This window comes from Sphingomonas sp. ID0503, from assembly GCF_048565625.1.
Taxonomy (GTDB): Bacteria; Pseudomonadota; Alphaproteobacteria; order Sphingomonadales; family Sphingomonadaceae; genus JBLZUR01.
The window spans coordinates 114,243-170,775 of the sequence record NZ_JBLZUR010000002.1; the positions used below are offsets into that span (position 1 = coordinate 114,243).

Annotated in this window: 53 protein-coding genes and 1 tRNA gene (1 of these 54 running past the window's edge); 40 read left to right on the forward strand and 14 right to left on the reverse strand. The window is 68.4% G+C overall.

Going from position 1 to position 56,533, the window contains the following annotated elements:
* Together purL and ACM608_RS01545 are read right to left on the reverse strand one after the other, a co-directional pair.
* Positions 1 to 115, reverse strand: the 5' end (the start) of a protein-coding gene (purL, locus tag ACM608_RS01540; RefSeq protein WP_419681232.1) for a phosphoribosylformylglycinamidine synthase subunit PurL. Its footprint begins 2,105 nt before the window's first position; only the first 115 of its 2,220 coding nucleotides appear in the window; its start codon is at positions 113 to 115; its stop codon lies off the left edge, out of view.
* A gap of 125 nt (positions 116 to 240) precedes the next feature.
* Complete coding sequence (locus tag ACM608_RS01545; protein WP_419681233.1) at positions 241 to 630, reverse strand: hypothetical protein; 390 nt, start codon at positions 628 to 630, stop codon at positions 241 to 243.
* A 164-nt stretch (positions 631 to 794) separates the two neighbouring features.
* Here ACM608_RS01545 and ACM608_RS01550 point away from each other — a divergent pair, with 164 nt between their 5' ends.
* The 25 genes from ACM608_RS01550 (at position 795) to nagZ (ending at position 28,974) form a co-directional block, all read left to right on the forward strand.
* Positions 795 to 1,784, forward strand: a complete 990-nt coding sequence (locus ACM608_RS01550; protein ID WP_419681235.1) for a cysteine synthase A — start codon at positions 795 to 797, stop codon at positions 1,782 to 1,784.
* Entirely contained in the window at positions 1,781 to 2,407 is a 627-nt protein-coding gene (locus ACM608_RS01555; RefSeq protein ID WP_419681237.1) for a trimeric intracellular cation channel family protein, read from the forward strand. The genes ACM608_RS01550 and ACM608_RS01555 overlap by 4 nt, the downstream gene beginning before the upstream one ends.
* Before the next feature lie 79 nt (positions 2,408 to 2,486).
* Entirely contained in the window at positions 2,487 to 2,708 is a 222-nt protein-coding gene (locus tag ACM608_RS01560) for a hypothetical protein (RefSeq protein WP_419681239.1), read from the forward strand.
* Between the two features lie 323 nt (positions 2,709 to 3,031).
* Positions 3,032 to 3,466: a division/cell wall cluster transcriptional repressor MraZ gene (locus tag ACM608_RS01565; RefSeq protein WP_419681241.1), complete on the forward strand. Its 435-nt coding sequence runs from the start codon at positions 3,032 to 3,034 to the stop codon at positions 3,464 to 3,466.
* Positions 3,463 to 4,416 carry a 16S rRNA (cytosine(1402)-N(4))-methyltransferase RsmH gene (gene rsmH, locus ACM608_RS01570; protein WP_419681243.1) on the forward strand — a complete coding sequence of 318 codons (954 nt, stop codon included), beginning with the start codon at positions 3,463 to 3,465 and terminating at the stop codon, positions 4,414 to 4,416. Before ACM608_RS01565 ends, rsmH begins: the two co-directional genes overlap by 4 nt.
* On the forward strand, positions 4,416 to 5,063 hold the full coding sequence (locus ACM608_RS01575; protein ID WP_419681245.1) for a hypothetical protein: 648 nt from the start codon (positions 4,416 to 4,418) through the stop codon (positions 5,061 to 5,063). The genes rsmH and ACM608_RS01575 overlap by 1 nt, the downstream gene beginning before the upstream one ends.
* Positions 5,060 to 6,769, forward strand: a complete 1,710-nt coding sequence (locus ACM608_RS01580; RefSeq protein WP_419681247.1) for a peptidoglycan D,D-transpeptidase FtsI family protein — start codon at positions 5,060 to 5,062, stop codon at positions 6,767 to 6,769. Before ACM608_RS01575 ends, ACM608_RS01580 begins: the two co-directional genes overlap by 4 nt.
* Complete coding sequence (locus tag ACM608_RS01585) at positions 6,769 to 8,181, forward strand: UDP-N-acetylmuramoyl-L-alanyl-D-glutamate--2,6-diaminopimelate ligase (protein WP_419681249.1); 1,413 nt, start codon at positions 6,769 to 6,771, stop codon at positions 8,179 to 8,181. The genes ACM608_RS01580 and ACM608_RS01585 overlap by 1 nt, the downstream gene beginning before the upstream one ends.
* On the forward strand, positions 8,178 to 9,551 hold the full coding sequence (locus ACM608_RS01590; protein WP_419681251.1) for a UDP-N-acetylmuramoyl-tripeptide--D-alanyl-D-alanine ligase: 1,374 nt from the start codon (positions 8,178 to 8,180) through the stop codon (positions 9,549 to 9,551). Before ACM608_RS01585 ends, ACM608_RS01590 begins: the two co-directional genes overlap by 4 nt.
* 1 nt (position 9,552) lies before the next feature.
* Entirely contained in the window at positions 9,553 to 10,623 is a 1,071-nt protein-coding gene (mraY, locus tag ACM608_RS01595) for a phospho-N-acetylmuramoyl-pentapeptide-transferase (protein WP_419681252.1), read from the forward strand.
* 157 nt (positions 10,624 to 10,780) lie between these two features.
* Positions 10,781 to 12,145: a UDP-N-acetylmuramoyl-L-alanine--D-glutamate ligase gene (murD, locus tag ACM608_RS01600; protein WP_419681254.1), complete on the forward strand. Its 1,365-nt coding sequence runs from the start codon at positions 10,781 to 10,783 to the stop codon at positions 12,143 to 12,145.
* Positions 12,142 to 13,365, forward strand: coding sequence for an FtsW/RodA/SpoVE family cell cycle protein (locus ACM608_RS01605; protein WP_419681256.1), 1,224 nt, complete (start codon positions 12,142 to 12,144; stop codon positions 13,363 to 13,365). Before murD ends, ACM608_RS01605 begins: the two co-directional genes overlap by 4 nt.
* Positions 13,362 to 14,531 carry an undecaprenyldiphospho-muramoylpentapeptide beta-N-acetylglucosaminyltransferase gene (gene murG, locus ACM608_RS01610; protein ID WP_419681258.1) on the forward strand — a complete coding sequence of 390 codons (1,170 nt, stop codon included), beginning with the start codon at positions 13,362 to 13,364 and terminating at the stop codon, positions 14,529 to 14,531. The genes ACM608_RS01605 and murG overlap by 4 nt, the downstream gene beginning before the upstream one ends.
* Before the next feature lie 133 nt (positions 14,532 to 14,664).
* The gene (gene murC / locus ACM608_RS01615; RefSeq protein WP_419681260.1) at positions 14,665 to 16,074 is read left to right on the forward strand and encodes a UDP-N-acetylmuramate--L-alanine ligase; all 1,410 of its coding nucleotides are present in this window, start codon (positions 14,665 to 14,667) and stop codon (positions 16,072 to 16,074) included.
* A complete protein-coding gene (locus tag ACM608_RS01620) occupies positions 16,071 to 16,265 on the forward strand; it encodes a hypothetical protein (RefSeq protein WP_419681262.1) in 195 nt (64 codons plus the stop codon). The genes murC and ACM608_RS01620 overlap by 4 nt, the downstream gene beginning before the upstream one ends.
* 163 nt (positions 16,266 to 16,428) lie before the next feature.
* Complete coding sequence (gene murB / locus ACM608_RS01625) at positions 16,429 to 17,316, forward strand: UDP-N-acetylmuramate dehydrogenase (RefSeq protein WP_419681264.1); 888 nt, start codon at positions 16,429 to 16,431, stop codon at positions 17,314 to 17,316.
* 157 nt (positions 17,317 to 17,473) lie between these two features.
* Positions 17,474 to 18,421 (forward strand): D-alanine--D-alanine ligase, encoded by a 948-nt coding sequence (locus ACM608_RS01630; RefSeq protein WP_419681266.1) that lies wholly within the window; start codon positions 17,474 to 17,476, stop codon positions 18,419 to 18,421.
* Positions 18,418 to 19,347, forward strand: coding sequence for a cell division protein FtsQ/DivIB (locus tag ACM608_RS01635; protein ID WP_419681268.1), 930 nt, complete (start codon positions 18,418 to 18,420; stop codon positions 19,345 to 19,347). Before ACM608_RS01630 ends, ACM608_RS01635 begins: the two co-directional genes overlap by 4 nt.
* Positions 19,348 to 19,359: 12 nt before the next feature.
* Complete coding sequence (gene ftsA / locus ACM608_RS01640; RefSeq protein WP_419681270.1) at positions 19,360 to 20,616, forward strand: cell division protein FtsA; 1,257 nt, start codon at positions 19,360 to 19,362, stop codon at positions 20,614 to 20,616.
* A 181-nt stretch (positions 20,617 to 20,797) separates the two neighbouring features.
* Entirely contained in the window at positions 20,798 to 22,225 is a 1,428-nt protein-coding gene (ftsZ, locus tag ACM608_RS01645) for a cell division protein FtsZ (RefSeq protein WP_419681272.1), read from the forward strand.
* Between the two features lie 322 nt (positions 22,226 to 22,547).
* Positions 22,548 to 23,936 carry an SPOR domain-containing protein gene (locus ACM608_RS01650; RefSeq protein WP_419681273.1) on the forward strand — a complete coding sequence of 463 codons (1,389 nt, stop codon included), beginning with the start codon at positions 22,548 to 22,550 and terminating at the stop codon, positions 23,934 to 23,936.
* Between the two features lie 145 nt (positions 23,937 to 24,081).
* Positions 24,082 to 25,245: a deoxyguanosinetriphosphate triphosphohydrolase gene (locus ACM608_RS01655; RefSeq protein WP_419681275.1), complete on the forward strand. Its 1,164-nt coding sequence runs from the start codon at positions 24,082 to 24,084 to the stop codon at positions 25,243 to 25,245.
* A gap of 221 nt (positions 25,246 to 25,466) precedes the next feature.
* Positions 25,467 to 27,194, forward strand: a complete 1,728-nt coding sequence (gene argS, locus ACM608_RS01660; RefSeq protein WP_419681277.1) for an arginine--tRNA ligase — start codon at positions 25,467 to 25,469, stop codon at positions 27,192 to 27,194.
* Positions 27,194 to 27,961, forward strand: a complete 768-nt coding sequence (locus ACM608_RS01665; protein ID WP_419681279.1) for an SPOR domain-containing protein — start codon at positions 27,194 to 27,196, stop codon at positions 27,959 to 27,961. Before argS ends, ACM608_RS01665 begins: the two co-directional genes overlap by 1 nt.
* The gene (gene nagZ, locus ACM608_RS01670; RefSeq protein WP_419681281.1) at positions 27,961 to 28,974 is read left to right on the forward strand and encodes a beta-N-acetylhexosaminidase; all 1,014 of its coding nucleotides are present in this window, start codon (positions 27,961 to 27,963) and stop codon (positions 28,972 to 28,974) included. The genes ACM608_RS01665 and nagZ overlap by 1 nt, the downstream gene beginning before the upstream one ends.
* 117 nt (positions 28,975 to 29,091) lie before the next feature.
* On the opposite strand, the gene wrbA is transcribed toward nagZ, so the two are convergent.
* Entirely contained in the window at positions 29,092 to 29,691 is a 600-nt protein-coding gene (gene wrbA / locus ACM608_RS01675; RefSeq protein ID WP_419681283.1) for an NAD(P)H:quinone oxidoreductase, read from the reverse strand.
* 249 nt (positions 29,692 to 29,940) lie between these two features.
* Here wrbA and ACM608_RS01680 point away from each other — a divergent pair, with 249 nt between their 5' ends.
* The 3 genes from ACM608_RS01680 (at position 29,941) to proC (ending at position 32,611) form a co-directional block, all read left to right on the forward strand.
* Positions 29,941 to 30,690 carry an electron transfer flavoprotein subunit beta/FixA family protein gene (locus tag ACM608_RS01680; RefSeq protein WP_419681285.1) on the forward strand — a complete coding sequence of 250 codons (750 nt, stop codon included), beginning with the start codon at positions 29,941 to 29,943 and terminating at the stop codon, positions 30,688 to 30,690.
* On the forward strand, positions 30,687 to 31,616 hold the full coding sequence (locus ACM608_RS01685) for an electron transfer flavoprotein subunit alpha/FixB family protein (protein WP_419681287.1): 930 nt from the start codon (positions 30,687 to 30,689) through the stop codon (positions 31,614 to 31,616). Before ACM608_RS01680 ends, ACM608_RS01685 begins: the two co-directional genes overlap by 4 nt.
* Positions 31,617 to 31,804: 188 nt before the next feature.
* A complete protein-coding gene (proC, locus tag ACM608_RS01690; protein WP_419681289.1) occupies positions 31,805 to 32,611 on the forward strand; it encodes a pyrroline-5-carboxylate reductase in 807 nt (268 codons plus the stop codon).
* 97 nt (positions 32,612 to 32,708) lie between these two features.
* On the opposite strand, the gene ACM608_RS01695 is transcribed toward proC, so the two are convergent.
* Genes ACM608_RS01695 through ACM608_RS01705 form a run of 3 tightly spaced genes read right to left on the reverse strand, consistent with a single transcriptional unit; the run spans position 32,709 to position 39,096 of the window.
* Positions 32,709 to 36,878, reverse strand: a complete 4,170-nt coding sequence (locus tag ACM608_RS01695; protein WP_419681291.1) for a translocation/assembly module TamB domain-containing protein — start codon at positions 36,876 to 36,878, stop codon at positions 32,709 to 32,711.
* Positions 36,878 to 38,833 carry an autotransporter assembly complex protein TamA gene (locus ACM608_RS01700; RefSeq protein ID WP_419681293.1) on the reverse strand — a complete coding sequence of 652 codons (1,956 nt, stop codon included), beginning with the start codon at positions 38,831 to 38,833 and terminating at the stop codon, positions 36,878 to 36,880. Before ACM608_RS01700 ends, ACM608_RS01695 begins: the two co-directional genes overlap by 1 nt.
* Before the next feature lie 53 nt (positions 38,834 to 38,886).
* Complete coding sequence (locus ACM608_RS01705; protein WP_419681295.1) at positions 38,887 to 39,096, reverse strand: hypothetical protein; 210 nt, start codon at positions 39,094 to 39,096, stop codon at positions 38,887 to 38,889.
* A gap of 122 nt (positions 39,097 to 39,218) precedes the next feature.
* On the opposite strand from ACM608_RS01705, the gene ACM608_RS01710 reads away from it, so the two are divergent.
* A complete protein-coding gene (locus ACM608_RS01710; RefSeq protein WP_419681297.1) occupies positions 39,219 to 39,392 on the forward strand; it encodes a hypothetical protein in 174 nt (57 codons plus the stop codon).
* A 142-nt stretch (positions 39,393 to 39,534) separates the two neighbouring features.
* Entirely contained in the window at positions 39,535 to 41,619 is a 2,085-nt protein-coding gene (locus ACM608_RS01715) for a TonB-dependent siderophore receptor (RefSeq protein ID WP_419681299.1), read from the forward strand.
* Between the two features lie 250 nt (positions 41,620 to 41,869).
* On the opposite strand, the gene ACM608_RS01720 is transcribed toward ACM608_RS01715, so the two are convergent.
* Positions 41,870 to 42,514 carry a S24 family peptidase gene (locus ACM608_RS01720; RefSeq protein WP_419681301.1) on the reverse strand — a complete coding sequence of 215 codons (645 nt, stop codon included), beginning with the start codon at positions 42,512 to 42,514 and terminating at the stop codon, positions 41,870 to 41,872.
* Between the two features lie 141 nt (positions 42,515 to 42,655).
* On the opposite strand from ACM608_RS01720, the gene ACM608_RS01725 reads away from it, so the two are divergent.
* The 4 genes from ACM608_RS01725 (at position 42,656) to ACM608_RS01740 (ending at position 45,386) form a co-directional block, all read left to right on the forward strand.
* Entirely contained in the window at positions 42,656 to 42,790 is a 135-nt protein-coding gene (locus ACM608_RS01725; protein ID WP_419681303.1) for a hypothetical protein, read from the forward strand.
* Complete coding sequence (locus ACM608_RS01730) at positions 42,787 to 43,029, forward strand: hypothetical protein (RefSeq protein ID WP_419681305.1); 243 nt, start codon at positions 42,787 to 42,789, stop codon at positions 43,027 to 43,029. The genes ACM608_RS01725 and ACM608_RS01730 overlap by 4 nt, the downstream gene beginning before the upstream one ends.
* A 162-nt stretch (positions 43,030 to 43,191) precedes the next feature.
* Positions 43,192 to 44,199, forward strand: a complete 1,008-nt coding sequence (locus ACM608_RS01735) for a DNA topoisomerase IB (RefSeq protein WP_419681307.1) — start codon at positions 43,192 to 43,194, stop codon at positions 44,197 to 44,199.
* 8 nt (positions 44,200 to 44,207) lie between these two features.
* On the forward strand, positions 44,208 to 45,386 hold the full coding sequence (locus ACM608_RS01740; RefSeq protein ID WP_419681309.1) for a mechanosensitive ion channel family protein: 1,179 nt from the start codon (positions 44,208 to 44,210) through the stop codon (positions 45,384 to 45,386).
* On the opposite strand, the gene ACM608_RS01745 is transcribed toward ACM608_RS01740, so the two are convergent.
* Together ACM608_RS01745 and dgcA are read right to left on the reverse strand one after the other, a co-directional pair.
* A complete protein-coding gene (locus ACM608_RS01745; protein WP_419681311.1) occupies positions 45,370 to 45,717 on the reverse strand; it encodes a hypothetical protein in 348 nt (115 codons plus the stop codon). The genes ACM608_RS01740 and ACM608_RS01745 overlap by 17 nt on opposite strands.
* 121 nt (positions 45,718 to 45,838) lie before the next feature.
* A complete protein-coding gene (gene dgcA, locus ACM608_RS01750) occupies positions 45,839 to 46,792 on the reverse strand; it encodes an N-acetyl-D-Glu racemase DgcA (RefSeq protein WP_419681313.1) in 954 nt (317 codons plus the stop codon).
* A 31-nt stretch (positions 46,793 to 46,823) separates the two neighbouring features.
* Here dgcA and ACM608_RS01755 point away from each other — a divergent pair.
* Positions 46,824 to 46,899: transfer RNA gene (locus tag ACM608_RS01755), tRNA-Val, on the forward strand.
* A gap of 6 nt (positions 46,900 to 46,905) precedes the next feature.
* On the opposite strand, the gene ACM608_RS01760 is transcribed toward ACM608_RS01755, so the two are convergent.
* Together ACM608_RS01760 and ACM608_RS01765 are read right to left on the reverse strand one after the other, a co-directional pair.
* Positions 46,906 to 48,201, reverse strand: coding sequence for a M20/M25/M40 family metallo-hydrolase (locus ACM608_RS01760; protein WP_419681315.1), 1,296 nt, complete (start codon positions 48,199 to 48,201; stop codon positions 46,906 to 46,908).
* Positions 48,202 to 48,226: 25 nt separating this feature from the next.
* Positions 48,227 to 49,399 carry a glycosyltransferase family 2 protein gene (locus tag ACM608_RS01765; RefSeq protein WP_419681317.1) on the reverse strand — a complete coding sequence of 391 codons (1,173 nt, stop codon included), beginning with the start codon at positions 49,397 to 49,399 and terminating at the stop codon, positions 48,227 to 48,229.
* Positions 49,400 to 49,682: 283 nt separating this feature from the next.
* On the opposite strand from ACM608_RS01765, the gene ACM608_RS01770 reads away from it, so the two are divergent.
* The 5 genes from ACM608_RS01770 (at position 49,683) to ACM608_RS01790 (ending at position 53,845) form a co-directional block, all read left to right on the forward strand.
* Positions 49,683 to 51,023 (forward strand): DEAD/DEAH box helicase, encoded by a 1,341-nt coding sequence (locus ACM608_RS01770; RefSeq protein ID WP_419681318.1) that lies wholly within the window; start codon positions 49,683 to 49,685, stop codon positions 51,021 to 51,023.
* A 186-nt stretch (positions 51,024 to 51,209) separates the two neighbouring features.
* Positions 51,210 to 52,460 carry a peroxiredoxin family protein gene (locus ACM608_RS01775; protein ID WP_419681320.1) on the forward strand — a complete coding sequence of 417 codons (1,251 nt, stop codon included), beginning with the start codon at positions 51,210 to 51,212 and terminating at the stop codon, positions 52,458 to 52,460.
* Positions 52,461 to 52,537: 77 nt separating this feature from the next.
* Positions 52,538 to 52,894, forward strand: coding sequence for a hypothetical protein (locus ACM608_RS01780; protein ID WP_419681322.1), 357 nt, complete (start codon positions 52,538 to 52,540; stop codon positions 52,892 to 52,894).
* A gap of 151 nt (positions 52,895 to 53,045) precedes the next feature.
* Positions 53,046 to 53,591: a glycoside hydrolase family 108 protein gene (locus tag ACM608_RS01785; protein WP_419681324.1), complete on the forward strand. Its 546-nt coding sequence runs from the start codon at positions 53,046 to 53,048 to the stop codon at positions 53,589 to 53,591.
* Positions 53,588 to 53,845 (forward strand): 3TM-type holin, encoded by a 258-nt coding sequence (locus ACM608_RS01790; RefSeq protein WP_419681326.1) that lies wholly within the window; start codon positions 53,588 to 53,590, stop codon positions 53,843 to 53,845. Before ACM608_RS01785 ends, ACM608_RS01790 begins: the two co-directional genes overlap by 4 nt.
* Before the next feature lie 6 nt (positions 53,846 to 53,851).
* Here ACM608_RS01790 and ACM608_RS01795 read toward each other — a convergent pair whose 3' ends face one another.
* From ACM608_RS01795 to ACM608_RS01805, 3 genes are all read right to left on the reverse strand, one after another.
* A complete protein-coding gene (locus ACM608_RS01795) occupies positions 53,852 to 54,580 on the reverse strand; it encodes a hypothetical protein (protein ID WP_419681328.1) in 729 nt (242 codons plus the stop codon).
* Between the two features lie 166 nt (positions 54,581 to 54,746).
* Entirely contained in the window at positions 54,747 to 55,943 is a 1,197-nt protein-coding gene (locus tag ACM608_RS01800) for a toxic anion resistance protein (RefSeq protein WP_419685062.1), read from the reverse strand.
* A gap of 22 nt (positions 55,944 to 55,965) precedes the next feature.
* On the reverse strand, positions 55,966 to 56,514 hold the full coding sequence (locus ACM608_RS01805) for a phosphatase PAP2 family protein (protein WP_419681329.1): 549 nt from the start codon (positions 56,512 to 56,514) through the stop codon (positions 55,966 to 55,968).
* Between the last annotated feature and the right edge of the window lie 19 nt (positions 56,515 to 56,533).

Genomic DNA, 56,533 nt, shown 5'->3' on the forward strand with positions numbered 1-56,533 from the left:
AAAAGATGCCGAGTTCGGTGAGGTTCGGCTCGCGTCCCATGGCGTGGAGGACACGCTCATATTCTTCGGGGGACAGGCCGTGCTCGGCGACGATTTCGGGTGTGATCTCGCTCATGGCCGGGTGCGATAGCGGAGGCGGACGGGCTTGTCAGCGGCGGGTTGCGGGGATTGTCGAGCGTGGAACAGAAAAGGCCGGCATCCTTGCGGACACCGGCCTTCAGAATGGTGAGACGGGTTGGATCAGGCCTTGCAGGTCTGCGCCTTCTTGCCGGGGACGGCGATCTCGACCGGCGTGCCGGAGCCGCTGACCGAGAAGCCTTCCGCCGTGAACGGGCCACCGGCGGCAGCGGCGGTGAGCGGGGTCGCGGCGCCTTCCTTCTCGGTCTTGATCGCCGCGCTGGTGTCGTCGGTATAGAAGTCGACGAAGACGAGGCTGGCGTCGGCGCAACGATAGGTCTTGCTGGCCTTCAGCGCGGGCGGGAGCTTGACGTCGGCGGCGGTGGTGAAGTTCTCCCCCAGCGCATCGGCATCGGTCTGGTTGCCCGATGCGGCGGGGGCGGCCGCCTTGTCGCAGCCGGCGAGGAGGATGGAGGCCGCGATCGCGGCGGCGAAAGTGAGATTCTTGACCATAGGAACAGGATTGTCGCGGTGCACCACCGGATGGTCAACGGAAATTTCAAGAAAGTTTCGTGACAAAGTTGCGCTGCGACAAGTTGTTGCGTCCGGGCGGCCCTTTGTCGTTGTAAAGAGAAGGCTGCTTGTCCGGCCCGGCGTGCGTCTCTAACCCTCGCACGATGCCACATCCCGCACCCGGAACGCTCGCCCTGATCGGCAACACCCCGCTCGTCCGCCTGGAAGGGCCGAGCGCTGCCACCGGATGCGAGATCCTCGCCAAATGCGAGTTCATGAACCCGGGCGGATCGGTGAAGGACCGCGCGGCCCTGTTCATCGTCGAGGATGCCGAGGAGAACGGCACACTGAAGCCGGGCGGCACGATCGTCGAGGGTACGGCGGGCAATACCGGCATCGGCCTGGCGCTCGTCGCCAATGCCAAGGGCTACAAGACGATCATCGTCATGCCGGAGACGCAGAGCCAGGAGAAGAAGGACACGCTCCGCGCGCTCGGCGCCGAGCTGGTGCTGGTCCCGGCGGCCGCCTATTCGAACCCGGCGCATTTCGTCCACACCTCCCGACGGATCGCCGAGGAGACGCCGAACGCGATCTGGGCGAACCAGTTCGACAATTTGTCCAATCGCATGGCGCATATCCGCACCACCGCCGAGGAGATCTGGGCGCAGACCGGCGGCGCGGTCGACGGCTTCATCTGCGCGGCGGGGACCGGCGGCACGATCGCGGGCGTCGGCCTCGGCCTCAAGGAGAAGGGGGAGGGCGTCGCCATCGGCCTCGCCGACCCGCATGGCGCGGCGCTCTACAGCTTCTACACGACGGGCGAGCTGGCGTCGGAAGGCACCTCGGTCGCCGAGGGGATCGGCCAGGGGCGGATCACCGCCAATCTGGAGGGCGCGCCGATCGACCGCGCCTATCGCGTCTCCGACGCGGAGGGGCTGGAATGGGTCCATCGGCTGCTCGGCGAGGAGGGGCTGTGCCTCGGCCTGTCCTCCGGCATCAACGTCGCGGGGGCGGTGGCGCTCGCCCGTGACCTCGGGCCGGGCAGGACGGTGGTGACCATGCTGTGCGACAGCGGGATGCGGTATCTGTCGACGCTCTACAATCCCGCATGGCTGCGCGAGAAGGGACTGGCGGTCCCGCCTTGGCTGGGGTGAGCCCATCCCTGCCACTGGCGATCCAGCCGCTGCTGCCCTGGCTGGATCTGCTCGGCCTGTCCGTCTTCGCGGCTTCGGGGTCGCTGGCGGCGGTGCGCAAGCGGCTGGACGTGGTGGGCGCGTGTTTCTTCGCGCTGATCACCGCGACCGGCGGGGGCACCTTGCGCGACCTGCTGATCGGGGCACCGGTGTTCTGGATGCACGATGCCGCGCCGGTGCTGATCTGCCTTGGCGTCGCGGTGCTGTCCTGGCTGATGCCGGTGCGGTGGTGGCCGGAGCGGGCGCTGGAGTGGCTCGATGCCGGCGGGCTCGCGGCCTATGCGGTCTATGGCGCGGGCAAGGCGATGCAGTTCGGGACCGGGCCGGTGCCGGCAGTGGCGGCGGGGGTGATTACCGCGTGCCTGGGCGGGATCATCCGCGACGTGACGGCGGGCGTGCCGTCGATCGTGCTGCGGCACGAACTGTACGTCACCGCAGCTTTGATGGCCGCAGCGGTGTTCGTCGGCCTTACCGGCCTTGGCATGGCCGCCCCGCTTCCGGCGCTCGGCGGTGCGCTGGCCGGGTTCGTGCTGCGCGGTGCGGCGATCCGGTGGAAGCTGGCGCTCAGCCCGCATCGCGGCTGACGCGTTAACCCGCATTGCCAGATTCCACCTTCGCGGGTTAGATTCGCGCCATGTTGGTCGGGATCGAGGGGAGGGGCGGATGCAGCGCGTTCGTATCGGCCTGACCGGCCTCGCCATCGTCTTCCTGCTCGTGGTGCTTGCCGCCGCCGTGATCAACGCCCTCGGTGAAGACGAGGACGGCAACAACGCGGCCAATGCGGCAGCCGTGAGCGACCCCAAGGAGCCGCTGGCGGAGCTGGGCATCGCCCCCGGCAATGCGCCGCCGGAGCCCGCCAAACCCGCTGCGCCCACGGGCAAGTGATGCTTCCGCGCTGGTCTCGGGCGCTGTGGGGAAAAGCGGGGATACCGGCCCCGCACATCTATTCCAACAGAGTTATCCACAGGCTTGTTCCTGGAACAGGGAGGGAACAACCTTCCTGATCTTCCCCATTCCCCCTCGGAGCGCCCCCACAACTAGGGTTCTCCCCAGTTTTCCCCAAAAGTGGCATTGTGTCCCCATCCACAGGCTGGTAAATAGCCTGGGAACAAGGGGCGAGCTGTCCTGCCCGTGAAACGGCAAGAACGCGAAGGCGACACTGCTTTCGTCGGCGAGGGCGGCTTTGCGTCTCGGATCAGGGACCGGACGTGGACGGAAGGGGTGTCTTCAGGGGCTTTGCGCTGCAAAACGTCGACGCCAAGGGCCGCGTCGCGATCCCCTACGCCCTGCGCCAGACGATCGAGCTGAACAGCCAGGTCAAGACCGCTGTCGTCGCCAAGCTCGGCAAGTCGGACGGCCTGACCGGCTACGATCGCAACTTCCTGCCAGAGGCGGGTGATCGCAACGAGAACCGCATCAATTTCGGTCTCACCGAAGAGGCGAATTACGACGATTCCGGCCGGATGGTGATCCCGCCGATGCTCCGCAAGCTCGGCAAGATCGAGAACCTCGCCTTCTTCATCGGCACGGGCGAACGGTTCGAAATCTGGAACCCGGCGATTGCGCTCGCCAGCGACGAGATCGACGATGACGTCAAGGAGATCATCCGCTTCTGCCTTGAAGACAAGGGGATCACGCTGTGAGCGCCCCCTCCCGCGACACCCGGCACGATCCCGTCCTGATCGATGAGGTGATCGCCGGCCTCGATCCGCAGGCCGGCGAGACGCATGTCGACGCGACCTTCGGGGCGGGCGGCTATACCCGCGCGCTGCTGGCGAAGGGCGCGCGGGTGATCGCCTTCGACCGCGATCCCGATGCGATCGCCGAGGCGGCACCCTTGCAGGCGGAAGCGGGCGAGGCGCTGACCCTGGTGCCGGAGCCGTTCTCCCGCCTTGACCGCGCTCTCGCCGAGCGTGGCGTGGAGGCGGTGGACGGCGTCACCTTCGACATCGGCGTCTCCTCGATGCAGCTCGACCGGGCGGAGCGCGGCTTCTCGTTCCAGGCCGATGGCCCCCTCGACATGCGGATGGCGCAGGACGGGATGAGCGCCGCCGACTTCCTAAACGAGGCGGACGAGGACGCGATCGCCGACGTCATCTTCCAGTATGGGGACGAGCCGAAGTCGCGCCGCATCGCCCGCGCGATCGTCGCCGCCCGCCCGCTGACCCGCACCGCTCAGCTGGCGGAGGCCGTACGCAAGGCGATCGGCGTGAAGCCCGGCGAGAAGAAGGACCCGGCGACCCGGACCTTCCAGGCGATCCGCATCCACATCAATGCCGAGCTGGACGAGTTGACCGGCGGACTGGCGGCTGCCGAGCGCGTGTTGCGCCCCGGCGGGCGGCTGGCGGTCGTCACCTTCCATTCGGCCGAGGACCGGATCGTGAAGCGCTTCCTGCGGATGCGTTCGGGTGCGACCCCCGCCGGATCGCGCCATCGCCCCGCCAATGACGCGGCGCCCGCCCCGAGCTTCGAGGCGGTCGCTAAGGCCGTCCGACCCGGCGAGGCCGAACTCGCCCGCAACCCCCGCGCACGGTCCGCCACCCTGCGCGTCGCCCGCCGCACCGCTGCCCCCGCCTGGACTGGAGACCTTTGATGATCGCGACCCGTTTCCGTTCGGTGGTCTCCGCCGCGGCCGTCGCGGGCGCGGCGCTCGGCTTTTACCTCATCTCGCTCAACGTCGCGGCGGAGCGGAACGAGCTCTTGAAGGTCGAGCGGCAGATCGTCGCGGTGAAGAGCGACATGCGCTACCTGCAGACCGAGTTCGGCACCCGCTCACGCCTGTCCGAGCTGGAGCGGTGGAACGGCGACGTGCTGGCGCTGCAGGCCGCCGCGCCGAAGCAGTACGTCAAGGACGGCGTGCAGCTGGCGGCGCTGGTCACTCCGCCCGCCCCCGTGCAGCCGATCCCGCCAGCCATCAAGGCGCAGTCGACGATCGAGGATGCGGGCGTGCGCCTCGCCTCCTTTGAGGCGACCGCGCCGAAGGCGGCACCGGTTTCGGTCGCGCCGGCCCCGGCCGAGCCGATGCTGCGACAGGCGACCTACATCAAGCCGACGGCGGGCACGCTCGCCCCCGCGCCGGAGAAGGTCGCGCTGAAGGTCGAGAAGGTCTCGCTGCCGGCCGCGCCGAAGACCGACAAGGTTGCGCCCAAGCCCGCCAAGGTCGCCGGCCTGCTCAACGACGATCTCCTCGGCGAGATCAGCAAGGTCGCCCGCAAGGAGAAGGCCAAAGCCGCGCAATGACCGCCGTCGCCCTGCCGCGCCAGAAAAGGATCGAGCCGGCCGGCGCGCAGCAGGAAGCGGTGACGCTCACCCATTTCCGGCTGATGCTGGTCATGTTGCTGTTCATGGGCGTGGCGGCGGTGATCGCATCGCGCCTGCTGTTCCTCGCCGCCTTCGGAGACGAGGCGTCGGGCGGGCGGCGCAGCGCGCTGGGCATTCCGCCGCGCGCGGACATTGTCGACCGGAACGGCGTGCCTCTGGCCCGCACGATCGACGCCTGGTCGATCGCGATCCACCCCTCGCGGCTGGTCAACGATCCCGAGGACCTTGCGCCGAAGCTCGCCGCGATGATGCCCGAGAAGACCGAGGCGCAGTATCTCGCCATGCTGCGATCGGGCAAGAACTTCGCCTATCTGCGCCGCCGCGCCATGCCGGAGCTGGTGCAGGCGGTGAACGCGCTCGGCGAACCCGCGATCGAGTTCCAGCGTGAGCCCGAGCGGCTCTATCCGCAGGCGAGCCTCGCCAGCCATATCCTTGGCTTCACCAACCGCGAGGGGCTGGGCGTCGGCGGGATCGAGGGCGCGTTCGAGAAGCGGCTGATCGATCCTGCGATGCGCGACAAGCCGATTCAGCTCTCGATCGACAGCCGGGTGCAGGCCGTGATGGAGAGCGAACTCTATTCCGCGATGATGCGCTTTCAGGCGATCGGGGCGACCGGCGTGGTGCTGAATGTCCGCACCGGCGAGGTCGTGGCGCTCGCCTCGCTGCCAAGCTTCAACCCCAACGCGCCGGGCCGGGTGACGCAGGACCTGCTCTACAACAAGGCGACGATGGGCGTGTACGAATTGGGATCGACCTTCAAGGCGATCACCATGGCGAACGGCATCGAGAGCGGCGTGCTGCATTCGATGGCGCAGACCTATGACGCGACCGCCTCGCTGCAGATCGGGCGGTTCCGCATCAACGACGACCACCCCAAGCGGCGCTTCCTCTCGGTGCCCGAGATCATGGTCTATTCGTCCAACATCGGCACCGCGCGGATCGCCGAGGAACTGGGGCAGGCGCGGGAGCTGGCGATGTTCCGCCGCCTCGGCTTCGACCGGAAGGTTGATATCGAAATTCCCGAGAAATCGGTGCCGCTGCTGCCAGGCTATTGGGGACGGACGACGGTGATGACGGTTGCCTATGGCCACGGCATCGCGGTGACGCCGCTCCACCTCGCCAACGCCTATGCGGCCTTGGTCAATGGGGGCGTGCTGCGCCCGGCGACGCTGATGAAGCGCGATCCCGATCACCTGCCCGCCGGGCGGCGCGTGATTTCGGAGGATACCAGCTTCAAGGTGCGGCAGCTGATGCGCATGGTGGTCATGCCGGAGACGGGCGGCACGGGTAAGAGCGCCAACGCCATCGGCTTCCGCGTCGGCGGCAAGACCGGCACGGCGGAAAAGGCGTCGAACGGCGGCTATGCCCGGCACTCGCTGGTGACGACCTTCGCCGGCGCCTTCCCGATGGACGACCCCAAGTATATCGTGCTCGCCATGCTCGACGAACCCAAGGGCACGAAGGAGACCTACGGCTTCGCGACCGCCGGGTGGAACGCGGGGCCGGTGGTCGGCAAGGTCATCGCGCGCGTCGGCCCGATGCTGGGCGTAATGCCGGACGAGAACCGCGACATCGACGTGTCGCAGCTGATGCCGCTCGTCGCCCCCGTCACGAAGGGGCACTGATGAAACTCTCCGATTTGGGACTGGCTGGGGACGCGACCGTCACCGGCTTCGCGATCGATCATCGCAAGGTGGCGCCGGGAACGGTGTTCGGCGCGTTCAAGGGCGCGCGCTTCGACGGAGAGAGCTTCATCGCGGATGCGGTGAAGGCGGGCGCGGTGGCGGTGGTGACGCGGCCCGAGGCGACGGTCGCGGGCGCGTTGCATGTGGCGGACAGCGAGCCGCGCCGTGCCTTTGCTCGGCTTGCGGCGAAGTTCTTCGCGCCTTTTCCGAGCCAGGTGGTCGCGGTTACGGGGACCAACGGCAAGACATCGACGGTCGAGCTGACGCGGCAGCTGTGGCGGATGGCGGGGCATAACGCCGCGTCGATCGGGACGCTGGGCGTGACGACGGCGGACGATCAGGTGTCGACCGGGCTGACCACGCCCGATGTCGCGACCTTCCTGTCGAACGTCGCCGGGCTGGCGCGCGAGGGTGTGACGCATCTGGCATTCGAGGCGTCGAGCCACGGTCTGACTCAGTTCCGGACCGAGGGGCTACCGGTGCGCGCCGCCGCCTTCACCAACTTGAGTCGCGACCATCTCGACTATCACGGCACGATGGAGGCCTATCTGGAGGCCAAGCTGCGGCTGTTCACCGAAGTCGTTGATCGCGACGGCACGGCGGTGGTCTGGGCCGACGACCCTGCTTCGGAACGGGTCGCCGAGCTGGCGCGCGAGCGCGGGCTGACGCTGATGACGGTGGGCGTGAAGGGCGAGAGCCTGCGCCTCGTGTCGCGAGAGCCGACCGCTCTGGGCCAGACGCTGACGATCGACGCGGCGGGCGATCGGTATGTCGTCAAGCTTCCGCTGATAGGGGCCTATCAGGCGGCGAACGCGCTGACCGCCGCTGGCCTCGTCATCGCGACCGGAGGCGAGACCGGCGACGTGCTGGCAAAGCTGTCCCGGGTGCAGCCGGTACGCGGGCGTCTGGAGCGAGCGACGCTGACGCGGGACGGCGCGCCGGTCTATGTCGATTATGCGCATACCCCCGACGGGCTGGACGCGGCGATTTCCGCGCTTCGCCCTCATGCCTCCGGCAGGCTGATCGTGGTCTTCGGCGCGGGCGGCGATCGCGATACCGGCAAGCGGCCGCTGATGGCGGAGGTTGCGGCGCGGCTCGCCGACCGGGTCATTGTCACCGACGACAATCCGCGCAGCGAGGACCCGGCGGCGATCCGTCGCGACGTGATGGCGGGCGCTCCGGAGGCGCTCGAGATCGGCGGGCGACGAGAGGCGATCGCCGCCGCCATCGCCGAGGCGGGCGAGGGCGACATCGTGCTGATCGCCGGCAAGGGGCACGAACAGGGGCAGATCGTCGGCGACATCGTCCTGCCCTTTGACGACGTGCAGGTCGCGCGGGAGTGCGCGGGATGACACTCTGGACCGCAGCCGAGATCGCCGCCGCCACCGGTGGGCGGGTGGAAGGGGATTTCGCCGCGACGGGCGTGTCCTTCGACTCCCGCGAGGTCGAACCCGGGCATCTCTTCGTTGCGATGAAGGGCGAGGCGACGGATGGGCATCGCTTCGTTGCGGGTGCCTACGAAAAGGGTGCGGCGGGTGCGCTGGTCAGCCAGCCGGTGGATGGACCGGCGGTGCTGGTGGCCGACACGACTCACGCTCTCGACGATCTGGCCCGAGCGTCGCGCCAGCGGACCTCCGCCCGGATCATCGGCATCACCGGATCGGTGGGAAAGACCGGCACCAAGGAGGCGCTCGCCGACGCGCTGGCGCGGGGCCTGCGCGGGCCGGTGCATCGCTCGATCAAGAGTTACAACAATCATACCGGCGTGCCGCTGAGCCTGGCGCGGATGCCCGCCGAGACCGCCTTTGGCGTGTTCGAGATAGGGATGAATCATGCGGGCGAGCTGGCCGTGCTCACCCGCCTCGTCCGCCCGCATGTCGCGATCGTCACCGCCATCGCGCCGGCGCACAGCGAATTTTTCGCTAGCGAGGCGGCGATCGCCGATGCGAAGGGCGAGATCTTCCAGGGGCTGGAGCCGGGCGGCACTGCGATCATCCCCCATGACAGCCCGCACCGCGACCGCCTGATCGCAGCGGCGGAGCCTTATGCCGGCCGCATCTGGACGTTCGGGCGCGACAAGGCGGCGGATATCCACGCCATCGACGCGATCGAGGTGGAGAGCGGCGGCACCTTCGTCACTGCCTGCCTGCCGGTTGCCGATGTCAGCTTCACGATCGCGCAGGCGGGCGCGCATTGGGTGTCGAACGCGCTGGCGGTGATGGCGGCGGTAGCGGCGGTTGACGGCGATCTCGCCTCGGCGGGCCTCGCGCTCGCCGACATGGCCGGCCTTGCCGGGCGGGGCGAGCGGCGGGAGGTGGCGCTTGAGGGCGGCACCGCGACGATCGTGGACGAAAGCTACAACGCCAACCCAGCGTCGATGGCGGCGACGATCGCGACGTTGGGCGCGATGCCGGCCAAGCGGCGCATCGTCGTGCTGGGCGAGATGCGCGAGCTCGGGGCGGGATCGGCCGACTTCCACGCCGGGCTTGCCGCGCCCATCCTGGCGGCGAACGTGGATCGCGCACTGCTCGTCGGGGAAGGCATGGCGCCGCTTGGCCGGGCGCTTGAGGGGCGGATCGAGTTGGCGCATCTGCCCGACGCCGCCGCCGCGATCGACATGCTGGGCGGCACGCTCGCCCCCGGCGACGCGGTCCTCGTCAAGGGTTCAAACGTGGTCGGCCTGTCGCGGGTCGTCGCCGCGCTCGCCACGGATAAGTCCTGACATGCTGTACATCATCGCCGAGGCGCTCGACTTCCCCGGCATCCTCAACCTCATCCGCTACATCACCTTCCGCGCGGGCGCGGCGGCGCTGACGGCGTTGTTCTTGGGCCTGATCATCGGGCCGAAGTTCATCGGCTGGCTGCGGATCCGGCAGGGCAAGGGGCAGCCGATCCGCAGCGACGGGCCGCAGACCCATCTCGCCAAGGTCGGCACGCCGACGATGGGCGGGCTGATGATCCTGACCTCGGTCTCGGTCTCGATGCTGCTGTGGATGGACCTCGGCAACCGTTACACCTGGGCGTGCCTGCTGACGACGCTCGGCTTCGGGCTGATCGGGTTCCTCGACGACTACGACAAGGTCAAGAAGCGGAGCCACAAGGGCGTGTCGGGCAAGACCCGCCTCCTCGCCGAGTTCGTCATTGCTGGGTTCGCCAGCTGGATGATCCTGTCGGGCAACGGCACGCATGTCTACGTGCCGTTCTACAACGGGCCGGTGATCGACCTCGGGCCGTTCTACATCCTGTTCGCCGCCTTCACGATCGTCGCGTTCGGCAATGCGGTGAACCTGACCGATGGGCTGGATGGCCTTGCGACGATGCCGGTGGTGATCGCGGCCTTGGCGTTCTTCGTGATCGCGTACCTCGTCGGCAATGCGAAGTTCGCGGAGTATCTCGGCATCCCGCATGTGCCGGGGGCCGGGAATTTGACGATCCTGACGGCGTGCATGATCGGCGCGTGCCTCGCCTTCCTCTGGTTCAACGCGCCGCCTGCCGCCGTCTTCATGGGCGATACAGGTAGCCTCGCGCTGGGCGGCGCGCTCGGGGCGATCGCGGTGACGACGCACCACGAGATCGTGCTGGGGATCGTCGGCGGGCTGTTCGTGATCGAGGCCCTGTCGGTCATCATCCAGGTGTTCTTCTACAAGCGGACCGGCAAGCGCGTGTTCCGCATGGCGCCGATCCACCATCATTTCGAGCAGCTCGGCTGGAGCGAGCCGACGGTCGTGATCCGGTTCTGGATCGTATCGTTCGTGCTGGCGCTCGCGGGCCTCGCGACGTTGAAGCTGAGGTGAGCACGTTGGCGCCCTTCATCCTCCCCATCGTAGATGGGGAGGGGGACCATCCGCAGGATGGTGGAGGGGCGGTGCGCAGCACCGGCTGCGCCGGCCCCTCCACCACCGCCTTCGGCGGCGGTCCCCCTCCCCGCGCTTCGCGCAGGGAGGATGTTCTGTGATCACCAGTCCGGCTTTCTCGGGGAAGCGTTACGCCGTTCTCGGCCTTGCGCGCTCGGGCCAGGCGACGGTGCGCGCGCTGTTGGCGAGCGGGGCGCAGGTCACCGCATGGGACGGGAAGGAAGAGGCGCGGGACGCACTCGCGGGTGAGGTGTCGTTCGCCGATCCGCTCACCATAGACCTCACCGGCTATGCGGCGGTCATCGTCTCGCCGGGCGTGCCGCTCAACAAGCACCCGCTGCCCGCCCATGCGGCGAAGTTCGGGGTGCCGGTGATCGGCGATATCGAGCTGTTCGCGCAGGCCCGCGCCTCGCTCCCGCCGCACCGGGTGGTCGGGATCACCGGCACCAACGGCAAATCGACCACCACCGCGCTCATCACCCACATCCTGGAAATGGCGGGGGTGCCGGTGCTGATGGGTGGCAATATCGGCCTGCCCATCCTTGGCCGCAATCCTCTGCCGGAGGGTGGGGTCTATGTGCTGGAGCTGTCGAGCTACCAGATCGACCTGACCTTCAGCCTCAACTGCGACGTCGCGGTGCTGACCAACATCACGCCGGACCATCTCGATCGGTATGATGGGTTCGAGGCATACGCGGCGAGCAAGGCGCGGCTGTTCGAGATGTCGAGCGGTGTCGCGGTGATCGCGGTAGAGGATGGTGAGACACGGCGGATTGCGTTCGGCCTTTCCGCGAACGCCCCGTTCGTGCTGAGCGAAGTCGAAGCACGGGGAACGGGCGATGGTCGTGGTAACCCGTCCTTCGACTTCGCTCAGGACGAACGGGTACTGGCGGTAAGGTCGACAGAGATCGCCGACCAGTCCGCTTGGCCGAGCCTGCAGGGCCCGCACAACGCCCAGAACGTTGCTTGTGCGAGCGCCGCCTGTAAGACTCTCGGCCTCAGCGACACTCAAATCGAACACGGCCTGCGCACCTACCCCGGCCTACCGCACCGCATGGAGCGCGTCACTGAGCGCGCGGGCGTCCTCTACGTCAACGACAGCAAGGCGACCAACGCCACCGCGACCGCCCCGGCGCTGGCGGCCTACCCACTTATCCACTGGATTCTGGGTGGGCTGCCCAAGACCGACGATCTCGACGATTGCGCCCCGCACTTCGATCATGTCGTAAGGGCCTACACGATCGGCGAGGCGGGTCCGATGTTCGCGCGCATCCTCAAGGCGGCTGGCAAGGACGTTGTAGAGAGCGGCACGCTTGACCAGGCGGTGCGCGATGCCGCCGCGGCCGCGAAGCCAGGCGAGGTGGTGCTGTTGTCCCCCGCCTGCGCGTCGTTCGACCAGTTCCGGGATTACGAGGCGCGGGGCGACGCCTTCCGTGCGGCGGTGGAGGCCTTGGGGGCATGAGCACGACAACGCTGACCAAGCCCGGCCCGCCCAAACGCGTGGTGAAGCGCAAGAAGAACGCCGCTCGCCTCGGCCGCGCTGATCGCTCGGCGCTGGGGCGCTGGTTCTGGGAGATCGACCTCGTTCTCCTGACCCTCGTCACCGTGCTGATCTCGATCGGGCTGATCGCGGTGGCCGCTGCTTCGCCTGCCGCCGGCTTCCGCTATTCGGATGGCGCGGTGCAGTTCCAGCCGCTGCACTACTTCTACAGGCAGATGATGTGGCTGTGCGTCGGTATCCCGGTGATGATCGGGGTGTCGATGACGCCGAAGGACCTCGTCCGCCGCGCCGCGCTGATCGGGGCGGGCATCTTCTTCGTGTTCCTGGCGCTGGTGCCGGTGATCGGGGCGGAGGCGAACGGTGCGAAACGCTGGATCGGCGTCGGCATTTCCCAGTTCCAGCCGTCCGAGTTCCTGAAGCCGCTGTTCGTCGTGGCGATGGCCTGGGTGCTGTCGCTGCGCGAGAAGGACCCGAAGTTGCCGGTCTACACCATCACCGGCGCGATCACCGTGGTCATCGCCGGCCTGCTGATGAAGCAGCCGGACCTTGGCCAGACCGTCATCTTCATGATGGTGTGGTTCGCGCTGCTGACGCTGGCCGGGGCACCGATGGGGGCGCTGGGCGGGCTGGTCGGCCTCGGCATCGGCGGGATCGTCGCGGCCTATTTCTTCTATCCAGTCGCGACGCTCCGCATAAACAACTTCCTGTTCCAGGATGGCGACACCTATCAGGTGGACAGCGCGCACCGCACGCTGACCGCCGGCGGCCTGTTCGGCAGCGGGCCGGGGGCCGGGCAGATGAAGTTCCGCCTGCCGGAGCCGCATACCGACTACATCTTCTCGGTCATCGGCGAGGAGTTCGGGCTGATTGCCTGCCTGGCCATCGCTATCCTCTATGCCGCGATCGTGGTGCGCGTGTGCCTGAAGCTGCTGCATGAGGAGGACCAGTTTACCCTGCTCGCGGCGGCGGGGCTGGTGACGCAATTGGGGCTGCAGGCGTTCATCAACATGGCGGTGAACGTGAACCTTGCGCCGTCCAAGGGCATGACGCTGCCGTTCATCAGCTATGGCGGATCGTCGATGATCGCGCTTTCGATGGGCTTCGGCCTGCTGCTCGCCTTCACCCGCCGGAACCCGTATCTCAACCGCTCACCGTATATCGTGAAGTGGAACAACCGTTGAGCATCGCGCGCCATTACGTTCTCGCAGCCGGCGGCACCGGGGGGCATATGGTCCCGGCGCACGCGCTCGGCCGCGAGCTGGTGGAGCGAGGGCACCGGGTTGCGCTGATCACCGACGAGCGGGGCGCGCGCATCCCCGGCCTGTTCAAGACGGATGTCGAGACGCATGTCATGCCGGCCGGGCGACTGGCGGGCGGGCTGCTCGGCTGGCTGAAGGCGGGGCGTTCGATTTTGGCGGGACGCGCGATGGCGCGGCGGCTGTACCGCAGGGCCGATCCGATGGCGGTGGTCGGCTTCGGCGGTTACCCCGCCCTGCCTGCGCTGATGGGCGCCCTGGCGGACGGTATTCCGACCGTGATCCACGAGCAGAACGCGGTGCTCGGCCGGGTGAACCGCTACCTGGCGAAGAAGGTGGATGCGATCGCCACCGCCTATCCGGTGATCGAGCGATTGCCCGAGGGCGTCGAGGGCAAGATCCACCTCGTCGGCAATCCGGTACGGGAGGAGGTTCTGGCGCTGCGCGGCCAGCCCTTCCCGGCGTTGAGCAGCAGCCTGAACGTGCTGGTGACGGGCGGCAGCCAGGGCGCGACGATCCTGTCGAAGGTGGTGCCGGACGGGCTGGCGGCGCTTCCGGCCGAACTTCGGTCGAAGCTCAGGATCGTGCAGCAATGCCGCCCCGAGGACATCGAAGGCGTGAAGGCGCGCTATGCCGAACTGGGCCTCGCCGCCGACCTGCTGACCTATATCGAGGACATGCCTGCCCGCCTTGCCGACGCGCATCTGGTCGTCGCACGGGCGGGGGCGTCGACCATTGCGGAACTGACCGTCGCAGGGCGGCCGGCGATCCTGGTCCCGCTGCCCAGCGCGATGGACGACCACCAGACCGTCAACGCGCGCGAGATGGCCGAGACCGGTGGGGCGCGGGCGATCGCGCAGACCGCGTTCACGGCGGAGGCTCTTGCCGCCGCGATTGTCGACATGGCGCAGGACCTGCCGCAGACCGCCGCCCTCGCGGCGGCGACCGGGCGGCCGGACGCGACGCGCGATCTGGCGGACCTGCTGGAGTCGATTGGCCCCAGCCCAATCGTCACGCCGCTGAAGGTCAAGGAAGAGCCGGTCGTGGGCCTCGCCGCGCCCGCCGCTCTGGCGATGGAAGGGCGGCGGTGATCAGGTCATCCTTCCAAACCCCGTTCGCCCTGAGCCTGTCGAAGGGCCAGCGCCAACGGTCTCACTGGCGCTTCGACAGGCTCAGCGCGAACGGCTTCGGGGATGATGTGGCGGATTTTGTAAGGGTTCAGGAATGAAGGGCGTCAGCCTCGATATCGGCACGATCCATTTCATCGGCATCGGCGGGATCGGCATGTCCGGCATCGCCGAGGTGATGCACAATCTCGGCTACAAGGTGCAGGGGTCCGACGTGGCCGAGGGCTATGTGGTCGAGGGCCTGCGGGCGCGCGGCATCAAGGTGATGATCGGCCACAAGGCGGAGAACCTGGGCGATGCGGCGGTGGTGGTGACCTCCACCGCGATCAAACGCGGCAATCCGGAGGTGGAGCTGGCGCTGGAGACCCGCGTCCCCGTCGTCCGCCGGGCCGAGATGCTGGCGGAGCTGATGCGGCTGAAGTCCACCGTCGCGGTCGCCGGCACGCATGGCAAGACGACGACGACCTCGATGGTGGCGGCCCTGCTCGACGCGGGTGGCGTGGACCCGACCGTCATCAACGGCGGCATCATCAACAGCTACGGCTCCAACGCCCGCCTCGGCGCGTCCGACTGGATGGTGGTGGAGGCGGATGAGAGCGACGGCTCCTTCCTGCGCCTTGACGGGACGATCGCGGTGGTCACCAACATCGATCCCGAGCATCTCGACCATTACGGGTCGTTCGATGCGGTGAAGGAGGCGTTCGTCGAGTTCGTCGAGAACGTGCCGTTCTACGGCGCGGCGCTGATGTGCCTCGACCATCCCGAGGTGCAGGCGATCCTGCCCAAGGTGCGCGACCGGCGCGTCGTGACCTACGGCTTCTCGGCACAGGCCGATGTGCGCGGCGTCAACGTAACGCCGATCCCCGGCGGGAACCGGTTCGAGGCGATCATCCGCCATCGCGACGGCACCAGCCGCTCGATCGAGGGCATCGAGCTGCCGATGCCCGGTCGCCACAACGTCCAGAACGCGCTCGCCGCCATCGGCGTGGCGCTGGAGCTGGGGGTGGACGATGCGACGATCCAGCGCGGCTTCGCCAAGTTCGGCGGGGTGAAGCGGCGCTTCACCAAAGTCGGCGAGGTGGATGGCGTGACCATCATCGACGATTACGGCCACCATCCGGTGGAGATCCGCGCGGTGCTGTCGGCCGCGCGGGAAGGCGCGAAGGGCCGCGTCATCGCGGTAGTGCAGCCGCATCGCTACACCCGCCTGCGCGACCTGATGGAGGATTTCCAGTCCGCCTTCAATGACGCGGACATCGTCTATGCCGCCCCGGTCTATCCGGCGGGCGAGCAGCCGATCGAGGGCGTGGATGCGGCGGCGCTCGTGTCGGGCCTGAAGATGCGCGGGCATCGTTCGGCGCAGACCATCGACGGGCCGGATGCGCTGGCGAAGGAACTGCGCGGCGTGGCGCGGCCGGACGACATGGTCGTCTGCCTTGGTGCCGGCGACATCACGAAATGGGCGGCGGGGTTGGCGGACGCCATGAAGATGGAGAAGGCGGCATGAACGATTTCTTCGCACCGTGGATCAAGATGCAGCACCAGATGCTGGACGCGCACCGGACCAATGTCGAGACCGTGTTCCGGCAGATGGACAAGGGTGGATATGAGGGCGCGGCCAAGGCGGCGAAGGATGTCGCCGACGCGCAGATCCAGGCCTGGGAGAAGTGGCTGGCGCTGTGGGGCCCGAAGGGGTGAGAGCAGGAGGGCCTTCTTCATCCTCCCCATCGAAGATGGGGAGGGGGACCGCGACGCGAAGCGTCGTGGTGGAGGGCCGGCGCGCGAGCGGCGTCTTCGCGCCGTCCCCTCCACCATGCTTCGCATGGTCCCCCTCCCCACGCTTCGCGCAGGGAGGACGCTAGTGCTCGCCCTCGCCACCCGTGGCACCCTCACCGCCAACGCGCCTCTCGCACCGCTGGTCTGGTTCAAGTCGGGCGGCGCGGCGGAGTGGTTGTTCGAGCCGAAGGACGCCGATGATCTCGCCGGCTTCCTGCGCGATCTCGATCCCGCAACCCCGCTGATGGCCCTCGGCCTCGGCTCCAACCTGATCGTCCGCGACGGCGGGGTGCCGGGCGTGGTCGTGCGGCTGGGCAAGCCATTCGCCAAGTGCGAGGCGGTGGATGCGACCACGCTCCGCTGTGATGGCGGGGCGTCGGGCATCCTCGTCTCCTCCACCGCGCGCGATGCGGGGATCGCGGGACTGGAGTTCCTGCGCTCGATCCCCGGCACGGTCGGCGGCTTCGTGCGGATGAACGGCGGGGCCTATGGCCGTGAGACCAGCGACATCCTCGTCGAGGCCGAGGTCGTGCTGCGTTCCGGCGAGCAGGTGACTTTGTCGCGCGATCAGCTTGGCTACACCTATCGGCACAGCGACCTGCCCGACGGCGCGGTTGTGGTGAGCGCGACCTTTCGCGGGGAGCCGGGTGACAGCGCCGCGATCCAGGCGGAGATGGACCGCATCGCCGCCGAGCGGGAGGCGAGCCAGCCGCTGCGCAGCAAGACCGGCGGATCGACCTTCAAGAACCCGGTCGGGCACAAGGCATGGGCGCTGGTCGATGCGGCCGGATGCCGGGGGCTGCGGCGGGGCGATGCGCAGGTGAGTGAGAAGCACTGCAACTTCCTCCTCAACCTTGGCACGGCGACCAGCGCGGACATCGAGGCACTGGGCGAGGAGGTGCGCGACAAGGTGAAGGCGCATTCGGGGGTGACGTTGGAATGGGAAATCCAGCGCGTGGGGGTGGCGAAGTGAGGGAAGCTCTTCTCATCCTCCCTGCGCGAAGCGCGGGGAGGGGAACCGCTCGGCGCAGCCGAGTGGTGGAGGGGCAGGCCCGGCCGTCTCGCTCTTCCCCTCCACCACTCGCTTCGCGAGCGGTCCCCCTCCCCATGCCCTGCATGGGGAGGATGGTATGACACTTCACGTCGCGGTCCTGATGGGCGGGTGGTCGTCCGAGCGGGAGGTTTCGCTTACCTCCGGCAAAGGTGTCGCCGACGCGCTGGAATCGCGCGGGTATCGTGTCACGCGGGTCGACATGGGGCGGGATGTCGCGCTCCGCCTCGCCGAGGCGAAGCCGGAAGTCGTCTTCAACGCCCTGCACGGCACGCCGGGTGAGGACGGGTCGGTGCAGGGAATGCTCGACCTGATGGGCGTTCCATACACCCATTCGGGCCTGGCCACCTCGGTGATCGCGATCGACAAGGTGCTGACCAAGCAGGCGTTGGTGCCGCACGGCATCCGCATGCCCGGTGGCATGATCGTCGGATCGGAGAGCCTCTACGCCGCCGATCCGCTGCCGCGCCCCTATGTGCTGAAGCCGGTCAACGAGGGGTCGTCGGTCGGCGTCGCGATCGTGACGGAGGGCGGCAATTACGGCCAGCCGATCGGGCGCGAGACCGAGGGGCCGTGGAAGCACTTCGCCGAACTGCTTGCCGAGCCGTTCATCAAGGGGCGCGAACTGACCGTCGCGGTGTTGGGCGACCGGGCGCTGGCAGTGACCGAGCTGAAGCCGAAATCGGGCTTTTACGACTACGACTCAAAATACACCGACGGGCTGACCGTCCACGTCTGCCCGGCGCAGATCCCGGCCGAGATCGCGCAATCGGCGATGGCGATGGCGGTGAAGGCGCATCACGTCCTCGGCTGCAAGGGAACCAGCCGCTCCGACTTCCGCTGGGATGACGAGCAGGGAGAGGCCGGGCTTTACCTGCTGGAGGTCAACACCCAGCCGGGCATGACGCCGCTCAGCCTGGTGCCCGAGCAGGCGAAGCATATCGGCATGAGCTATGCCGATCTGGTAGAGCGGATCGTGCAGGAGGCACTCAGCGACCACGCTGCCGCGCGGGAGAAGGCCGCATGACCGAACGCCCCCGCCTCCGCCGTGGCGAACCCGCCCGCAGCCGCCCGCCCTCCGCCACCCGCCGCGCACCGGTAAAGCCGACGCCGCGCCGCGCCGCGCCTGCGTCGTCCAACAGCCTTGGCCTGCCGATGGCGCAGATCAAGCGCGCCGCCAAATGCGCCGGCTATGCGCTGGCGGTGGCGGGGCCGATCGCGCTCCTCTTCTTCCTCGGCCTCCCGCAGATGGCGTGGACGGGTTCGACCCGCTGGCTGGGGCAGAAGATCGGCGATGCCGGCTTCGAGGTGACGCGCGTCGACGTGCGTGGCCTCGCCCATATGGACAAGATGCCGGTCTACGAGGTGGCGTTCGACCAGAATTCGATGGCGATGCCGCTGGTCGATCTGCAGGAGATCCGGGGCAAGCTGCTCCGCTATCCGTGGATCGAGGATGCGCGGGTGTCGCGCCGCCTGCCCGATACGCTTGTGGTGGACGTGGTCGAGCGGCGGCCGGTCGCGGTCTGGCAGTACCGCCAGCAGCTGCGCCTGATCGATCGCAGCGGCATCGTCCTCGGACCCGTCGATCTGTCGAACATGCCGGACCTGCCCCTCATCATCGGGCCGAACGCGAACGTGCAGGCGGCCTCGCTCTCGGCGCTGACCGAGGCCGCGCCGCAGCTGAAGGCGATGCTGGCGGGGGCCAACTGGGTCGGCGGGCGGCGCTGGGATCTGCGCTTCCATTCCGGCGAGACGCTGGCCCTGCCGGAAGGTGACGAGGAGGCGCGCGCGGCCCTGGTCAAGTTCGCGCGGATGGATGCCAACAAGCGCCTGCTGGGTCAGGGCTTCATCCGCTTCGACATGCGCATTCCGGGACGGATGGTGGTCAGGGTCTCGAACGAGCCGGGCAAGCAGGTGGGGGCGCCTGCGACCGCTGGCCCCGGGACCACATAGGGAGAACGCAGGGTGGCACAGCAACGGGGCAATCTCATCACCGCCTTGGACATCGGATCGTCCAAGATCTGCGCGCTCATCGCCGAGCGGGCGGATGGCGGCGACATGCAGGTGCTCGGCACCGGGCAGCGCGAGTCCAAGGGGATCCGGCGCGGCTACATCGCCGATATGGAAGCGACCGAGGTCGCCATCCGCGAGGCGGTGGAGCAGGCGGAGCGGATCGCCGGCATCAACATCGATGACGTCTGGGTCAGCTTCTCAGCGGGCGGCCTCGTCTCCGATGTCGCCTCGGTCGAGGTCGAGCTTGGCGGGCAGCGCATCGACCAGGAGGATATCGACGAGCTGCTGGCAGCGGGGCGCAACTCGATCGACCCGGACGGGCGCATGGTGCTGCACGCGCAGCCGACGCTCTACACGCTCGACGGGCTGCAGGGCGTGAAGAAGCCGCTCGGCCTCCACGCCGATCGCCTTGGCGTCGACATCCACGTCGTCGCGGCGGACCCGTCGCCGGTGCGCAATCTCGATCTCTGCGTCCGCTCCGCGCATCTCGGCGTCGAGGCGATCGTCGCGGCGCCGGTGGCGACCGGCATGGCCTCGCTCTCGGAAGAGGAGCGTGAGCTCGGCGTCGCGCTGGTGGAGCTGGGCGCGGGGGTGACCAACGTCTCGGTCTTCGCGGGCGGGATGCTGGTCGGCCTGACCTCGATCCCCTTCGGCGCGGCGGACATCACCGACGATATCTCCTCCGCCTTCGGCACGCGACGCGCGCACGCGGAGCGGATGAAGTGCTTCCACGGCTCGGCGATGACTTCCCCGCGCGACAACCACGACATGATCGAGGTCGGCGGCGCGGCGGCGGATCGCGAGGGCGACACGCGGCGCGTGCCGCGCGCCGCGCTGATCGCGGTGATCCGCACCCGGCTCGACCAGTTGATGGGCGAGATCGCGGGGGCGTTGAAGGCGCTGGGCTTCTCCGGCCCGATCGCCCGGCAGGTGGTGATCACCGGCGGCGGCGCGGAGCTGAAGGGAATCGCCGACTATGCGCAGGGCGTGCTCGGGCGGCCCGTGCGTGTCGGCCGGCCACGCGGACTGGTCGGCCTGCCCGATGCGCATGGCGGCCCCGCCTTCGCCACCCTTGCCGGCCTCACCCATTTCGCCGCATCCGACCCGCAGGACCTGCGCGAGGCGCTGCCCCCGGCGCAGGTGGTCCACCGCGCGGTGAGCGGCGGCATCGTCCAGCGGCTGATGGCGGCGTTCAAGGCGGGGTACTGAGTGTTCCGCAGAGGTGAGTTGAGACGCGAGTCCGACGAGCCGCCACATGTGCGCATCCCCGGGAACAACCTGTGGATAACTTGTGGACCGCACTCACTTTTCGCTCGCCCCGCGAGTCCGCCTAGGGCATGATTCCGCGACTGGATTTGCGGCCGGGGGCGCGGCCTAGGGAGATTGAGGCATGAGCATCGAATTCGTCCGGCCGGAAGTGGATGAACTGCGGCCGCGCATCAGCGTCATCGGCGTCGGCGGCGCGGGCGGCAACGCCATCGCAAACATGATCGGCTCCGACGTGCAGGGCGTCGAATTCGTGGTCGCCAACACCGATGCCCAGGCGCTCAATGCGTCGGCCGCCGACCGCCGTATCCAGCTCGGCCTCAAGATCACGCAGGGACTGGGAGCGGGCGCCCGTCCGGAGATCGGCCGCGCCGCCGCCGAGGAAGCGATCGAGCAGGTCGACAAGGCGCTCGAAGGCTCGCACATGTGCTTCATCACCGCCGGCATGGGCGGCGGCACCGGCACGGGCGCGGCTCCCGTCATCGCCAAGGCCGCGCGTGACAAGGGCATCCTGACCGTCGGCGTCGTCACCAAGCCGTTCAACTTCGAAGGGTCGCGTCGCGCCAAGGCCGCCGACGCCGGCATCGCCGAGCTGCAGAAGCATGTCGACACGCTGCTCGTCATCCCGAATCAGAACCTGTTCCTGATCGCCAACCCGAACACGACCTTCAAGGAAGCGTTCCAGATGGCGGACGAGGTGCTGCAGCAGGGCGTGCGGTCGATCACCGACCTGATGGTCATGCCGGGCCTCATCAACCTCGATTTCGCCGACGTCCGCTCGGTGATGGGCGAGATGGGCAAGGCGATGATGGGCACGGGCGAAGCGTCCGGCGACAACCGCGCGATCGAGGCGGCCGAAAAGGCGATCGCCAACCCGCTGCTCGACGGCGTTTCGATGAAGGGCGCGAAGGGCGTCATCATCTCGATCGTCGGTGGCGAGGACATGCGCCTGATGGAGATCGACGAGGCGGCGAACCACATCCGCGAACTGGTCGATCCGGACGCCAACATCATCTGGGGTTCGGCGTTCAACAACGACCTCGAAGGCAAGATCCGCGTGTCGGTCGTCGCGACGGGCATCGAGGCCGGTGCGGCTGCCGCGCCGGTCAAGCCGGAACCCGCCAAGGTGTTCAGCTTCCCCGGCCGGCCTGCCGCCGCCGAGGCCGCGACCGCCGCGCCGAAGGCAGCGGATGTCGCGCCGGCGCCGGTGGCGGACGTCACGTCGGAGCCCGAGGCCGTTGCGGCCGAGTCGGCCGCGCCGACGGACGAGCTGCTGCTCGACACCCCGACGGTCGCCGCGCCCGCCCGCCCCTATATCCGTCTGGAGCCGCCGGTTCCGGTTGCCACCGCGCCTGCGCCGGAGCCGGTCGCTGTCGAGCCCGAGCCGGAGGTGCGCGTCCGCGCGCCGAAGCGCGAGGGCGGCACCCTGTTCGAGCGGATGTCCAACATCTCGCGTGGCGCCTCGAAGGTGCAGGCTGATGACGACGCTCCCGCATCGGAGCGCACGCCGCTGGACATCCCGCGCTTCCTGAACCGCCAGGGCAACCAGTAACGCCGGTTCGACATCCGCCCTCGGTGGCGGTTGTCTCGCAACCCGTCATGCTGACGGAAGTCAGCATCTATTCGACGCTCCGACGGATTCGGAGCGCAGATGGATCCTGACCTTCGACAGGACGGGAATGTCGGGCGAGCCGCTCGATCATCTTGAACGTCTGTCCGCGCCCGGGTTTCGCCTTCGCCTGAAGGTAGGCAAGCCACCGCATGGCCGCCCCGTTTCGCCGATGCGCAGGCTCGTTCAGCTTTGCGCCAGCCGAGCGGGCGCACATGGCGTCCTCATGCGGCGGGGTTCTACGACGACAGCGATTCTAGCGGGCGTGCTCTGTGCGTCCGCAGCGATGGCGCAGGACGCGCCGTCGACAGGTCCGCTCCCCTTCCTGAACGAGGCGGAGACGAGCCGCAGCGTCCTGAAGAACCCGGCCGACGAGCTGACCCGCAACCTGCGCATCCTGGCCGCCAGCCCGCGCAATCTCGATGCGCTGGCCGGCGCCGGAGAGGCGGCGCTGGCGGTCGGCGATATCGAGGCGGCCCTGAGTTTCTGGAGCCGGGCGGAAGAGGTGGCGCCCCGCGACGGGCGGGTGAAGGCGGGCCTCGCGACCGCGTTCCTCATGTCGCAGCAGCCGCGCATCGCGCTCCGCCTCTTCGACGACGCCGTGGACCTCGGCTTCCCCGAAACTCGCATCGCCGCCGATCGGGGCCTCGCGCGCGACCTGCGCGGCGATAACCGGAGGGCGCAGCGGGATTATGCGCTGGCGCTGCAGACCCGGCCGGATGACGAGACCACCCGCCGCCTCGCGACCTCGCTGGCGATCAGCGGCGACCGCGCGCTGGCGATCGGCACGCTCGACCCCCTGCTTCGCAAGCAGGACATGGCCGCCTGGCGGACGCGGGTGTTCGTCGCGGCGATGACCGGCGACATCGCCGACGCCTCGCAGATCGCCCGCCAGATCCTGCCGCAGCGTCAGGCCGAGCAGATGATCCCCTTCCTCGCTCGCCTCGCCAATCTCCGCCCGGCGCAGAAGGCGGCGGCCGTGCAGTTCGGCGTCCTCCCCGCCGCCGGCAAGCTGCGCGAGGAGGTGGTCACCGTGGCGCAGGGATCGGTGAAGCCGGGCGTCATCGTGCCGGCCACCAAGCCTCCGGTCGTGCCCGAGCCGGCTGTCGCGGATGCACCGTCCGTTGTCGAGGATGCGGGTTGGCGGGCACCCGCGCGGATAACACGTGGCACCGCCGCACCGGTTCGCCGGCTTGTTGGACCTCCACCACCAGCAGAGCCTGCGGTGGCGCTCGCCGGGCCGACCCCGAGTGAAGCGCCCATCCCCGTCGCGGTCGATCCGCCGCCGGCCGTTGAAGAAGCCTCGGCCCAGAAAGCCGTGGAAGAACCCGCCAAACCGGTCCCGGCGAAGGCGAAACCCAAGCCTAGGCCGAAACCCGAACCGGAGAAGCCGCGCATCTGGGTGCAGGTCGCGGGCGGGGCGAACCGGTCCACGCTCGGCCGCGAATGGAACAAGCTCTTGAAGGCCGATCCCGACCTCTACAGCCGCCGCAAGCCGCATGTCATCGACATCGGCGCGACCAACCGGCTGGTCGTCGGCCCCTTCGCCAGCAAGAGCGAGGCGCAGGATTATGTGAACCAGCTGTCCAAGGGGGGACGGTCCGGCTTCCGCGTGGAAAGCGAGAAGGGCCAGAAGGTCGAGGCGCTGAAGTAAAGCCAACCCAAGTGGTCATGCCAGCGCAGGCTGGCATCGCGTACCAGAGGCGTGCGCCGGTTCACCGCGACCCCAGCCTTCGCTGGGGTGACATCATCATTTTCACGGCTTGCTACCTGATCCCCTGACCGCCATCTGCCCCCTTATGCCCGCCCCTTACGCCAGCAACCCGGCGCAGAGCCGTGGCCGCCTCCACGCCACGCCGGGGGCAGGCTCACGCGGGCCGCGCGACGCGTTCCAGCGGGATCGTGACCGGATCATCCACTGCATCTCGTTCCGGCGGCTGGCGCACAAGACGCAGGTCTTCGTGGCACCCGATGACGACCATTTCCGCGTCCGCCTGACCCACAGCCTGGAGGTCGCGCAGATCGGGCGGACGATCGCCCGCGCGCTCGGCCTCAACGAGGATTTGACCGAGGCGCTCTGTCTCGCCCACGACATCGGTCACCCGCCCTTCGGCCATTCGGGGGAGGAGGCGCTGCATCCCGCCTTCGCCGATGTCGGCGGCTTCGACCACAACGCCCATACTCTGCGTGTCCTGACCGAGATCGAGGCTCCCTATCCGGGCTGGCGCGGCCTGAACCTCACCTGGGACACGCTGGAGGGGCTGGCCAAGCACAACGGGCCGGTCGCGTCACCAACCTGGGCGATGGTGGAGGCTGACCGCGCCTTTCCGCTCGACCTCGACAGCTGGCCGTCGATCGAGGCGCAGGTCGCGGCGCTGGCCGACGACATCGCCTATGACAATCACGACATGGATGACGGGCTACGCGCCGGGCTGCTCGACCTCGACATGCTGGTGGCGCAGCCCTTGGTCGCGGGGTCATGGGCAGCGGTGACGGCGCGCTTCCCGCATCTCGACCGCGCCCATCTGATCGGCGAGTTCGTGCGCGAGCAGATCGGCGTGATGGTCAATGACCTTCTCGCGGGGACGGAGCGACGGATCGCGGAGCTGGGCATCCGGACGCCGGATGATGCGCGAGCGGCAGGACAGCCCGTCGCCGCCTTCTCTCCAGCGCTGGCCGAGCAGGAGCGGGCATTCAAGCGCTTCATGTACGCCAACCTTTACCACCATCCGCATCAGATCGGTGTCGCTGCCCAGGCGCAACGGGTGATCGCGAACCTTGCAGACGCTTATCGCGCCGATCCGACGCTGCTGCCCGCCGAATGGCAGGCACGTTTGCCGGCGGAGGAGCCCTGGCGCGGGCGGCATATCGCCGACTTCATCGCCGGGATGACGGACCGCTACGCTCTGTCACGCCATCGCGAGCTGATCGGGCCGGTCGAACTGCCGGGCGGATTCGCTTAGAACGCGCGCAGGTGGCGTCTGGTCATCGACGGAGGGTAGCGGCGTCTGATCCCGACACAATCCAACCTCGTTCGCCCTGAGCCTGTCGAAGGGCCAGCGCCAACGGTCTCACTGGCGCTTCGACAAGCTCAGCGTGAACGGCCTTACAGGGGGTGTGGACAGGGTGACCTTTGCCCCCGCTTCCGCTAGAGGCGCGGGCTTTCGCATCATCGGACTTGCCAGTGACCACGCTCTACGCCCGTTTCGCCGCCGAACTCGACGCCGCGCTCGACGCGCTTGTGGCGGAGGGGGCGCTGCCCGCAGGTCTCGACCGCCACAACGTGACGATCGAGCCGCCGCGCGATGCGAGCCACGGCGATCTCGCCACCAATGCCGCGATGGTGCTGGCGAAGCCTGCGGGCACCAACCCCCGCGCGCTCGCCGCGCTGATCGCGCCGAAGCTCGCGGCGCTCGACTGGGTCGAAAAGGTGGATGTCGCCGGGCCGGGGTTCATCAACCTCGCGCTCACCGAGGTGACCTGGCGGGCGGAGCTGTCCGAGATCCTGACGATGGCGGCGGCCTATGGGCGGTCCAACGTCGGCGCGGGGACGCGGGTGAACGTCGAGTACGTCTCCGCCAACCCGACGGGGCCGATGCACATGGGCCATTGCCGGGGTGCGGTGGTGGGCGATGCGCTCGCCAGCCTGCTGGAGCATGCGGGCTATGCGGTGACGCGCGAGTATTACGTGAACGACGCGGGGTCGCAGGTGCAGACGCTCGGCCGGTCGGCGCATCTCCGCTATCGCGAGGCGCTGGGCGAGACGATCACCGTGCCGGAGGGGCTGTATCCCGGCGACTACCTCATCCCGATCGGTCAGGCGTTGGCGGCGAAGTTCGGCGATCGCTTCGTCGGCAAGCCGGAGAGCGAATGGCTCGACCTGTTCCGCGAGCGGACCGTGGCGGCGATGATGGACATGATCCGGGCCGACCTCGCCCTCCTCGGCATCCATCACGACGTCTTCTCCTCCGAGGCGGAGGTGCAGAAGTCGGGCAAGGTCGCGGCGGCTGTCGAGACCTTGCGTGCGAACGGCTATGTCTACGAAGGCACGCTGGAGCCGCCGAAGGGCGAGCTGCCCGACGATTGGGCGCCGGAGGAGATGACCCTGTTCCGCGCGACGGAGTTCGGCGACGACAGCGACCGCCCGATCCGCAAGGCGGACGGCAGCTACACCTATTTCGGCAACGACCTCGCCTACCACTACCAGAAGGCGGAGAAAGCGGACCAGCTGATCGACATCTGGGGTGCGGACCATGCCGGTACGGTCAAGCGCATCCAGGCGGCGGTGAAGGCGCTGACCGGCGGGCGCACCCCCCTCGACATCAAGCTCGTGCAGATGGTCCGCCTGCTCCGCAATGGCGAGCCGGTGAAGATGTCCAAGCGCTCGGGGTCGTTCGTGACCCTCGCCGATGTGGTCGAGGAGGTCGGCAAGGACGTCGTCCGCTTCACCATGCTGACCCGCAAGGCCGACGCCCAGATGGATTTCGACTTCGCCAAGGTGGTCGAGGCGTCGAAGGACAACCCGGTCTTCTACGTCCAGTACGCTCATGCCCGCATCCGCTCGCTCCACCGCCGCGCGGACGAGGCGGGGCTGAGCCTGCCCGAGGCGGACCTGACCCTGCTCGACGCCGAGGAACTGGCGCTGGTCAAGCTCGCCGCGCAATTCCCGCGCGTGGTGGAGGGCGCGGCGAACGCGCATGAGCCGCATCGCGTCGCCTTCTACCTGTTCGATCTCGCGGCCGCCTTCCACGCGCTCTGGAACAGGGGGAACGATGACCCGGCCCGACGCTTCCTCCTTCCGGACGACCTTGCCGTCACCGCCGCACGTCTGGCGCTGGCCGATGCGGTGGGGCAGGTTGTCCGCAACGGCCTCGGCATCATGGGGGTCGCGGCGGCGGAGGAGATGAACTGATGGGCGACCGGCGGGCGGCTTCGCGCGATTACGACGAGAGCCTGCCCTGGCTGGAGCCCGTCGAGGCGGAGAATGCCCGGCCGCGCCGTAAGAAGAGCGGCGGGGGTGGCGGACGCTTCCTGCTGATCGCGATGATCCTGCTGCTGGTCGCCTTCGTCGGCATCGGCCTCGCCTATTGGGCGATCGGCGAGGGGGAGGGCGACGGCCCGCCCGGCCTGATCAAGGCGCAGCCGGGGCCCTATAAGGTGCCGACCGACAAGGTGGGCGGCATGGAGGTCGCGGGCCAGGGCGATAGCACCTATGCCACCAGCCAGGGCGACGACCGCCCCTCGCAGATCGACCTCTCCGCCCTGCCCGAAGCGCCGATGACCACACGCGAGGCGGAGCCTGCGGCCGTCTCGCCCAAGCCTACCGCATCGACGGCCGCGGCGCCGAAATCGGCTGCTCCCGCGCCTGCTCCGGTCAAGGCCGCGCCACCGACACCGAAGCCCGCGCCCGCCAAGGTCGAGCCGCCCAAGCCCGAGACACCGTTGTCGGGCGGCACGATCCAGCTCGGCGCTTTCTCCTCCGAGGCGAAGGCCAATGCCGCATGGAAGGCTCTGTCGAAACGGTTCGCGGCGCTTGGCGGGCTGACGCCTGCGATTGCGCCGGTGTCGACCGCCAACGGCACGCTCTACCGCCTGCGCGCGGCGGCGGGCGGACAGGCCGGATCGATCTGCGCAAAGATGAAGGTCTCCGGCGACAGCTGCTCGGTGGTCGGCAACTGATGCTGCCTGCGATCCTCGGGATCTGCGGCACGACGCTCAGCGACGAGGAGCGGGCGTTCTTCCGTGAGGTCGAACCCGCCGGCCACATCCTGTTCAAGCGGAACTGCGTCGATCGCGCGCAGATGCTGGCGCTGACCGACGATCTGCGGGCGCTGTCGGGCCGAGAGGACGTCCCGATCCTGATCGACCAGGAGGGCGGCCGCGTGGCGCGGATGCAGCCGCCGGAATGGCCCGCTTTCCCGAAGGCGGAGGTGTTCGACCACCTCTACGAGGTCGCGCCGATTACCGCGATCGAGGCGGCGCGCGCTAACGCCGCCGCCATCGGCTTCACGCTGAAGGAGGTGGGGGTCAATGTCGACTGCCTGCCGCTCCTCGACGTGCGGCAGCCGGGGGCGCACGACATCATCGGCGACCGTGCGCTTGGGTCGGACCCGATGCGCGTCGCCGCACTCGGCCGCGCGGTGCTCGACGGGCTGCGGGATGCGGGGGTCGTCGGCGTGGTCAAGCATATGCCGGGACACGGCCGGGCGCTGGCGGACAGCCATGTCGAACTGCCCACCGTGGACGCCGAAGCGCAGGCGCTGGAGAGCGATCTCGTCCCCTTCCACAGCCTCAACAAGGCGGTGATGGGGATGACGGCGCATGTCGTCTACGCCGCCTGGGACGCGGCGCGCTGCGCCAGCGTGTCGCCGAAGGTGATTTCGGAGATCATCCGGGGCCGCATCGGCTTCGAAGGGCTGCTGATGTCGGACGATCTGGGTATGCAGGCGCTGGCGGGCGACTTCACCACCCGGGCGCGCGACGTGGTCGCGGCGGGATGCGACGTGGCGCTGCACTGTTCGGGCAACATGGAGGAGATGGCCCATGTCGCCGCCGGGCTCGGCGAGGTCACGGCGGAGGGCCGGGCGCGGCTGGAGCGGGCGATGGCGTCCGTGGCCGAAGTGACGCCGGTGACCGACTATGCAGAGTGCATCGAGAAGCGGGACGCGCTGCTCGCCGTGCTGCGGGGCTAAACCCATGAGCCGTCACCCCAGCGAAGGCTGGGGTCCATGTCTCTCGGAATAACGGATGCTCTCTGGACTCCGAGCCATGGATGCCAGCCTTCGCTGGCATGACGGCAATGAGGGAAGTTACCCGAACAGCTTCGCCGCCGTCTTCGCCACCAGTTCACCCTGGTGGCGCGCGCCGTCCAGTTCGTTGGCGCTCGGCTGGCGCGATCCGTCGCCGGCGGCGATCGTCGTCGCGCCATAGGGCGAGCCGCCGGTCACCTGGTCGAGCTTCAGCTGGCCCTGGAAGCTGTAGGGCAGGCCGACGATCGTCATGCCGAAATGCAGCAGGTTGGTGATGATCGAGAACAAAGTCACCTCCTGCCCGCCATGCTGGCTGGCGGTCGAGGTGAAGGCAGCGCCGACCTTGCCGTTGAGCGCGCCACGCGCCCACAGGCCGCCGGCCTGATCCAGGAACGCGGCCATCTGGCTCGGCATCCGGCCGAAACGGGTCGGCGCGCCGATGACGATCGCGTCGTAGTTCTCCAGATCGGCGACCTTCGCCTCTGGCGCGGACTGGTCGAGCTTGAAATGGGCGTTCCGGGCGACTTCGAGGGGCGCGGTCTCGGGCACCCGCTTCACGTCCACCTCGGCACCGGCGGCGCGGGCGCCGTCGGCGATCGCGGACGCCATCGTCTCGATATGCCCGTAGCTGGAATAGTAGAGGACAAGGACCTTGGCCATGCGAGTGCTCCGTTGATCGGTGTGACGGGCCGTAGATGCCGCCGCACGGCAGTCGGCGCCAGTCGCATAAGGTCGAACCGAAACTTCGATCGGGTTGTATGATCGACCGGCTTTCCGCGCTGCAACATCTTGTTGGCCGCGCCCGGTTGATCGCCCCCCGAATCTCTTTTACGGCCTTGCCGGTATCCGCGCGCGACGAGGTGGAGGGAGTCCGCGGCGTCGCGCCGTCATCGTTGGGGAAGGATCGACATGAAGGTACTCGTGCCCGTGAAGCGGGTGATCGACTACAATGTGAAGCCGCGGGTGAAGATGGACGGTTCTGGCGTCGATCTTGCCAATGTGAAGATGTCGATGAACCCGTTCGACGAGATCGCGGTCGAGGAAGCGCTGCGCCTGAAGGAAAAGGGCGTCGCTACCGAGGTCGTGGTCGTCTCGATCGGCGAGGCGAAGGCGCAGGAGACGTTGCGCACCGGCCTCGCCATGGGCGCCGATCGCGCGATCCTGGTCGCGGCCGAGGGTGAGGTCGAGCCGCTGGCCGTCGCCAAGATCCTGAAGGCGATCGTGGCCGAGGAAGCGCCGCAGATCGTCCTTCTCGGCAAGCAGGCGATCGACGACGATTCGAACCAGACCGGCCAGATGCTGGCGGCTTTGCTCGGCTGGGGCCAGGGCACCTTCGCCTCCAAGGTCGAGGTTTCGGGCGAGACTGTAGCGGTCACCCGCGAGGTCGACGGTGGTCTTGAGACGGTCAGCCTCAAGCTGCCGGCGATCATCACCACCGATCTTCGCCTGAACGAGCCGCGTTATGCCTCGCTGCCGAACATCATGAAGGCGAAGTCGAAGCCGCTCGCGCAGAAGACGGTGGCGGATTACGGCGTCGACGCCACCCCGCGCCTCAAGACCCTGAAGGTCGAGGAGCCGGCGAAGCGTCAGGCGGGCGTGAAGGTCGCCGATGTCGATGAACTGGTGGGCAAGCTCAAGACCCTGGGAGTGGTGGCATGACGGCGCTGGTACTCGTTGAACACGACAATGCGGTCGTGAAGGACGCGACGCTCGCCACGGTGAGCGCGGCGGCGAAGCTCGGCGACGTCAACCTGCTGGTGGCGGGCGCGGGCTGTGCGGCGGTCGCCGACGAGGCCGCGAAGATCGCGGGCGTCGGTACCGTCTATCTGGCGGACGACGCGGCCTACGGCCATGCGCTGGCGGAGAATGTCGCGCCCCTGATCGTCAAGCTGATGGAGAGCCACGACGCCTTCGTGGCACCCGCGACCTCCAACGGCAAGAACATCGCCCCGCGTGTCGCGGCCCTGCTGGACGTCGCGCAGATTTCCGATATCCTGTCGGTCGAGAGCGCGGATACCTTCACCCGGCCGATCTATGCCGGCAACGCGATCGCGACGGTGCAGTCGTCAGACGCGAAGAAGGTGATCACCGTGCGCGGCACCGCCTTCGACAAGGCGGAGAAGGGCAGCGGATCGGGCAAGGTCGAGGCGGTCTCCGCCGATGGCGACACCGGCCTGTCGAGCTTCGTCGGTGCGGAGATCTCCAAGTCCGAGCGGCCGGAGTTGACCAGCGCGAAGATCATCGTCTCTGGCGGCCGCGCGCTCCAGAACGGTGAGAATTTCGAGCAGATCATCGTGCCGCTCGCCGACAAGCTCGGCGCAGGCGTGGGTGCGTCGCGTGCGGCGGTCGATGCGGGCTTCGTGCCGAACGACTATCAGGTCGGCCAGACCGGCAAGATCGTGGCCCCGGAAGTCTACATCGCCGTCGGCATCTCGGGCGCGATCCAGCACCTCGCCGGCATGAAGGACTCGAAGGTCATCATCGCCATCAACAAGGACGAAGACGCGCCGATCTTCCAGGTGGCGGACGTCGGCCTTGTCGGCGATCTGTTCAAGATCGTGCCGGAACTGACCAGCAAGCTGTAAGCTGCGGTCATCCCGATGGGACATGAGCGCCTCGCCCGGCGACGGGTGGGGCGTTCTTGTTTACGACCGCGCCCCCGTCCCGTTCGTCCTGAGTAGCCGCTGAGCGAAGTCGAAGTGGCGTATCGAAGGATGCTTCGATACGGGTCTTCGACAGGCTCAGCCCCTACTCAGCACGAACGGAACGATCGATGTTTGTCGAAGGCCCCCTCTGGATCGTCGGCGCGGGGAACATGGGCGGGGCTATGCTGCGCGGCTGGGTCGCGGCAGGCCTCGATTCGCACCAAGTCACCGTCATCGACCCTGGCCGGCCCGATCTGCCGGACGGCGTACGCCACCTCCAGACGCCCCCGCCCGACGGCGAGGTGCCGGCCTATGTCCTCTTCGCCGTCAAGCCGCAGCTTCTCGACCAGGTCGCGCCGGCCCTCGCCCCGCTGCTCGGGGCGGAAACGGTGCTGATGTCGATCCTCGCCGGTGTCGAGATCGCCTCGCTCCGCACCCGCTTTCCGGCCGTTGAGGGGATCGTGCGGGTGATGCCCAACACCCCGGCCGCGATCGGCAAGGGCGTGGTGGCGCTCTATGCCGAGGGCGTGCCGCCGGCGCGGGCCGATGCGGTGCTCGCCCTCATGAGCACCCTCGGCCTCGCCGAATGGCTGGCGAGCGAGGACCAGTTCGATCTGGTAACAGCACTCTCCGGCTCCGGCCCCGCCTTCACCTTCCGCTTCATCGACGCACTGGCGGCGGGAGCCACAGCCCTCGGCCTCCCCGCCGACCAGGCCCTCCGCTTCGCCCGCGCGACCGTAGAAGGCTCCGCCCTCCTCGCCGCGCAGGCGGACGAGAGCCCGGCCGTTCTAGCCGACCGCGTCGCCAGCCCCGGCGGTTCGACGCGCGAGGGCCTGAACGTCCTTGACGAGGGTGATGCCCTGAACGCGTTGGTGAAGGCGACGCTCGAAGCGGCCGAACGGCGCAATGGGGAACTGGCAGCCGCCGCGCGTTAACCGCCCCTCCCCGCCGTTCGCCCTGAGCCTGTCGAAGGGCCAGCATGCACCGTCTCACTGGCGCTTCGACAAGCTCAGCGCGAACGGGGGGTGGCGATCAATAATCCTTCGATATCCGTACGTTCGTGCTCGTGCGGCCGAGGCTGGAGATGCTCGACAGCAGCGAGAGCCAGCGTGTCAGTTCCCACTCGACGCGAGTGGCGGAATAGCCCTGGCCGTCGGTTGCGACCTCTACATAGACGCGGCGGGTGACGTATTTGCCTGCCGCCACCGACGCCTTCTGGCCGGTGGTCTGGTCGGCGGGGAGGATGCGCAGGCGGTCGAGGCCTGCCGCTTTGCGTACCGCGTTGATCGGGTCGAGCCCGCCGCCACCCCCGCTGCGGAGCGACGCCACCGCCGCCGCCAGCTGCACCGCCTCCGGTGCTGACAGGTTGGTGATCGAGGTGCCGAAGAGCAGTCGGCTGAGCAGCTCGTCCTCCGGCAACGCCGGCACGCTGGTGAAGCTGATGTCCGGGTGCAGGCCGGTGCCGGTGACGCGGATCGTCGCGTTGAGGCCCTGGATGTCGGCTTCCGCACTGATGTCGAGCTGCGGATCGGGCGGATATTCGCCCGAGAAGCGGATGGTGCCGCGCTCCAGCTCGAAGCGGCGGCCGGCGAATTCATAGCCGCCGCGCACCAAGGTCGCGGTGCCGAGGATGCGCGGCGCGTCGATCGTGCCGCCGATCTTCATGTCCGCCTGCCACTCGCTATCGAGACCGAGGCCGGTGACGGCGAGGCGGTTGCGCGCGTTGGCCTGGAGGTCGAGCCTCCACCCGCCGCCCGCCGCCGCGCGATCGCCCGGTGCGGTGTCGTCGCGGTTGATCTCGGTAACGGCAAGCTGCGGCACCTCCGCCGCCGCCGCGCGGCCCAGGCGGAAGCTGGAGCGGATCAGCTTCACGTCGCCGGAGATCGTGCCCGCACCCCCGTCCGAACGGATCGCGAGCGGACCGGTGACGGTCGCGCCGATGTCGTCGCGGGCGAGCAGGCGGGCGTTCTCCGCCTGGATCGCGACGTCCATGCCGAAGCCGCGCGCCGAGGCGAAGTCGAAGGTCGCCCGGCCGGAGAGCGCGCCGTTGCCCGGCGTCTTGCCGGTGAAGCGGTCGATGAGGAGCCGCGATCCGTCGAAGCGGCCCGTGGCGTTGAGGTCGGTCACGACCGTCCCCGTCACAGCGCTTTCGAGTCGCGCGCCCGTCGCGCGGACCGAGCCGCGGATGACCGGATCGGACAACCGGCCGGACACATCCGCGCCGACCGATAGCGGCCCGGTCAGGTCCACGATCTCCAGCCCGCTGAGCCCCCAGAGCGATCCGGCCGGACCCTGATAGCGAAACTGCGCGAAGAGGGGCGCAGCCATCAGGTCGTCGAGGAAGGAGCCGCTATTGCCGATCGGCGCAAGCCGCGCCTGACCCCGCCCAAGGGTCTGCCCGCTCGATGCGAGGACCGCGCGGGCGGCGGCTCCGCGCGCATCGAGAACGCCGACGATACCGATATCCACCGGCGTCGACGCGCGGGCGAGGGCGGCGCGGGAAAGACCGCGCACGGTCAGATTGGCGTTCCCCGTCGGGCGCGCACCCTTGGCGGCGCGGAAAGTGAGGCGACCCGAGGCGTCCCCCGACAGTCCGATGCCGGGCATGACGAGGTCGAGGATGCGGAGCGGCATCTTCGACAGCGAGAGGTCCGCCGCCGTGCTCTCCGCGCCGAACAGGCCGGAGACGTTCGCCGAGCCGCCGCCGAAGCTGAGCGCGGTGGGGGCCAGCCGCCAGCCGCCCGCCTCTGCCGTCAGCACGGCGGGGGTGGTCAGCGCCACCGGCCGACGGTCGACGGTGCCGTCGGCGCGAATCGAGATGCGGTTGGGGGCCAGGGTGGTGACCGTCTTCAGGTCGAAGCCGCGCCCCTGCGTGCCGCTGAGATTGGCGCGCACCTCGCCATTGCCGCCACGCAGATGGGCGCTGGCGTCGAGACGCTGGATGGTGATGCCGCCGCGCCTGATCCCGCGCGCCGCGACCGTCCCGTCAACGGAGATCCCGGCGGGGTCGAGGCGGAGCGCGCCGTCGATCTTCGCCCGGCCGATCGTGGCGTTGGCGGGCGCGCCTAGGCTCGCCCCGGCAAGGGTCAGATGCGCCTCGATCCGCTGCACGCCGTCCGCCGGCATGAAGAGGAGCGCGCCGCCGATCCCGCCGCCCGCCAAGTCGATACGGCCGCTGAAGCCGACATCCCCGGTGGTGAGCGCGCCTTTGCCATGCGTGCCGGCCACCGCGATGTCGGCGAACTGGATGGTCGCCGGTGCGCCGGCGGGGAGCAGGATCGCGCCGTTTGTGGCGAAGGGGCCGAGCGTCGATCCGCCCCTGGCGCGGAAGGCGAAGCCGGCGGCTGTGGGGTCGAGCACCGCGTCCACGTCGGTCAGGCCGAGCGCGGGCAGCGGGCTCGCCAGCTTCAACACGACACGCGGGCGGGAGATGTCGCCGTCGAGGAGCAGGCGGAACGCACCATATTGCGCCTGCCGTCCGCTGCCTTCGACATGAAAGGTGCCGTCATTGCGGCGGTATCCGTTACCGGCGAAGGTGATTCCCGGCCCGCGCAGCCGCAGGTTGCGGAAGTGGAGGACGCCATCCGGTCCCCTCAGCAGGCCGGTCTCGATACGCGGCAGGCCGCCGGCGAGCGATCGGAAGAAGCTGTTGTCGAGCCGGCGGACCACCGCGACGCCGGTGCCGCTCACCACCGTGCCGCGCCCGCTGGTGCCCGGCACGACCTTCAGCTCGCTCTTCACGTCGACGATGCCGATGCCGGGGATCAGGTAGCGAGAGATCTGCCCGTTCAGCGCGACATCATAGTCGCCGGTCGTCATGTCGAGGCGGAGCGAGAGCTGCCCGGCAAGCTTGTCGGAAGAGAGCTTGAGCTTGTCGCCGGTCAGTGATCGCGGCGTGATCCTTAGCGCGCCGTCCACCGTCAGGTTGCGCAGGATGCCGCCGCCGACCTCGCCGATGCCGGTCACCCGTGCGGCGGTGAAGCGCACGGGCAGGGTGACAGGCCAGGGCGAAAGCTGGCCCTTGCCCGCCGCGCGCACCGTCTCGAACCCGGTATTGTCGAACGCGAGACGGCTGGCCGTCGCCGCATAGTCGAAGGTTGCGGTCTTGAACGGCCCGTCGAAGCGGGCGTTGAGGCGGATGTCGCGCCCGCTCATGTTCGGGAACATCGCCCGTGGGCGGAGCAGACGCGCATCCACCCGCATCGCGTCGAAGGTGCTGTCCGACAAATCAGCGGCACCGGCCACGCGCAGGTCGAGCGCCGCCGAACGCGCCTTGAAGTTCAGGTCGAGGCGGCGGTCCTTCAGCGTCGCTTCACCGGTCATGGCGATGCGCGGCGCCGTCATCCGCTGCAGCTTGCCCGCCAGGAACGGGGAGGGCGCGGCGAAGCCGGTCAGCGCATAGCGGCCATCCTGGGCGGTGAGCGACAGGTCCACCACCTGCCGGTCGCTGAGGGTGTAGAGCGCGCGGCCCTGCCACCGCTTCCACGTCCCCTTGCCGGTGATGGTCAGGGCGAGCGGACGCTTGGTGCCGAAGATGCCGCCGAGCGTACCGGCGGCGGGCGAGGTGGCCCGCGCCTCCAAATCGAAGCGGTCGCGGTCGGGCTCGGCGTCCAGCTTCAGCGTCAGGCCGTCCTTCGCCGCCGCAAGCGCCTTCAGGTCCACCATCGCCCGGCCGTCGCGGATGTCGGCGCGGCCCGTCAGCGCCACGATCCGCCGCGCGCCCGCGACGGCGGGCTCCAGGCGCAGGCGCGTCACGTTCAGCGCGCCGATGCGGATGTCGAAGCCGGGGAGGATCGGCCCCTTCTTGCCCGTGCTGAGATCGGGGATTTTGCTGAGGATGACGAGATCGCTGTCGAGGCGGTTGATCGCGAGGCGATTGGCCAGCCAGTCGGCCGGTCGCCAGTCGAGCGCCACCGCCGGCGACTGCAGGAACAGCCCGCGCCGGTCGTAGAGGCGGAGGTCGCGGATCGTCGCCCTCGTCCAGATCGACCCTTCGATGCGGCCGATCCGGATGCGGAGACCGTTGGTGGGCCGAAGTGCCGCGATCCGGTCGGCAAGGAAGCGGTGGCCCGGTCCGGTATCGATGCCCCATGCCGCGACGAGGATGAGGAGCAACAGGCCGCCAAGCGCGATCGCCGTCCACTTGGCGATCCGCCGGAGCAGGCTGCGCCCGGGCAGTGCGGGTGCCTCGGCCTCGTCCATCAGAACGCCTGGCCCAGCGAAACGTAGACCGCGACGCGGCTGTCACCCGGACGGCGGTTGAGCGGGGTGCCGACGTCGATGCGCACCGGGCCGAAGCTGGTGTAGTACCGCACGCCGAGGCCCGCGCCGTAGCGCATCCCCGACAGCTTCGGCAGCGCCGCGCGGTAGAGGTTGCCGCCGTCGATGAACGGCACCACCCCGAAATCGCCGAAGCGGAAGCGGGCCTCCGCCGAGAACTCGGTCAGGCTGCGCCCGCCGATCGGATCGTTGTCCACGTCGCGCGGGCCGATCCGCTGATAGCCATAGCCGCGCACCGATCCGCCGCCGCCCGCATAGAAGCGCCGCGACGGCGCGATGTCGTCGGTCTGTGCGCCGGGGGTGAAGCCGAAGCGGAGGCGGCCGGCGAGCACGATGCCGGGGGTGACCGGCTGGTACGCGCTCGCGTCGATCTGCGCGCGGGCGTAGAACTGGCTGCCCTGCCGAAGCGACGCCTCGGGCGAGAGGCGGGCGGAGAGGCGATAGCCGGTCGTCGGATCGAGCAGGTCGTCGGTGCCGTCATAGGCGAGGCGCGTGGGGAGCGCCGCGATCAGATAGGTGCGACGGGCGGTCACGCCGGTCTGCGTGGAAAAGGCGCGCTCGTCCGACCCGACGAATTCCGCGCCGTAGGACCACACCCACTTCTTTTGCCAGATGATGTTGGTCTGCCGCTCGATGCCCGCGGCCAGCGACACGGTGCGCGCGTCATAGGCGTTGAAGTTGGAATGGCTGGCGAAGGCGCTGGCGGTCAGCACCTGATCGCGCTGGCGGAAATTGCCGCGCCTGAATTGCGTTCCGAGATATTGCTCGCGCGTGCCGGCGACGCCGCGGAAGGTCACCGCGCCCTCGGGGCGGAAGAAGTTGCGGTGCTGCCAGCTCGCCTCCACCCGCACGCCCTCGCCCGTGCCGTAGCCCGCCTCCAGCGCGATCGTGCGGGGCGGGGCAGGGGTGAGTTCGGTGACGATGTCGACCGTACCGGGGTTGGCGCCCGGCGTCGGCTTCAGCACCACGGAGGAGACGAGGCCGGTCGCGACCAGCGCGCGGCGCAGGTCCTCGATCAGCGCGGCGTCGTAGCGGTCGCCGGGGCGGAAGCGCGCGATCTGCTGGACGTGCTTGGGGCCGAAGACGCGTTTCTGCCCCTGGATCACGACCTTGCCGAAGCGCGCCGCCTCGCCCGACTGGATGGCGAGGGCCAGCGTGCCGTTATCCGCCTGCCGGTCGATGACGATCGCGGGCTCGTCCACCTTGGCGAAGGGATAGCCGCGATGGGTGAGCGCGGCGCGGAGATTGGCGAGGCCGGTGTTGACCTTTTCCGCATCGATCGGATCGCCCGACTTCACGCCGAACGCGCTCTCGAACGCGGCCCGGTCGGTCGCGGGAAGGCCGTCCAGCGTGACGGCGGCGAAGGTGAAGCGCGGGCCCGGCTGCGCGGTCAGCGTGACGCGCGGCTTGTTCTCGCCCGCGATCTCGTAAAACACCTCGGCATCGTAATAGCCGCGCGACACGAGCAGGCTCTTCAGCAGGTCGGCGTCGTTGCTGGCGCGGCGGTCGAGCTGGGCGAGGCTGGCGTCGCCCTTCTTGTCGCCCTTCAGCGTCGAGAGGGAGTCGAACTGCACCATCAGCGCCGGATCGATCCCGTCGATCCCCTCCAGCGAGACGGCATAGTCGCTGATGCCCTCGTCGCTCTTCGCCGCCTCCTTCGCGCCGGCGGCGCTGGCGGTCGGCGTGGCGGCGACCGGCTCATCCGCGCCGAGTTCGGGCCAGTCGACGCCGAGGTCGGGCAAGGGGGCGAGCGGCGATCCGGGATCGAGCGAGCCGGCGGGTTCGGGCGGCGTCTGTGCGCCGAGGGGTGGCGCGGAGGTGAGGAACGCGGCGAGCGCGAACGACCGGACCCTGTGACGCGCAGACTCGACCGGCATGGAGGCGTCCTAGCGAGCGGGATTGCCGCCCGCCACCCCTTGCGGGCCGGCGATCAATGAACCGAGCTGATTTCCGCGCCGAATTCCAGGAAGTCGATCATCGCCCCGATCTGCCGCCAGCGGCAGAAATGGTGGATGTTGCCCGCGTCGCGGCTGCGATCGGCACGCGCGGCGGCTTCGCTGGCGGCATATTCTCCCAGCGTCTCGATCAGGACCAGAGTGTCGGCCAGCGCGAGGCGGTCGGCGAGGTAGGGATGGAACAAGCAGGCACTCCCGCGAAGACGAGGCCGCCTCATGCACCGGCGGAGCGACCATGACGCTAAGGGACAAGGTGAACGAAGGGTTGAGCATGGCGCCGCGGCGCGCGGCGTGGCAAGGCGGCGGCATGGCAGGCAAATCATCGAACACACAGGCCGGCGGCTTCATCCTGGCCGTCGCGATCCTGGCGGGCGGCGCCTATGGCGCGCTGAAGGGACAACCCTCGGCCGGCGTCGTCGCGGGCCTGGGCGTCGGCGTGATCGCCGCGATCGCGATCTGGCTGCTCGACCGGCGGAGCTAGCGCGGCTCGCCATTCAGAACGCCGAACGGATCGGCCGGTATCGTTCGTCAGCATGACGGCCGTCCCCTCACGAGGTCACTATTGATATTGACTTGCAATAACCCCATGGCCTAGCCGCGCGTGGCGGGGAAGGGGAATTGCAATGAAGCCTGTGATCTCAGGATTGATGCTGGGCGCTGCCTGGATGGCGGGCCCGGCTCTCGCGGCCGACGCGCCGGAGGAGGGTGCGACCGGCGACATCATCGTCACCGGCGTCGCCGATCCCCACAGCGCCGCCGCCACCGGGCTGAAGCTGACCCTGTCCGAAACGCCGCAGTCGGTGACGATCGTCGATCCGGTGCGCATCCGCGACTTCCGCCTGACCAACGTCAACGCGCTTCTCGATCAGGTCGTCGGCATCAACGTGCAGCGGAACGAGACCGATCGCACCGAATATACCGCGCGCGGGTTCAACATCACCAACTTCCAGGTGGACGGCATCGGCCTGCCGCTGCTCGGCTCCGGCATCCAGTTCGGCGATCTCGACACCATCCTGTTCGACCGGGTCGAGGTGGTGCGCGGCGCGGACGCGATGATGACCGGCATCGGCAACCCGTCCGCGACCGTCAGCTTCGTCCGCAAGCGGCCGCTCGACACCTTTCGCGCGACAGTGACGGGCGAGGTCGGGTCCTGGGACGAGCGGCGGATCGAGGCGGATGTCTCTGTCCCGCTCACCAAGGACGGCACGCTCAGCGCCCGCGCGATCGTCGCCCATGAGGAGCGCGATTCTCACCTCAACTTCAACCACGTCAACCGCGACGTCTATGCCGGGCTGATCGCCTGGTCGCCGGTACAGCCCCTCCGCATCACCCTCGGCTATGCGCGCCAGCGGAACGAGGCGGATGGCGTGCTCTGGGGCGCGATCCCGCTGATCTATACCGACGGCGGCCAGGCCGATCTGCCGCGTTCGACCAGCACCGCCCAGCCCTGGACCTACCGCAACGTCACCGACGAGACCGCGTTCGGAGAGGCGGCGCTCGACCTCGGCGGCGAATGGTCGGTGCGCGGCGTCTTCACCTATCGCCATGTCGATGATCGGTCGAAGCTGCTCTACGCGACTGGCCTCTACGATCGGGATACCGGGCTTGGCGTCGATGGCATGACCGGCATCTACCCGTCCGACAACAAGCAGTATCTGTGGGACGCCTATGCCTCCGGCCCGTTCAGCCTGTTCGGACGCAAGCACCAACTCGCCTTCGGCTTCTCCGCCGGACGCGGAAAGCTCTACGAGTACGAGGCGTTTTCGGACACGATGTTCGACTATCCGTCGGTCTACACCTGGGACAAGCTGACCATCCCCGAGCCGGACTATCCCGAGGCAACGCGGCAGACGAACACCACCGATCGTCTGACCCGGGCCTATGGCGCGGCGCATATCGACATCGCCGATCCGGTGAAGGCGGTGGTCGGGGCGAGCGTGATCTGGCTGAAGTCCACCGGCGAAAGCTACGGCACCAATCAGGCGCGCAAGAACAGCAAGGTCGCACCCTATGCCGGCCTGACCGTCGATGTGGCGGACGGGCTGAAGCTCTACGCAAGCTACACCGACATCTTCAATCCGCAGATCGAGGTGGACGTCACCCGCCGCAAGCTCGATCCCGCCAAGGGCACCAGCGTCGAGGGCGGGGTGAAGGCGACGGCCTTCGGCGGCCGGCTCTACGCCACGGCGGCAGTGTTCAGGTCGAAGCAGAAGGGGCTGGCGGAATATGCCGGCAGCTTCGACGACGGGAAGGACTATTACGTCGGCGTCGACACCAAGGCGAAAGGCGTCGAGTTCGAGATCGCCGGGCAGGTCACGACCAACTGGACGGTCAACGGCGGCGTCACCTTCCTGTCGATCAAGGACGAATTCGGCGACAAGACCCGCACCTTCGCCCCGCGTCGCAGCCTGAAGCTCGCCAGCAGCTATCAGGTGCCGGAATGGCGCAATCTGAAGGCCGGCGTCATGCTGCGCGCGCAGAGTCGGACCGCCAATGCGGACGATACCGGCAACGGCTTCCTCCTGCGACAGAAGGGCTTCACCGTCGTCGACCTGTTCGCCGGCATCAACGTCCTGCCCGATCGCCTGCGCGCCAGCGTCAATGTCGATAACGTCTTCGACAAGAAGTACCTGAACAGCCTCGCCTGGGGCCAGGCCTTCTACGCCGCCCCGCGCGGCGTGCGGGGCAGCCTGAGCTTCATCTACTGAGGCGGGTCAGCGGCGTCGTTGAGCGTCGCCGCGCCCGCCTCAACCCCTGTCACATACCCCAACCCGATCGGGCTGAGCCTGTCGAAGCCCCAGTGACACGCTCGGCACGGGCCCCTTCGACTGCCTGCCTGCGGCAGTCGCTCAGGACAGGCTTCGACAAGCTCAGGGCGAACGGCGTTGCGGATTGTTTCCTGCCCGCCGATGCGCAACCATTCTTCCGGACTCGAACAGGCGGCGCGCCGCATCCGACCTACCGCACCCGCCGCCCGGCCCAGATCACCCGCCCGAGAACCTCGATCTCGCCCGGCCCGGCGGTCCACGCCTCATAACGCGGGTTGTCGCTGCGGATCGTGTAGCGGCGGGCGACCGGGTCGACGGAAAGGCGCTTGACCAGGATCTCGCCCGCCTGCCGCAGCACGGTGATGCCGTCGCGGGGGCGGTCGCCGGGGGCGAGGCGTTCGACCAGGATCTCGTCGCCATCGGACAGGGTCGGCTCCATCGAATCGCCGCGCACCTCGATGATCGACAGCCCCTCGGTCCGCCCGCCGGTCAGGTCGCGCAGCCAGGCGCGGCTGAAGGCGATGCGGGTGAGCGGACGGTCGTCCATGCCGCCGATGCCGAGCCCTGCCGAGGCGCGCACGTCCAGCCGGTCCACCGTGACCAGATCGGCCGGCGGCGGCGCGGTCGGCCCGCCCAGCAGCGCCTCGTCGATGCCGAGATAGCGGGCGAGGGTGCGGCGGTCGGCCTCGTCCAGTTTCTTGGGCACGCCACGTTTTACGAACTGCTGGATATAGGCCGGGTTGCGGCCGAGCACGCGCGACAGACCGGCATAATCGGCGCGACGCTCGTCCACGAACGCCTCCAGAACTTTCCTCGGATCCGACACCTCAGCCATGCCGCTCACCCTATGGATAGGATTTTACCTAGACAAGTAGGAAATAGCCTCCGACAAGAACAAACATGGAACGATTGGAGTCGGGAGGCATGGGTTATGGAGCTTTGGCCGCGCATCCGCCGCTATCTGCAGGCGAGCGGAATGACAGAGACGCGATTCGGGCGGGAGGTCGCGCGCGACCCCCGGCTGATCTACGACATGCGCCGTGGCCGCCGGATCGGCGCGCGGATGCGGCGGCGGATCACGGTCTGGCTCGACTTGGCGGAGCGGGCGTGACCGGCCGCCGCGCCGATCCCCAGCGCGCCATCGCCCGGACGCTCCGCGCGATGGGGCTCGGCACCTTCGCGCTCGCCCCGCTCGGCGGCTGGGCCTCGGGCCTGTTCACCGGGGACCGCCACCGGCTGGAGATCGCGGCCGGCACCCGCAGGAGGCGTCGCGCCTCGCCGACTTCGCGGAAGCGGTGGGGGAGATGGAATGGAGCGTGCCCGGCCATATCGTCGCCGACGTCGCGGTGATCGCCTTTGATGGCGCGCAATTGGCCGCCGAAATCCTGACTATCGAGGACTGAGGGGACGATTTTTCGCGATGACGTAGCGCAAACTTGGTAAACTTCCGGCGCATCCGCCCCCATCGGCGGGCCGCCGGAACAGCGCCGACTCTTCGGCGTTCCCGAACCCATGCTCTGTTATGTGGACGACTCCGCACCCGGCATCACGCGCGAGCGGAAAGGCAATGCCTGGGCCTATTTCACCCCTAAGGGAAAGCGGATCGAGAAGCGCAGCGAGATCGACCGGCTGAACGCCATCGGCCTGCCGCCCGCCTACACCAATGCCTGGTTCTGCCCGTCGCCACACGGCCATATCCAGGCGACCGGCATGGACGACAAGGGCCGCAAGCAATACCGCTACCATGTCGATTTCCGTGCGCAGCAGGAGGCGGAGAAATACGGCCGCTGCGCCGATTTCGGCCGCGCGCTCCCGGCGATCCGCGCCCAGGTGGAGGCGGATCTCGCCTCGGGCAAGCTCTGCAAGCAGCAGGTCGTGGCCGCCGTCGTCCGCATCCTCGATCTCGGCAAGGTCCGCGTCGGGAACGACGCCTATGCGGAAAGCAACAAGAGCTTCGGCGCGACCACGCTCCGCGATCGCCACGCCACCTTCGGCAAGGGCAGCGTCTCGCTCCGCTATATCGGCAAGTCGGGCAAGGAGCAGAAGATCACCATCGCCGACGCCAAGCTCGCCCGGCTGGTGAAGCGCTGCCAGGACATCCCCGGCCAGCGCCTGTTCCAGTACCTCGATTCGGCGGGCGAGCGGCATCCGGTCACCTCCGGCGACGTCAACGAATACCTCAAGCAGGCGAGCGGCGGCGACTTCACCGCCAAGCATTTCCGCACCTGGGGCGCCTCGGTGATCGCGTTCAAGGCGCTGGTCGATGCGGGCGAGAAGGGCATCAAGATCAAGCAATTGCTGGAGCCGGTCGCCGAGGCGCTCGGCAACACGCCCGCGATCAGCCGCAAGTCCTACGTTCATCCCGCGCTCATCGCACTGGCGACAGGAAAGCCCGCACCGGAGATGGCGGACATCCAGCTTCCCCGCGCGGCGCGTTACCTGTCGCGAGAGGAAAGGGGGCTGATCGCCTTCCTCGACCACCTATCCACGGAACAGGACTGCGCGGTCGAGGCCGCCTGACACCGCCCATGCAGAACGATACGAAGCCATCCCCGTTCGACGGCAGCGTCTACGCGCGCCAGATCGAGGCCTATTGGGACCAGACCGTCCGGTGGGTGCTGGCGAACGGGCTGGAAATACTGGTCGCGGTGGCGATCGGCGCGGTCATCGTCGCGGCCATGCTCGGCATCCGCCATCTCGCGCTCCGCTTCTGCCGATCCCGTTTCCACGCCCATTGGCCGCGGATCATCGCCAGCGCGGCGATCCGCACGCATATCCTCTTCATGGTGGCGGTCGCCGCCCGGCTGGTCGGGGGCTATGCCGATCCGCCCGCCGCCGTCGAGCGGACGATCGAGTTCTTCTTCACCATCGCCGCCACCCTGCAGGTGACGATGTGGGTGCGGGAGGTGGTGCTGGGCACGGTCGAGCATCGCGCCTCGGGCATGACCAACCACTCGAACCTCGGCAGCGCGATCGGGCTGATCCGGCTGATGGTGACGATCGTCCTGTTCGCCGTCGCGACGCTGATGATCCTCGACAATCTCGGCGTGAACGTGACCGGCCTGATCGCCGGACTCGGCATCGGCGGCATCGCCATTGGTCTCGCCGCGAAGGGCATCTTCGACGATCTGTTCTCGGCGCTGTCGATCATCTTCGACCGGCCCTTCTCGGTCGGTGACACGATAAAGTTCGGCAGCACCATCGGCACGGTCGAGGCGATCGGCCTCAAGACCACGCGCGTCCGCGCCACCACCGGCGAGGAGGTGGTGGTCAGCAACACCAACCTCCTCGACAAGGAACTGCACAACCTCAACCGGCTGGAACGGCGGCGGCAGACGCTGGCGATCGGGGTCACCTACCAGACCAGCCCGGAGAAGTGCGAGGAGGCGGTGCGCCTGATCCGCGAAGTCGTGGAGCGGGAGCATTGCACCGTCGTCGTCTGCGCGATGAAGGATTTCGGCGCCTCCAGCATCGACTTCGACGTGCAGTTCGACATTCCCGACGCGCTCGGCAGTCCGCCGGTGGTGAAGCACCGCGTCGTGCTCGGCATCCTCAAGGCGTTCAACGACGCCAGGATCGACTTCGCCTATCCCACTCAGGTCACCTTCACCGCCGCACCCGACGGATCGATGGTAATGCCCTATGCGGAAGGACATGATGGCGAAGGCCACGCGCCCCCCGCTGCGAGGGTCAAGGTCGAGGAGTGACCCGCAAGTGGACCGGGTGACGACCCTCGACAAGAAGCGCCACCACCGGCCCGTTCTCGTCGCGCAGTTCGGCGGGCCAGTTCTCGCGACAGGCGACGGCCAGGATCTCTGCGCTGGTCCGTGGGACCGTCAAGATGACGGCGGCCTTCCGGTGCGCGGCATAGGGAATGCGACGGTTCCGGGGATGCACAGCCAGCACCGGCTCTCCGCCGCTCGCGTCGAAGGCGGCCCAGGCCGATCCCCCGAGCGGCGCCGCGCGGCCCCGCCCGAGGAAGGCGAGGACACCCGCGACATGATCCGGGCGTTTTGCTTCGATCGACGAATGAAACATCTGGCTGCGCTCCCTGTTGCGCAGGCCAGAAGCAGGGCGGCGCGCCGCGCGGCACTGCGGTGCGACGAGCCCGGATGGCAGGGCGACCGTCGCGACGAACCCGCCGTCCGCCGCGACGAAATCACCGTGGCGCCATGATCCCGTCGGTATAGACGAAGCCGTCCGGCCGATCGCGGGCGAGGAGGAGCGGGCCGTCGAGATCGACCCAGCGCGCCCCCTGCGCGGCAAGGAAAGCGGGTGCGATGCCGAGCGAGGTGGAGAGCATGCAGCCGACCATCACCTCCAGCCCGGTCGCCCTCGCCTCGGCGATCAGCGCCAGCGCCTCGGTCAGCCCGCCGGCCTTGTCGAGCTTGACGTTGATCGCGGCATAGCGCCCCCGACAGCGGGCAAGGTCGCTGCGATCCTGGCAGCTCTCGTCGGCGCAGAGCGGGATGGGAGAGCGCACGCCGTCGAGCAGATGGTCCTCACCCGCCCGCACCGGCTGCTCGATCAACTCGACGCCGAAGGGCACCAGCATCGCCGCTTCCTCGACCACGTCGCGGCCCGTCCAGCTCTCATTGGCGTCGACGATCAGCCGCGCCTCCGGTGCGCCGCGCCGGACCGCCGCCACGCGGTCGAGATCGCCCTCGCCGGCCAGCTTGAGCTTGAGGAGGGGCAAATGCGCGGCGGCGCGGGCCTCGGCCTCCATCCTCTCCGGCTCGGCCACCGAGATGGTGAAGGCGGTCGTGAGCGGGCGCGGCTCGGAAAGGCCCGCGACCTGCCAGAGCGGCTGCCCGACCCGCTTCGCGCGCAGATCCCAGAGCGCGCAATCAAGCGCGTTGCGGGCCGCGCCCCTCGGCAGGAGCGAGGGGCCTGCTTCGGGAAGAGCGAGCAACTGGTCCCGCACGCTCTCCGCGCTCTCGCCGTGATAGTAGATCGCCGTCGCCTCGCCGCGCCCCTCCTGGGTGCCGTCGCGCACCGTCGCGACGACCACGTCGACATGCGTCTTGGCACCCCGGGCAATGGTGAACGCGCCCGCCACCGGCCAGCGTTCGATCGCGACGGAGAGGGTCAGGTTCGGCAAGGGTGTTTCCATCTCAGCGCGTCCGCTGTATCGGCGGTGGCGCGGGCGCTTAGCTCAGTTGGTAGAGCATCTCGTTTACACCGAGAGGGTCGGCGGTTCGAGCCCGTCAGCGCCCACCAATCCCGTCACCGTGCTTCGGCCGCCAGCCGGCTCATCAGGATTGCCGCGCGCTTGGCCTGGAGGGGAATGCTGGTCAGGTCCACCGTCTCGCCGGGCGCATGGTCGCCCGTGCTGCTCGGACCGAGGCCGACGAGACCGTCCACGTCCTTCGCCACGAAGGAGATGTCGCCCGCGCCGCGCTTGAGCGGATCGAGCGCTGGCATCTCGGGCAGGCTCATGTCGGCATTGATCCGGTTCAGCCGGTCGAGCAGCGCGCGGTTTCCGGGCGTCGGCGCCATCGGCGGGTAGCCCCCCGGATCGAAGGCGAGCGTGGCGTCCGTGCCGGGCAGGTGCCTTGCCACGATCGCGTTCATCTTGGCGCGGGTGCGGTCGATCTGGTCTTGGGCGAGCGCGCGCAGGTCGCCCTTGGCGATCGCGACCGCGGGGATGATGTTGGTCTTGCCCGCCGCCGTCGCGCGGATGCCGTCGGCATCGGTCGCCGCCTGCGTGCCGCCGGTGATCAGGCCGATGTTGAAGGTGAGGTTCGGCTCGGGCAGCTCGCGCCGGAAATCGTCGACGATGCGGGTCAGCTCGTAGATTGCGCCATAGCCCGACGCCGCGCTGAAGATCCCGCTGGAATGACCGCTGTTTGCGGTGGCGGTGACCGTCCAGCTGGAGGAGCTGCGCCGCGCGATCGAGCCCATGTCGCGCCCGTCCTCACGCGACAGGCCCTCGAAATCCAGCGCCACGTCGGCGCGCTTGCCCGCCGCGATCAGGTCCCGCCGCGCGATCTCGATCGGATCGCCCGAATCCTCCTCGTCGCCGGTCAGCACGATCTCGATATCCGCCGCCTTCAGCGTGCCCGCCGCCTGCATCGCACGCAGCGCGGCGAGCATCACCACCATGCCCCCCTTGTCGTCGCCCGCACCGGGACCCTCGCCCTTGTCGCCCCTGATCGTCATCTTCTGGAAAGGACTGTCGGGTTCGAACACCGTGTCGAGATGCCCGATCAGCAGCATCCTCTTTCCCCGCCCGCTGCCCTTGTGGACGGCGACGATGTGCCCGGCGCGCTTGACCTCCGCCATCGGCACCCAGGTCACCGTGAAGCCGAGCGGCTCCAACTCGGCGCGCACCATCTCGCCGACCCTGGTCACGCCGGCCAGATTCCGGCTGCCCGAGTTCACGTTGACGAGACGCGTCAGCAGTTCGACCGAGCGGGCGTTCTCGGCCTCTATGGTCGCCGCCATCTTCTGCTCGACCGGGGTCAGCGCAGCGAAGGCGGGCGTGGCAAGCAGCAGGGTGGCGGCGTAGATCGGACGCAAGACAGTCTCCCGGAATGCAGCGCGACTAGAATGCAGCCGCGACGAGGTCGGAGACTGCGAAGCCTTCGGTGAACTCGGACAGTATGGCAAGGGCAGCAGCAGCAGCGGCACTGATCTTCCAGCGAAGCGCGCCGACGCCGGCATGGGCGCGCTTCACAGCCACGGACTTAACCGCCGATACTTGAGCCGTCGGACGTGAAGACCTGGCGGGAGACCGCGCGGGCCGCGGTGCCGGGATATTCGTCAGAAACGCGTTCACGTTACCTGCGAAGATCGCATCATAGCCGGCGCGCTTCTCGGCAGACACCGTCGCCTCGATAAGGGAGCGGTGGGCCAGGACGAAGGGCCTGATCAGATCGAAGGCACGCCGGATCGCCGCCTCGTCCTTCGCTCGCTGCATCGCCTCCACATGCGACAACATGTAACGATCGAAGACCAGCTTGTGCAGCTTCGTCGGACCGAAGCGTTCCTGCCAGGCGGCACTTCGTTCGATCTCCAGCGTCATCTCGATCTGGCGCATGCGGCCTTCCAGCGTGCGCCGGGCAATGCGCATCTGCGTGGTCGATCGGTTCGGACCCGCGCGCGTGCGCCACAGGTAGGTGACTGCGGCGATGGAGGACACGCGTTCCGCCTTGAGCATAGTGCTGAGTGAAAAGGGCACATCCTCGTAGACCATCCCCTCCGGGAAGAAGAAGTCATGCTCGACCAGGAACGCGCGCCGGAACAGCTTGCCGTGGATCGCCAGTATGCCGGGGAGCGGAAGGGCGGCCGGAGATACGCGGCTGAGATTGCGATATGCGAGACGTGGCTGCGCCCGGTGGTAATTGTCGAAGCGGTGCCGATTACTGAAGGTGATGTCGATGTCCGGCTCGGCCGCGGCGAACAGCATGGACAGGCCGTCGGGCGCGATCATGTCGTCGGCATCGACGAAGGTCACGAACCCGGTGCGCGCCATCCGCAGGCCGAGGTTCCGCGCCGCTGACTGGCCGCCGTTCACCGTCGCTTCCACGGTGATGTTGGCGTTCGCGCGCTGGCAGGTCAGCGCGACCTCGCGCGTCCCGTCGGTCGATCCGTCGTCGATCACGATGATCTGAGCCGCCCGTCCGCCATGATCAACGATCGAGCCGAGGCACTCTTCAAGGTACTCGGCAACGTTGTAGGCCGGCACGATGACGGTCACATCGCTGGCGTCGATCATGGTCGCCCCCCAACTCCCCGCACGACGTGTTGCAGTTGCATCGGTGATGCGCAAGCAGCCGCCTTGCCTTTCCCGCCGCATTGCACCATATGCGGTTTCAGTGCCGACCTTCGCCCTCGCGCGGGTTCGATGCGGAGCTGCGTGATCGTGACGGGCGGATGCCCGCATCGTGCTCCCCCTAAGGCGCTGCCAGCAGGCTTCCCATTTCACGCGGGTCGTCATTCGACACCGCACGTCGTCGCTCGTCCCGGGCGGCCGCTTGCGTATATGCAAGGTACTTTACTTGACCAATTTCTCTGACCTCGGCCTCGACGCGAACCTCGTGAAGGCGCTCGCCGCCAAGGGCTATGACACGCCGACGCCGATCCAGGCGCAGGCCATCCCGCCGCTTCTCGAAGGCCGCGACCTTTGTGGCATCGCGCAGACCGGCACCGGCAAGACCGCCGCCTTCGCGCTCCCGTCGCTTCAAAACATGCTGAAGAGCCCGAAGTCGCGGCAGCCGCATACCTGCCGGATGCTCGTCCTGTCGCCGACGCGCGAACTCGCCAGCCAGATCGCCGAGAGCTTCAAGGCCTATGGCGCGAACATGCGCCTCGCGGTGGATGTGGTGTTCGGCGGCGTGCCGATCCCGCGCCAGATCAAGATGCTAAGCCACGGCCTCGACGTGCTCGTCGCGACGCCGGGCCGCCTGCTCGACCTGATCGACCAGCGCGCGCTCAGCCTCAAGAACGTCGAGATCTTCGTGCTCGACGAGGCCGACCAGATGCTCGACCTCGGCTTCATCCACGCGCTGAAGCGGGTGGATCAGCTGCTGCCGAAGAAGCGCCAGTCGCTGTTCTTCTCCGCCACCATGCCGAAGACGATCGCGGAGCTGGGCGACCGCTTCCTGACCGATCCGGTAAAGGTGTCGGTCGCACCGCAGTCGACCACCGCCGAGCGCGTCGACCAGTACGTCACGCTCGTCACCCAGGCGGAGAAGCAGGCGCTCCTCACCCTCACGCTCCAGAAGACCGAGATCGACCGCGCGCTCGTCTTCACCCGCACCAAGCATGGCGCGGACCGCGTGGTGAAGTTCCTCGACGCCGCCGGCATCGGCTGCGCCGCGATCCACGGCAACAAGAGCCAGCCGCAGCGTGAGCGGGCGCTCGCCGCCTTCCGCACGGGCGAGATCAAGATCCTGGTCGCGACGGACATCGCCGCGCGCGGCATCGACGTCTCGGGCGTCAGCCATGTCTTCAACTTCGAGCTGCCGAACGTGCCGGAGCAGTACGTCCACCGCATCGGCCGTACCGCGCGTGCGGGTGCTGCCGGCATCGCGATCAGCTTCGTCGATGGCGAGGAGAAGGGCTATCTCCGCGACATCGAGCGGCTGACCCGCGTCAAGCTGACGCCCCGTCCGCTGCCGGAGAACTTCCTGGCGGAGGCGGCGCGCCTGCCCAAGCCGTCGCGCACCACCGAACAGGCGCAGCCTCAGGGCCGCCGCCACGACGACCGCCGTCCGCAGGGCGATCGCGGCGACGCGCACCGCCAGCCCACTGGCGATCCGAAGCGCCGCTTCCGTCGCGGGCCGAAGCCCGGCGGCGTCGGCGCGCACAAGGGCGCGGTGCAGCGCACGGGGCGGTAATTAGCCGGTTATAGTTCACGCGGAGGCGCAGAGGCGTAGAGAAGACGAGTGATTGCGCCTTTGGCGCCTCTAACCCTTCTCAGCGCCTCCGCGTGAACCTCTAATTACCCCGCCCTGGGTCGAGCCAGACCCACCGCAACCCTTTCTGTCTTGAGCCGCCGCCCGGTCCGGGCCACCTTTGCGGCCATGAAACGATCCGCCGCGCTGAGCCCGACGCTCCTTTCCATTCTCGCCACGGCCGTGATCCTGATCGCGGCGGCTGCGTATCTCTGGTGGCCGGAGGAAGAGGATGGCGAGGTCGTGCCGGGCGCCTACCGCATGCTCCTGCAATATCCGGCGGGTGAACTGCCCGTCGGCCTGAAGCTCGACGAGAATGGCGGCAAGTGGACCGCCACCTTCATCAACGGCGAGAACCGCGTGGCGGCGGAGCAGGTGACGGTGGAGGGCGACCTGCTGATCATCGCGATGCCGAGCTACGATTCGTCGATCGAGCTGTCGCCGCAGGGCGTGGGTTTCGCGGGCACCGCCCATCTCCGCCGCCGCTCCGGGCGGGTGGACGTGCCGGTGCATGTGGAGCCATATGGCGGCTTCCGCTTCTTCGACGTGCGCGACACGCCGGTGAAGCTGGAAGGCGAATGGCCGCTGACCGAAGAGGGGGAGGATGCCGAACCCGGCCTTCTCATCATCAAGCAGGATGGCGACCTGCTGTCCGGCACCGTCCACTATCCGAGCGGCGACCAGCGCTATCTCTCCGGCGAAGTCAGCGGCGACTATTTCTCGCTCTCCACCTTCGACGGCAATCAGGGGCAGCTCTGGCGCGGGCACAAGCTTGCCGACGGCACGCTGAAGGGCGAGGTGGTGAGCGCCACCGCCAAGACGCCGACGAAGTGGACGGCAAAGCCCGGAGCGGCGAACTTCGCGGCGGTGGGCGAGGAGAAGCCGCCCGTCGATCGCATCGACTTCACCTTCCCCGATGTGGACGGAAAGCCGGTGTCGCTCCACGATCCGCGCTACAAGGGCAAGGTCGTGGTGGTGGCGATCGGCGGCAGTTGGTGCCCGAACTGCCATGACGAGGCGGCCTTTCTCGAACCCTATTACAAGGCGAACGCGGCTCAGGGGCTGGAGGTGATCGGCCTCAGCTTCGAATATACCGACGATCCCGTCCGCAGCGCCCGGCAGGTCAAGCGCTTCGCCCAGCGCTTCGGCCTGACCTATCCCACGCTGGTCGCCGGCGTGGCGACGCCGGAGGGCACGAAAAAGGCACTGCCGGCGATCGGCGGGGTGAAGATCTACCCGACCACCCTGTTCATCGATCGCAAGGGCAAGCTTCGCGCGATCCACACCGGCTATGCGGGACCGGCGACGGGCGCATTGAACAAGAAGGCGATGGCCGAGTTCGATGCTCTGGTCCGCGAGCTGCTGGCGGAGAAGGCCTGACGCCGAAAGGGCGGCGCAGTACACCTCGTCTTAACCATGTCGTGACATACCGCCCGCCTGCCTGTTGGAGCATGCCCGTGACCACCACCGTCGAACCCGAGAAGCGCCTCCGTACCGCCGCCCGTCAGGCCGCCGCCGGCATGTCTGCCGCCGCCAAGGGCAAGCCCGAGGAGGCGGCGCTGGAAAGCGACGTCCGCACCTTCAACGGTATCGCGCAGATGCTGGAGGGCCTGTCCAAGGAGGTCGATGAGCGCGACAAGATGATCGAGAAGCTGAAGCGCATGCACCACCGCATCGCCGAACTGGAGATCCGCGGTGCCGCCGAGCTGTTCGAGAAGAACGACTGGCGCAAGATCGCCGGCGAACTCCAGGCGATCGCGCAGGAAGCGCTGAACATCGCCGAGGGCCGCCCGACGACGAAGCGCGAGCGCTGAAGCGCTCGCCCACACAACGCCGTTCGCCCGGAGCCTGTCGAAGCGCCAGCGCTGGCTCTTCGACAGGCTCCGGGCGAACGGCCTTGGAAAGTCGCTGTCCTACACCGAACCATTTAGGTTAGCCGAGCCGCTCAGCAGGGAGCGACTCGGCATGACCATCGAACAACTCATCGACGATGTGATCGATCGGGAGGGCGGATACGTCGACCATCCCGACGATCTCGGCGGGCCGACCCGCTATGGCATCACGCATCGAACCGCCCGCGCGCATGGCTATGCGGGGTCAATGAAGACCTTCCCGCGCGCCCAGGCGGTGGCGATCTACCGCCGCATGTTCTGGTCCCAACCCGGCTTCGATCGGATTGCGCCTCTCGCGCCCCACGTCGCGGCGGAGCTGTTCGACACCGGCGTCAACATGGGTCCGGCCGTCGCCACCGCCTTCCTTCGTCGCGCGCTCAACGCCCTCAATCGCAACGGCCGCGACTACCCCGATCTTCCCACGATAGGGCTGATGGACGACACGTTGCTCGCGGCGTTGACCGCCTTCCTGAAGCTTCGCGGATCGGCAGGGGAGCGGGTGCTGCTGAAGGCGCTCGAGGCGCTGCAGGGCGAACGTTACCTGCACCTCGCCGAGTCGCGGCCCGCGAATGAAGCGTTCCTCTACGGCTGGCTCGCAAACCGGATCGGTTCGTTGTGAGCGGGGATGATCGTGCCGAGGATCGCTGGACCGCCCGCGCGCGGCCGACCTTCCTCTACGTCATGTATGCGCTGCTGCTCTGGTCCATTCCCATGGGCCTGATCGCCGGCATTCGCCCGACGCTCGCCGCCGCGATGATCCGGGGCATGACCAGCTATCTCGATGCGCTGCCGGAGCCGCTCTATGCGCTCTTCGGCACCGGATACCTCGGCTACACCTTCGCCCGGCAATGGGGCGAGGCGCGCAGGAAGTGAGCTTGGCTAGCCCTCGCCGCCATCCCGGTACTTCAGTTCCAGATAGCGGCCCTGGGTCGCCAGCTGCTTGAGGTCGCCCGCCGCCAGCTGCTCGGTCATCCGCGCGATCTCGCTGTCCACCACCCGCAGCCCCTCGGCGAGCTGATCGTCGGGGCTGTGCCCGCCGTCGCGGCCGGTCTTGCGGAGTGGGGCAGGGACTTTCTGATAACCCTTCACCAGCTCCGGCAGGTCGTCGCAGAGCAGCTTGCGCACCTCGAAAGCCGCCGGCTCGCGCGGGTCGAGGGTGGCGAGCTGCGGGGCGAGGGCCTCCAGCTTGACGCCGATGCCGTCGAGAAGGCGCTGAGAGGGGGCGGGGAGGGCAGGGCGCTGCCGCTCCAGCCATTCCTCGGTGCGCTGGGGCAGGAGGGGGAGGTCGGTCTGCGTCATCGCCTCGGGCGTCGGCTCGCCTTCCGATGAGAAATAGCCGATCGCGATCCACGACAGCACCACGGCGACGAGCGCGATCAGCGCGCCCTCCATTCCGATCGGTGCCACGAACAGGCCGACCGCGATCGCCGCGACGACGATCGCCAGCGCCGCCAGGAACATGCGGTTGATGACCTTCAGCGCGCGCTTCCGCCGCCGCTCACGCGCGCGCCGCGCCCGCGCCCGCGCCTCGGGCGAGAAGCGTTGGACGTAGTCGGAGCCGCGCTGGATCAGCTCGTCGATCTGCCCGTAGATGTCATTGTTGGGCATTCTTAATTTACGCCCTTCCGTGCGCACCTGCGACCGTTCGGGCTGAGCCTGTCGAAGCCCCGGAGACCACCGTCTCCCTGGCCCCCTTCGACTGCCTGCCTGCGGCAGTCGCTCAGGACAGGCTTAGACAAGCTCAGGGCGAACGGCCGAGGAAGAGAGGGCACCATCACACCGGCTTGAACACATCGGGCGCATCCAGCGCCGCCGCCTGCGCGTTCGCCCCTTCGGCCCGCGCGATGTAGCCGCGCGACTTCTCCACCTCGCTCGACAAAGTATCCACCGTCTGCTTCATCGTGCCGAGCGCCTGCAGCTTGAACTGGTCGATCGTGTCCATCGTCGCATAGATGTTCTGGAACGCGCGCTGCAGCGTCGCGATCGGGATGGTCGAGGACGCCGCCTGCTTGTGGATCTCCGCCGTCTGGGTGCGGAGCAGCTCGCCCGTTGAATCGATGATGTTGGCGGTGGTCGTGTTCAGCGCGGTGATCTGCTGTAGCACCAGCCGCTGGTTGGTCATCGCTTGCGCCACCGTCACCGCTGTGCGCAGCGCGGAAACGGTGGTGGTGGACGCGCGATCGACGCCCTTCACCAGCTCGACATTGTTCTTCTTGACGAGGTCGAGTGCGAGATAGCCCTGCACCGTCACCGCCATCTGCGTCAGCAGGTCCTGCGAACGCTGGCGGACGTAGAACAACGCCGTCTCGCGGATGGTCTTGGCCTTGGCGGGGTCGGTCCCCTCCAACTCCAGCGCCTTGGCCTCCAGCTTGGCGTCCATCGCCTTGGAGATGTGGATCATCTGCTCCAGCCGGCCCATCGCCGCCCAGAGCGACTGCCGCTCGACATCGATCGCGGCATTGTCCTTGATCAGCTCGTCCTTGCCGGAGGCGAGGCGGGAGAGGATCGAGGCGATGTGGCTCTGCGCCGACTGATAGCTGTCGAAATAATCGCGCAGCTTGTTGCCGAAGGGGATGATGCCGAACAGCTTCTTCTTGGTCAGCAGGTCGCCGCGCGCGCCGGGATCGAGGTCCTCGATGGTGCGGCGCAGTTCGGCGAGGTCGGCGCCGACGCCGCTCTCCTGATCCATCGCCCGCACCGGCCGGTCGAGGAAGCGGTTCGACTGCCCCGCCGCCTCGGCGATCTCGCGCCGGCCCATATTGGTGATCTGGTCGACCTTCTTGCCGAACTCGGGCGAGTTGGTGTCCTGCGCGACGAGGTCGGCGATGAAGGCGTCGACCTTCTCGTCCAGCTTGGACTTCTTCTCATCCTCCAGCGGCACCAGCCCCGCCGCCTGTTCGGTCGAGATCGCGGGAACGGGATCAGGCGCATTTAGGACGAGATCGGTCTCGGTCTTCGTCGCTGTCGCCATCGTCATCTGCTCCGCCGCTGTGTTAGCGTCGTAAGATGGCCGGGAACGCTGCGCGGTTCAAGAGAACGACGAGCGCGCCGAGCGCCCAGCCGCCCGCGACATCGCTCGGCCAGTGCACGCCAAGGGCAACGCGGCTGACTCCGACCACGAGCGAGAGCAGCACCGCCGGCCAGAGCGGCAGGCGCAGCGCGAGGGCGATGGCGAGGAACGTCGCCATGGTGTTCGTCGCATGGGCGCTGGGGAAGCTGAGCGAATGGACCCGGTCGAGATGCTCGGCGAGATCCGGTCGCGGGCGCCCGAAGGCGAGCTTGAGGAGCGCGGCGGCTGCACGCGCGATGATGCAGGTAGCGAGGAGCCAGAGTGCAACCAGGAACCGCCTCCGCCACAACAGCCATGCGGCCACCGCCAGCGCGAGCGGCCCGAGCACGACGAAATTGCCGAGGCGGGTGAGTGGGATGAGGGTGGGGGAGCCGAGCGAGTGGATGGAGAGGAAGAGGTCGCGCTCGGCAGGGACGCCGCATAACGCGATCGCAGCCGCAAGGGAGAAGACCGCGACAAGAGCGCCGGTCACCATGCGCTCCTGCGAAAGC

Bases quoted from the DNA above. Each gene is read 5' to 3' on its own strand.
- ACM608_RS01630 (WP_419681266.1), top strand. From the start codon at position 17,474: ATGACACTTCACGTCGCGGTCCTGATGGGCGGGTGGTCGTCCGAGCGG.
- ACM608_RS01635 (WP_419681268.1), top strand. From the start codon at position 18,418: ATGACCGAACGCCCCCGCCTCCGCCGTGGCGAACCCGCCCGCAGCCGC.
- ACM608_RS01785 (WP_419681324.1), top strand. From the start codon at position 53,046: ATGACCATCGAACAACTCATCGACGATGTGATCGATCGGGAGGGCGGA.
- ACM608_RS01775 (WP_419681320.1), top strand. From the start codon at position 51,210: ATGAAACGATCCGCCGCGCTGAGCCCGACGCTCCTTTCCATTCTCGCC.
- ACM608_RS01665 (WP_419681279.1), top strand. From the start codon at position 27,194: ATGGGCGACCGGCGGGCGGCTTCGCGCGATTACGACGAGAGCCTGCCC.
- ACM608_RS01545 (WP_419681233.1), bottom strand. From the start codon at position 630: ATGGTCAAGAATCTCACTTTCGCCGCCGCGATCGCGGCCTCCATCCTC.
- ACM608_RS01575 (WP_419681245.1), top strand. From the start codon at position 4,416: ATGATCGCGACCCGTTTCCGTTCGGTGGTCTCCGCCGCGGCCGTCGCG.
- nagZ (WP_419681281.1), top strand. From the start codon at position 27,961: ATGCTGCCTGCGATCCTCGGGATCTGCGGCACGACGCTCAGCGACGAG.
- wrbA (WP_419681283.1), bottom strand. From the start codon at position 29,691: ATGGCCAAGGTCCTTGTCCTCTACTATTCCAGCTACGGGCATATCGAG.
- ACM608_RS01725 (WP_419681303.1), top strand. From the start codon at position 42,656: ATGACAGAGACGCGATTCGGGCGGGAGGTCGCGCGCGACCCCCGGCTG.
- ACM608_RS01700 (WP_419681293.1), bottom strand. From the start codon at position 38,833: ATGCCGGTCGAGTCTGCGCGTCACAGGGTCCGGTCGTTCGCGCTCGCC.
- dgcA (WP_419681313.1), bottom strand. From the start codon at position 46,792: ATGGAAACACCCTTGCCGAACCTGACCCTCTCCGTCGCGATCGAACGC.
- ACM608_RS01740 (WP_419681309.1), top strand. From the start codon at position 44,208: ATGCAGAACGATACGAAGCCATCCCCGTTCGACGGCAGCGTCTACGCG.
- ACM608_RS01715 (WP_419681299.1), top strand. From the start codon at position 39,535: ATGAAGCCTGTGATCTCAGGATTGATGCTGGGCGCTGCCTGGATGGCG.
- ACM608_RS01620 (WP_419681262.1), top strand. From the start codon at position 16,071: ATGAACGATTTCTTCGCACCGTGGATCAAGATGCAGCACCAGATGCTG.
- ACM608_RS01685 (WP_419681287.1), top strand. From the start codon at position 30,687: ATGACGGCGCTGGTACTCGTTGAACACGACAATGCGGTCGTGAAGGAC.
- proC (WP_419681289.1), top strand. From the start codon at position 31,805: ATGTTTGTCGAAGGCCCCCTCTGGATCGTCGGCGCGGGGAACATGGGC.
- ACM608_RS01550 (WP_419681235.1), top strand. From the start codon at position 795: ATGCCACATCCCGCACCCGGAACGCTCGCCCTGATCGGCAACACCCCG.
- ACM608_RS01560 (WP_419681239.1), top strand. From the start codon at position 2,487: ATGCAGCGCGTTCGTATCGGCCTGACCGGCCTCGCCATCGTCTTCCTG.
- ACM608_RS01680 (WP_419681285.1), top strand. From the start codon at position 29,941: ATGAAGGTACTCGTGCCCGTGAAGCGGGTGATCGACTACAATGTGAAG.
- murC (WP_419681260.1), top strand. From the start codon at position 14,665: ATGAAGGGCGTCAGCCTCGATATCGGCACGATCCATTTCATCGGCATC.
- ACM608_RS01605 (WP_419681256.1), top strand. From the start codon at position 12,142: ATGAGCACGACAACGCTGACCAAGCCCGGCCCGCCCAAACGCGTGGTG.
- ACM608_RS01765 (WP_419681317.1), bottom strand. From the start codon at position 49,399: ATGATCGACGCCAGCGATGTGACCGTCATCGTGCCGGCCTACAACGTT.
- ACM608_RS01745 (WP_419681311.1), bottom strand. From the start codon at position 45,717: ATGTTTCATTCGTCGATCGAAGCAAAACGCCCGGATCATGTCGCGGGT.
- ACM608_RS01720 (WP_419681301.1), bottom strand. From the start codon at position 42,514: ATGGCTGAGGTGTCGGATCCGAGGAAAGTTCTGGAGGCGTTCGTGGAC.
- ACM608_RS01695 (WP_419681291.1), bottom strand. From the start codon at position 36,878: ATGGACGAGGCCGAGGCACCCGCACTGCCCGGGCGCAGCCTGCTCCGG.
- ftsZ (WP_419681272.1), top strand. From the start codon at position 20,798: ATGAGCATCGAATTCGTCCGGCCGGAAGTGGATGAACTGCGGCCGCGC.
- mraY (WP_419681252.1), top strand. From the start codon at position 9,553: ATGCTGTACATCATCGCCGAGGCGCTCGACTTCCCCGGCATCCTCAAC.
- ACM608_RS01710 (WP_419681297.1), top strand. From the start codon at position 39,219: ATGGCAGGCAAATCATCGAACACACAGGCCGGCGGCTTCATCCTGGCC.
- ACM608_RS01795 (WP_419681328.1), bottom strand. From the start codon at position 54,580: ATGCCCAACAATGACATCTACGGGCAGATCGACGAGCTGATCCAGCGC.
- ACM608_RS01580 (WP_419681247.1), top strand. From the start codon at position 5,060: ATGACCGCCGTCGCCCTGCCGCGCCAGAAAAGGATCGAGCCGGCCGGC.
- ACM608_RS01585 (WP_419681249.1), top strand. From the start codon at position 6,769: ATGAAACTCTCCGATTTGGGACTGGCTGGGGACGCGACCGTCACCGGC.
- ACM608_RS01800 (WP_419685062.1), bottom strand. From the start codon at position 55,943: ATGGCGACAGCGACGAAGACCGAGACCGATCTCGTCCTAAATGCGCCT.
- ACM608_RS01590 (WP_419681251.1), top strand. From the start codon at position 8,178: ATGACACTCTGGACCGCAGCCGAGATCGCCGCCGCCACCGGTGGGCGG.
- ACM608_RS01655 (WP_419681275.1), top strand. From the start codon at position 24,082: ATGCCCGCCCCTTACGCCAGCAACCCGGCGCAGAGCCGTGGCCGCCTC.
- ACM608_RS01735 (WP_419681307.1), top strand. From the start codon at position 43,192: ATGCTCTGTTATGTGGACGACTCCGCACCCGGCATCACGCGCGAGCGG.